Below are 57,671 nucleotides of genomic sequence, written 5' to 3'. Positions count from 1 at the left end.
TGTATTTGTCATTTCGTTTCCCCCTCGTATTTCTATTAAATTAAAACCATCCTTTTACAGTATCCACAATCGAACCGAATAAATTAGAGAAGAAGCTTCCAATTGCCCCTAGCGTGAGCATAAACCAATTATCCTTCTCTACCTTTTCCTGTGCAACTAATGCTGCAGTTTGCTTATTCTCGTCAGGAAAAATATACCCATATTCCGCTTTTCCATTGTAAACAAGTTCAGCGGTTCCTATTTTTTCGCCTTTTTCAACTGGTGCCTTCAGTTCACCGTTCTTATTCAATTTTTCTTTATTTATATGATATTTAATGCTGTATTTCTTATCTTCACCATTTTTAACAGGTGCTTTGAATGCCTTTTCTACAGCTATTTCAACAGTCTCTTGTTTTCCCTTGGATACTGGAATGGTCGACTTATCTTCCAGTTGATAGCCTTTCTCGAAAACTTCTTTTGTTTCAAAATTACTGAATGCGTAGTCATACAGCTTTTCGGTTTCCTGAAAACGTTCTGCTTTACTGTCCGTTTTCATCACAACTGAAATAAAACGCTGTCCATCTCGCTTGACAGTGCCGGTAAAACAATATCCGGCAAGATCTGTATAACCGGTTTTCAGTCCGTCCACACCTTTATACTTAAACTGTTTTAAGTATGTAGCTTTATGCGGGAGCATCCAGTTCAGATTTTCCACTTTATAGCCCTCGAATTTTGCTTCCGTCATGCTTGTATAATCCAATGCTTCCGGATGATCATTAATCAGATTGAAAGCAAGCAGGGCTGCTGACCTTGCTGACAACAGATTATTCGCATTTGGATCAGTGCCTTTTGGAACATTGTCACCAAGCCATTCATTTGATAGGCCGGTGGAGTTTACAAATTTATATTCAGGTAAACCCATTTCCTTGGCTTTTTTATTCATCATTTTAACAAATTTTCCTTCTGATCCGGCGACCAGTTCCGCAAGTGCAATCGTTGCCCCGTTATCCGAGAAAACAGCCATTGCTTTATACAACTCTTTCACTTTGTATGGCTTGCCTTTCGTCAGGCCGATTCCCGAAAAAGTTTCGTCAGCGGAAATACTGTACGCATAATCACTGACTTGTGTCGTCGTATCCCAGCTTATCTGACCGGATTTAATGGCTTCCAACACTAAATATTCTGTCATCATTTTGGTCATACTTGCTGGAGGCAGTTTCATTTCAGGATTTTTAGCGTAAACTATTTTTCCTGTCTCAGCATCAACCAGAATAGCTGATTCTGCTTTTATGTTTAATGATCCCGCTGCCTGTGCAGAAAATGGCTGTGCAATAACTGCAGTCATCATTACCACTGCAATCAGTAAAAACGACAATCCTTTTTGTAGCGTATGTTTCACTTTCTTTAACCTCCAACATAATATGATTTACTTTCTATTACTTTCTAGCAAAATAGGAAGCACCTTGATATTTTACCATAAAAAATGATGAAAAAATAGACGGGGAATGACCCCCATCTAAAAAACTTTATAGGTAAATTATACTGTTTTGTCACCTGTAATTTTTTTTAACAGGCGGTACATTAATTCGGAAAATTTGACAGTTTTTCCGGCAGATTCTCTGTTTTTCCGGAAAATTTAAACGTTCATTCGGCACATTCGCGTTTTTTCCGGAAAATCCGGACGTTCATTCAGCATTTTTAAAATGAATAATTCGGTGCTTCTTTCGTAATTTGCACATCATGCGGATGGCTTTCCCGCAATCCTGCATTGGTTATTCTGATAAAACGCGCATCATGTCGCAGTGCATCAATAGAAGGCGTTCCGCAATAGCCCATGCCGGCACGCAATCCACCGGTCAATTGATGGACAGTATCAGCAAGTGGTCCTTTGTATGCTGTCCTTCCTTCAATCCCTTCCGGAACCAGTTTCTTCGCATCCTCTGAATCCTGGAAATAGCGATCTTTTGATCCAGCTTTCATCGCACCAACAGAACCCATGCCGCGATACACTTTATATTGTCTTCCCTGGAAAATTTCCGTTTCCCCGGGACTCTCAGCTACACCTGCAAATAGGCTTCCAAGCATTACTGCACTTGCACCGGCAGCTAATGCCTTCACGATATCACCGGAATATTTAATGCCACCGTCGGCTATCACGGCAACACCGTATTCCTCAGCAGCCTGAACACAGTCATAAACTGCTGTAATCTGTGGTACCCCAACACCTGCTACAACACGGGTTGTACAAATGGATCCGGGCCCAATACCGACTTTTACCACGGTTACTCCAGCTTCAATCAATGCTCTTGTCGCTTCAGCAGTTGCAACATTTCCTGCAATAATGTCCAAATCAGGATATGCTTCCCGTACCAGTCGTATTTGTTCAAGTACCCCTTTAGAGTGACCGTGCGCCGTATCAATGACAATCGCATCGACACCGGCATCCGTCAATTTTTCAATCCGTTTCAGCGCATCACCGGTAACACCAACTGCTGCTGCAGCCAACAATCTGCCCTGCGAATCTTTTGCTGCATTCGGAAATTCAATGACTTTTTCAATATCTTTAATCGTAATTAATCCTTTTAGCATTCCATGATCATCAACCAATGGCAGCTTTTCAATTTTGTGCTGCTGCAACAACTTTTCCGCTTGATCCAATGTGGTGCCAACAGGAGCAGTTACAACGTTTTCACCGGTCATGACATCTTTAATCGGAATGGAATAATCCTGAACAAATTTCAAATCACGGTTTGTAATAATGCCAACAAGGATTTGCTCATCGATATTATTGACGATGGGAACACCAGAAATGCGGAATTTTCCCATCAGGTGTTCTGCGTCATAAACCTGATGTTCCGGGGTTAAAAAGAAAGGATTTGTGATAACACCGCTTTCCGAACGCTTCACCTTATCAACCTGCTCGGCCTGATCCTCAATCGACATATTTTTATGAATGACACCAAGTCCACCCTGACGTGCCATTGCAATTGCCATCCCTGCCTCCGTAACAGTATCCATACCGGCACTGATGAAAGGAGCCTTTAGCTTTATGTTGTCCGACAGGTCCGTATTGAGTTTTACATCTTTCGGAAGAACTTCAGATTCTGCGGGCATCAGCAATACATCATCAAATGTCAAACCTTCTTTGGAAAACTTATCTTCGCGCATGTTCATCCTCCTCCTGTTTATGGATATATTTTGTCAAATGATTATAAATCATTAATTAGGCCAAACTATTCATGTTTCTATTGTTATATACAATACGCCAACAAGCGCGCTTTTTCAACAGGATTAGCAGGTCAGACAAAAAGAAATTAGATTCAAAATATTTGAATAGATTGTGGGGGAAAATGATGAATAAAGAAGATATTTCGTTATTGTTTACATATCTGCAATCGCAGGAGACAGCATTTGATTATTTGCTGCAATGCTACAGACGACAAAATCTGCCGGAAGCAGAAACAAAGAGTTATGAGAATGCAGGTGCGCTTATGCATTACATCGACCATGGCAGACGTTTTCTGACAAATGCGCGGGATACGGATATACTGATGATGCCGGTTTTATTATTTTACGGAATGACGCATTTGTGCAAAGCATGTCTTTTGACAAAAAGGCCGGACTATCCGGAAACAACAGCGGTACTAGCCCATGGCGTTTCGACACGAAAACGAAAAAAGAAGAATTATACCTTTTTACAGGATGAAGTCAAAATTCAACATAATGGCTTGTTTCCATACCTTGCTAAATATTTATACGCTGTCGGGTCATTTCCATTTGAAAAAATCAGGATGGAGCAATTGTTTTCCCTTATTCCGGAACTGAATCAGCTGTTTACGTTCACCAATTCACAAAAGTTGACAGCAGTGGGGGAGAAGGATTCCGATCAGTTGTATTTCCCGGAAAAAATCCTTGACGGCTATCACCTGACCGAAGCAGCGTTCATCAAACGGATCAACAAACATGCCGCAGGGCTGACCCATGTTCAGACAGTATCCGGATACATGGAAGTGGTATTATCAGCACCGGTTAATGAGGCATCCAGCCCTTTTTTTATTCATCATGAAACAGGCATTATTTACCTTCCGAACGACAGGGAGCATTTCCTTGCACTTCCTGAACTGCTTATCCATTATTTACTGCTGTATAACTTAAGCATGGTCAGCCGCTATGAAACAGAGTGGTGGGGGGAACTGCTCACTGCCAGAACAGAAGCTGATTTCCCGTTTATCCGACACTTTCTTCATGTTACCGCTGAAAAAGTGCCCCTCTTGTTGGGCAAAGAACTCCTGGATCAATTAGAGCCGGAATCAAGAAAGTAACGCAATCTGTAGCAATTCATCGCCGTTTCACCAAGCTGGTCCAGTAGATTGTAATTGGCATACGCCCCGACAATCGCACCAATTCCCGGCACCAGCTGCAGCATTTTCACAAGATCAATATAATCCCGGTACTCTTGCTGAAAAACGCGCCAATCCAATTCAGCAAGTTCATCTTTTTTATGCTGCCAGTTTTCAATTATTCGGAAAGTATATTCCCGATAACGGTCACTGGAGAATGCCAGCTGAAAAATGTGCAAAATGAACAGACGCTCTTTATAGTCTTTCACGTCATATCCGTACAGGGCAGCCGTTTCAAACAGAAAACGCATCTTAATGGACAACAGCAGAGGAAAATCGGCAAGCCCAAGAAATATTCCGCCCGCACCAGTTCCGGCACCTTCAGCAGCGGCCGTCCGTTTGTAGACATCCTTACGTTCAAGAACAAGTTTTTCTTTGTCCTCAAGTGTCACCGGCGGATCCTGTGGCGGTCTAACCGTATATTCCGAACCAATCAATGTCGCCTGGACCATTTTCTTGATACTTTCGGTAATCACCTGATGAGCTCGCTCCGGAATTTTTTCATTTATTTTGTTTTGCGCCTTTTTGGCAAGCTTGTTGATGAAGGTTGAATTTTTGGCCATTTTTTTACGCCACTCAATCAGTTCAACCTTAACCGTTTCTTCGTAATGCTTCATCTGCATCGTCCTTATAAAAATTCTTCAATTGTTCTGACAAAGTTTTTAGCACAAAAAGTAATTTTAGTTGTCCATTCGACCAGTGCGCATTGTCAGACTGTTCACACCAGCTTCTCCTTTAGCGAATTTAAAGCCAGAAGCTTGTTTCACAGGGTCCAGTTCTATAATTGAACTGCTATTCCAAGTCTAACCCCTTCTTTATAACTGTCTACAACCTTTTTTTCATATAAATGCTGATTAAGATAAATCTTTGGCGTTTTACCATTGTATTTAGGCGAAACATGATAAATCAAAACAATATTGGTTGACATGTCAGGTTTTAAACTGCGTAACTTTTCAACATCAAAATTTCCATCCCTGGTCTGAAAATACTCCAGTCCATATCCTAATTTGGCTGTAATCAGATGCATGACATCTATTTTTTTATCGGATATATTACGGACTTCCATTTCGAGCGTCAGCGGCACTGATTTATAATTGTTTTCTACTTCCGTTTTACCATAAGAGGCACTTTTGATTTGTAAAATTGCGTTGTCTAACTTTATTTCTTCTCCAAGCTTATAGGTTTTGATTTTATACTCCGTTGCTACACCTGCATTAACCTGATAGACCCTAAACCCCCAGGCAATGACCAGCATTACTGATAAAATGACCAGAATCCATTTCTTTTTACTCATCTTCTTCACCCTGCATGTCATATGTATCCATAATTTTACCATTCTCCATTAAATAGATGGTATCTGAAAGAAAGTTGAGTTCATCTTTGTCGTGACTTGCCAATAATATACATTTATTTTTAGACTTTAATTTTAATAATAATGCTTTAAACTCTTCTACACCATCAGAATCGAGCGCATTGGTCGGTTCATCCAGAATGATAAGTTCAGGCTCTTCCATAATCGCCTGGGCAATTCCCAACCTTTGCTTCATCCCCAGAGAATATTTACGATACTTTCGCTTATCTTCCGGATCCAGACCCACTATGCGTATCGATTCCTTAATGCGTTCATCACTGATTTTTCCAGTTAAATCAGCGAGTAACTTCAAATTCTTAAAACCAGTATAACCATTTAAAAAACCCGGATTCTCTATTAATACGCCAACACTCGGTGGAAATGAGATTTCTTCACCAAGTATTTGACTATCGACCTTAACTGTTCCTTTGGATGGAAGAATCAGGCCGCACAACGCCCTGAACAGCATGGTTTTCCCGGAACCATTTTTACCCCTGAACCCATAAATACTGCCTTTGTTTAATGATAAATTAATATCTTGCAAGATAGGTTCTTTCTTTATAGCTTTTGACAGTTGACTCACTTGCAGGAAGGCTGAATCTGCCATTGATAATCCCCCTTTAATAGTGATCCTTTCTTCTAAACGCTAATACAACAGCAATGCCCAAAATAATATAGAAACATATACAGTAAATTATAGAAAAGAGAAACGTCAGACTGTAATCCTGACTAAAAATGTGGTGTTTCATAATCATAGAATGTACGGCCGGTAACCATTTACCTCCATAAAAAGTTGATATACTACACAAAATAATCACACTGAAAAACACCGATATCTTCTCAAAAAACTGCATCCCTAACAATATGATGCCTGACAGCACAACACTCGATAGGATAAAACCAACCAACAATTGAACCAATAGCTTCTCAGGTGATGTTGATATATTCATGAATGGTTGAATCCTATTTAGAAAATAATCAGAACGATCTATCGAAAAATCACCAAAAATTATTCCAGATGAAATATAAATGACCAAAAATAGGCATACCACTATTATCGTATTCTGTATTATAATCCAACCAATCTTTGCTGAAATAAAAGCAGTCCTTGAACCACTTCGAATTAATGCGTAGGTTTTATTTTTTTGCGAATCATAAAATAAATAATCGCCAATCAAAAAGAGAATAAAAAATTGAATAAAGTTCCAATAAAATGGGATTTGATAATCGGTAATATGCTTGATATACCCATTATCCTGAAGTAACAGAAAAAAGGTGCCGACACTGCTTGCATCAAATTGTTTTATTTGCAGACTTTTCATGACTGACAAAAATATAATCATGATAAAAAAGACAATGTATTTAAACTTCCCATATTGCCAACTGTTGATTAAATCACGAAAAAGCAGCTTAAAAAAACCTTTGATGGTCATGAATGGAAGTCCTTTCTTTGAAAGATTAACCCGGTGATTCCATACAAAACCAATGACACAATTAACAGGTAGCTGCAGTGAAATAGTGTAATAGATGGATTCACCCAGTCTTTAAGCGTTAACACCGCGGTTCCAACAAAAATTTTCACCGGCAATAAAGCTGCATAATCAATACCTGCAAGGATAACCAGAATAATCATTATTAAGGCGCCATTTTTTATAATTTGCTTTAGAAATAGCACCAAAAAAGAAATCAAGAGAAAACCAAGAAATTTGGTAATAAATAACACAGCCATAATTCTATTTGCATCCAAATTCCCAACTATTTTTTTAAAGTCTCCATTCTCACCAATTACTTGACCAATTGATCCGCTTTCCTGAATCCAGGTATTCTCAAAACCAATCAGCAGCCCGCCACCAATAAAAGAAATTGCCAAAACAAACAACGTAAACATAAAAGAAATCATCATTGCTGAAGCCACTTGCACATGCCATATATGGAAACGTGACGTTAACGCCAACAAAAATCCGCTTCGCTCACTTTCATCAACAAATCTCGTTAAGACAATCACAAGAAAAGGAATGGCCGCAATAAGAAACATATTTAAATTCGTACTGCCCAAAAGTCCACCAATATCAGCAACTAAGTCAAAAATACCCCATTTAGACCAAGCCCCTTGTTTAGAGATGAGCAATAGACAACACAGAACTGCAAAACAATAAAGTAAGCCGATAATCCAAACTCTTTTGATAGACATTAATCCAAGGCACGAAATACGTATGATACTAAATCGTTTCATTTTTTTCACCGGCAATTTTATACCAAACGTAACTTCCAATCGTTCCAATTAATAAATATAACGGAAATCCCCAATGGAAAGGGACATCAAATAAATACATCATGGAAATAGAATAATTAACATAACCAGTACTGACAAACAATACATCCAGTCCCATAAAAACTAAAAAAGGAAAAACAAGAATTACATATCTGTTTTTAACGGCAGTAGATAGTGCAAGTCCAAGTGATGCAAGCATTCCTCCCAATAAAAACAACATGCTTACTCTGACCAGTATGTAGATAAAAGGGTAATTATAAAAAAGACCCGGTGTAAATGAATCCACTCCAACCAAATTCATGCCATAGTACATACTGTTTTCTATTAACGGAAAAGCCATCATTTCCAATAAAAAATTGACAACAGGCGGGAATATAGCTATCGCTCCACCTACAATAAAATTAACCATAAATCGGATATTAAGATATCTACGCTTTTTAACCTTTGTTAAAATTGCTTTTATAAGTCCTGAATTATAATCTTGGGCATAAGCGTCTGCATAAGGAAGTGCAGCCAGCAACGGAAATATTAAAACATAAATATTGTATGTGGCAGCTCCAAAGAACATCCAGCTTACAAAGGGGTTTCTTGGATAAAAGACGTAATAATCACTGGTTACATTTCCAGGCCATGTTGCAATTACCGGCAGTAGTGCCAAAACAAATCCTGTAAACAGTAGTACATATAATACCGGACGACTTATTACCCGTTTAAGTTCCATTCCTAACATAAAAGTTCACCTAATTTATTTTGTGATAGAATTCCTTTGTTTTATATAAGCGTCTGCAAACTAAATAAAGAATGACAATTACTAAAATGAGATAAACAAAATTAAATAACTGTTCCTGGAGTGATAACCAAGTATCCAAACCTGTTCGTATTTTCCCTGTAAAAAGACTAAATCCTTTAGGAAGAAAACTATCAATCCAAAAGAACATCTGCGAAACAAAGAATACATACATATTATTACGTAATATTGTTTTTAAAAAAATGATGATGAAGGCAATTATAACAGTTACTAAAAATCTCGAAGTCAGCAAATAGCTCCAAACCTTCACACTTGTCACATGATTTACATAAAGGGGAAAGTGCATTTTATTTTCCAAAATAAGATAGACCATTCCCTGCTCAGTCGGCCACAAATTATGGATATGTCCAACTGCCACAAACGAGCCTATTATACCGGTCATTGCCAATAAAACAATTATAATAACACTAATTATTGCTGCAAAAATTATATGCTGATTCAATAATTTATTCTTTTCTTTTATTCTGGAAATAATAAAGTCATTTTCCATCCGATCCATTAAAATTGGAAGCAGAATGGCAAGTGTTGGCAATACTCCAACATAAAACGTAATTACATTCATACTTCCGCCTGATCTGAGATTGACAATGTAATCAAACAACGAATTGCTGAACCCGTTAGCAGCATAGACAGTACTAAGTATCGCAATGACAAGGGTATAACCAATACTGAAAAACATCATTTTCTTGGTGCAATATTTGTATTCAAGCATATTATTCCCCACTACTTTTTCTCAGCTTCGGCGCCAACTGAACTTAAATTAAATGTTTTATTGGAGACTTTCTTATCATCTGAAACATCCAGCTGAAATACTTCTTTTTCATTTTTAATACCTTCATTAATTTTAAGATTCTTTGTTCTTACAAAGAGGTCGACCTGATTATCATTTCCAAACGTTTTCAAATCCAAAAGCACACCAGTATTCTTGGCAACTGTCATTTCGAAAGGCCCTGCCGCCGCTTCTGACGTACTTTTTGAAATGGTCCCTTTAATCTTATATACTTGCATGCCGTTTTCCTCAGCAACATGATAACTCCAATCGGGATAATTATCGTAAATAAACGCAGACCACTGACTACTTGTTACTATGGTATTGGACCATCGCAAGTAATGATAATAGTCTCCCTGATCGTTATTTGTGTTTTGTTTTGTGTAATTATTTTTGCGAGGTCTTTGACGAATAGCGATTCCATCTTTGAAAAGGAGATTAGTTATTTCTATAATCTTATCTCCACTTTTCCTTTTTAAAGTTGCACGATTTTTTCCCTCAATCAGATCCAAGTAGAAGGATACGTGAAATGTCTCTCCTCCAGTGTATCCCCATTCAAAATCACCCTGTACATTCTTTAAATTATCCCAAGCATAATGCATTTTCTTCACAATACTAAACTTTTTTGGATGTTTTTTAGCAAATTTCTCAGCATCTATACTTCCGAATGGATATGTTTCGCTCAAAGAAGGGTCTTTGTGTTTTTGGTTGGCATTAGCTGCAGATTGATCACTCTTACTCAAAGAAATTGAATCGTTACTTTCATCAGCCGTAAATTTTTGAGCTACGTGAGGATAATATTTAATACCTACCAAGGCTAAAGCAAGCAATGAAATAAACACTGCAGGAAGAACTTTCTTCATTTCAAAAACTCCATCCAAAAAATTATAATAGCTTCTTATTGAACTGCGGATAGTATCGTCATACTATCCGCAGACAGGTTAAATAGAATCCGGACTCCAAACACCATCAGCCGTAAAACCTAAATTTGGGCTGACAGCTCTATCGGCTTCAATCCGAACCCTAGTATGCCCATAGTCTTCAAATGCATAATTTAACAAGTATCTACCTCGATGTAAATCGCCACTATCAAATTTGTATACCCACGTTTTTGAAAAACTTGAATAATCAAAATGAACAACCTCAGCATAAAATGCTACATTAGATTGACTCAAATTACGCAATTTCATGTAAGATGAGGTGCTATCTGTTTTGGTTCGAGCATTAGTATACTGTGAATTATATGACTGAGGTGGAAATGTAAAATCAAAAGCTGTATCTGTATAATTATTTGCATATACTGTTAAGCTTCCAACCGATAACACCATTGCTGCAGATAAAACTACAATGTACAGTTTTTTAGCGATCTTCATCTCAGACCTCCTTGGTAAAATAATTGTAAGCGCCAACAAGTTTATTATAATATAAATTTAACATTTGTCAAAATATTGTAATACTAAGTAGTTTTATTAAAAGAATGATTTAATGAGAAACAATTATAGTAATTGTGTGTTGATATAGAACCATATATCAAGTTTACTTTTTATTTTGAAAAACCCAAATTAAAAAGGTGACAGCAAAGAATAAGTATTCCTTGCATGTCACCTTCATTATACGAACGAAACGCCATTACGTTTCATTGTCGTCTGATTGGGTTGTTTCATCTGCTGGTTCGTTCGCAGATTCATCCGCTCCCGATTCATCAATTTCTTCCAATTCCTCTTCCGGTTCCACTTTTGCCACTGTGGCAACTCCCTCTTCTTCGTGCAGCCGAATAAGTTTGACACCAATCGTATTTCGGCCTGTTTGGGAAATTCCTGAAACCGGGATACGAATCAACACACCGGCAATAGTTATCAGCATAATATCCTCATCGCCTGTTACAGCTTTAATCGCTGCCACATGGTCCTCGTCCGCCAGTTTACAGGTAAAAATACCTTTTCCGCCGCGGTTGGTAATCCGGTATTGATCTTCAGGGGTTCGTTTACCGATGCCTTTATTGGTAACATGCAGCACCTGCAGTCCTTCCTCGAGAATTTCCATGGAGATTACTTCATCATCTCCTCGCAGTGATATACCGCGTACACCTGCTGCTGTCCTTCCCATGGAGCGGACCTGGTCTTCCGGAAAACGGATTAAATAACCGTTCCTGGTACCAATCATGATATCCTTTGTACCATCTGTCATGCGAACGGAAATGAGTTCATCATCCTCACGAAGTCCCACCGCAATCAGGCCGCCTTTACGGATGTTGGCAAACTGTGACAGCTGGGTCCGTTTGGAAATTCCGTGTCTGGTCGTAAAGAATAAATACCAGTCTTCACTGAAATCATTAGCGGAAATGACCGCGTTAATCCATTCATCTTTCTCAATCCGGAGTAGATTAATGATTGGAATCCCTTTTGCTGTTCGGCCGAATTCCGGAACTTCATACCCCTTCGCACGATAAACTTTCCCTTTGTTTGTAAAAAATAGAATCGTATCGTGGGTCGAGGTAGATACGAGATGTTCCACAAAATCATCATCGTTCGTTCCCATTCCCTGAATGCCGCGTCCACCCCGTTTTTGGGTTCGGTATGTGGAAGCTGGCAGGCGTTTAATATATCCCTGATGAGTGAGTGTTATCACGATGTTTTCTACCGGAATCAGGTCTTCATCCTCAATGAAGTCAGCACCGCCGACAACAATTTCTGTCCGACGGGTGTCATTATATTTTTCCTTAATGGCTGTCAACTCGTCACGGATAATGTCCAGCACTTTTTCTTCGCTGGCCAAAATAGCCTTCAATTCGTCAATCAGTTTAATCAGATCGTTGTATTCACTCTCAATTTTCTCCCGCTCCAGACCAGTCAGACGCTGCAGCCGCATATCCAGAATTGCCTGTGATTGTTTTTCCGACAATCCAAAACGTTCCATCAGGCCATCACGTGCAATATCCGCAGTTTTGGAATTACGGATTAACGAAATAACCTCGTCAAGATGATCCAATGCAATACGCAAACCTTCCAGGATATGTGCACGGGCCTCTGCTTTTCGCAGTTCAAAAGCTGTCCGCCTTTTTATAATTTCCTTTTGATGCTCCAGATAATGTTCCAGGCATTGTTTAATGGTCAAAACTTTCGGCCTTCCATCCACAAGTGCCAGCATGTTGATCCCAAAACTGGTTTGCAGTGCCGTATATTTATACAGGTTATTCAAAACAACATTTGGATTCACGTCGCGCCGCAGTTCGATTACGACACGAAGTCCGGTGCGATCGGACTCATCACGGAGATCGGTGATGCCATCAATCCGCTTTTCCCGGACAAGCTCAGCGATTTTTTCAATCAGCCTTGCCTTATTAACCTGGTACGGCAGTTCTGTTGCGATAATGGTTGATTTACCATTCGCATGTTCTTCGATGTTCGTTTTTGCTCGGATGGTGATCGATCCTTTTCCTGTCTCATATGCTTTCCGGATACCGCTTCTCCCGAGAATTTCACCTGATGTTGGGAAATCCGGACCGTGTATGTAGTTTTCCATCAGTTCGTCAATCGTAATTTCCGGGTTGCGGCTGACAGCCAACACACCATCGATTGTTTCCCCCAGGTTATGCGGGGGGATGTTGGTTGCCATTCCAACTGCTATTCCGGATGTACCATTAACAAGCAAATTCGGAAAACGGGCAGGGAATACCATTGGTTCCCGCTCTGTTCCGTCATAGTTATCCTGATAATCAATCGTATCCTTACTGATGTCACGCAAGAGTTCCATTGAAATTTTGGACATGCGGGCCTCGGTGTAACGCATCGCCGCGGCTGAGTCACCATCAACGGACCCAAAATTTCCGTGGCCGTCAACAAGCGGATTCCGATAACTGAAATCCTGTGCCATCCGCACCATTGCTTCATAGACAGCTGAGTCACCATGCGGGTGATATTTACCAATAACTTCGCCGACAATACGTGCGGACTTTTTATAAGCCTTATCTGCATGCATTCCAAGGTCATTCATGGCATATAAAATCCTGCGATGTACCGGCTTCATTCCATCACGAACATCGGGAAGGGCACGTGATACAATGACACTCATGGCATAATCCAGGAATGATGTGCGCATTTCCTTACCTATATTTATTTCTGTAACACTGGGACGTTGTTGATCCGCCATTAAAATTACCTCCAAATCATTAAACAAAGGCGTAAGCGTCTGGTTAACGCCGGTTATTCAACGCTGATATAAAACTTGTTTTATACGTCCAGATTCTGCACGTATTGGGCATTTTCCTGGATAAAGTTTCGGCGTGGCTCCACTTTATCGCCCATTAGCATATCAAAAATCTGATCAGCATCAATTGCGTCAGTCAGATTAACCTGAAGCAGTGTACGTGTATCTGGGTCCATTGTCGTCTCCCAAAGCTGGGTTGCGTTCATCTCACCCAAACCTTTGTAGCGCTGCAGGCCGGGTTTCGGTGTTTTCGGAAGTTCTTCCAGCAGTTCATCCAGCGCTGCATCATTGTAAACATAATGGGCCGCTTTGCCTTGCTGAACTTTATAGAGCGGCGGCTGTGCAATATATATATAACCTTGTTCAAGCAATGGACGCATATATCGATAGAAAAAGGTTAATAGTAAGGTACGGATATGTGCACCATCAACGTCTGCATCAGTCATAATAATGACTTTGTGATACCTTGCTTTCGACAAATCAAATTCCTCGCCAATACCGGTTCCCAGCGCCGTAATCATAGCCCGGACTTCATTGTTGGATAAAATTCTGTCCAACCGTGCTTTTTCCACGTTTAAAATTTTACCACGCAATGGAAGGATTGCCTGAAAATGACGATCCCGGCCTTGTTTTGCCGAACCGCCGGCAGAGTCACCCTCTACAATATATAACTCACTGATTTCAGCATTTTTTGATGAACAATCAGCCAGTTTACCGGGCAGATTGGAAACTTCCAACGCACTCTTTCTTCGGGTCAGTTCACGTGCTTTTTTGGCAGCCATACGGGCCCGTGAAGCCATCAGTCCTTTTTCCACAACAATTTTGGCTACATCTGGATTTTCAAACAGAAATTTGGAAAAGGATTCACTGAATGCTGCGTCGGTAACCGTCCGGACTTCACTGTTGCCGAGTTTTGTTTTCGTCTGTCCTTCAAACTGCGGGTCGGGATGCTTGATTGAGATAATTGCAGTTAATCCTTCACGAACATCATCACCGGTCAGATTCGGGTCACTTTCTTTAAACATGCTGTTTTTACGAGCATAATCATTAATCACACGGGTTAAACCGGTTTTAAAGCCGGATTCATGTGTCCCGCCTTCGATGGTGTGGATATTATTCGCATACGAAAAAATATTGCTGGCAAAGCCGTCATTGTACTGAATGGCGACTTCCACTGTGATTTGCTGTTCCTCTGTTTCTGCATAAAACGGTTCATGAAGCACTTCACGTGTACTGTTAATGTATTCCGCATACGAACTGATTCCGCCTTCATAATGATACGTAACTGGCTCTTCATCAGTCCGCTTATCTTCAAGCGAGATCTTAATGCCTTTATTTAAAAATGCCAGCTCACGCACACGCTGTTCAAGCCGTTCAAAGTCGTAGCTTCTTGATTCCGTGAAAATTTCCGGATCAGGCTTAAAATGTGTAACAGTCCCGGTAATGTCTGTATCCCCGATAACTTCAATTTCACCTTGAGGAACTCCTTTTTCAAAACCTAAAAAGTGTATTTTTCCATTCAGGTGGACATATACCTCTAAATTGCTGGAAAGTGCATTAACAACAGAAGCACCAACTCCATGGAGTCCACCAGAGACTTTATAGCCCCCGCCGCCGAATTTACCGCCGGCATGCAGTACAGTCATAATAACTTCCAGTGCCGGTTTTCCGGTTTTTTTCTGAATACCAACTGGAATACCGCGTCCATTATCTTTGACTGTAATACTATTGTCTTTTTCAATGATGACCTGAATGTGATCACAATAGCCTGCCAGCGCCTCGTCAATACTGTTGTCAACAATTTCCCATACAAGATGATGCAATCCCCGCTCACTTGTTGATCCGATATACATACCAGGCCTTTTCCGGACTGCTTCCAAACCTTCAAGCACTTGAATTTGATCAGCATTGTACGCTTGTTCATTTCTAATTTTTTCATCTGACATTTTTTTCACCCACGTTTCCTTGTAAACCTTTATTCTTCTTCCAGCTCATCTGAAAAATCTTCCAGTTTACTTATCATTGAAATCATGCTGGCCCTTTTCTTTAGTGTCGAAACCGATAATGAACTGAAATATATTTGTTCATTTGTAATAACTACTGATTTTGCTTTATCTGTCGGCCCAAAGACTTTTTCCTGTTTCCCCATGTTGTCCATCATTTCTTCCATAATCGTTGAAGACGACACAACATTGCGATCGATAATGGTTATGACATCTTTTGATTGAACAACATTATCATTGCCAATGTGAATAAACATCGTATTCCTCCACGTTTAGAAAACTTGGTTGTCATTAAAGGGAATCTTATGAAAGCGTTTTGTGCTTTCTTAGAAGCCCTTATGCTCTTGAGTGCAAGCTTTTAGGTGACGGCCATAGTTGCACTTATGCAGTAAGAATGTTTATGTTTTATACATTCTTATCTGCCTATGTAAATACTTTTCCATCTTCCACACGGAAAAGTTCCGCTTCCTGCAGTGTTTCATGATTAATTCCTTTGACACTGGTTGTGGATACAAAGGTTTGTATCTTGCCTTGTATTGTATTTAATAAATGGGATTGCCGGAAATCATCCAATTCACTCAGCACATCGTCAAGCAGCAATACCGGGTATTCACCAACTTCATTGTAGATTAATTCTATTTCTGCAAGCTTTACAGATAAGGCTGCAGTGCGCTGCTGGCCTTGTGATCCATACGTTTGTACATTTTTATGATTGACATAAAAAATAAGGTCATCCCGGTGTGGTCCGATTAAAGTAGTTCCGCGTTCAATCTCTTTTTCTTGTATTTCCTGAAACTTTTTGCGATAGATACTCTCTATTGTTCCCTTTTCAGCGGTTTCCGATACGTCAATCGTTGGAGCATACTCAATATCAAGCTTTTCCAGTTCACGGCTTATCCCGTAATGTATCGGACGGGCCCATTTTCGAAGCAGGTCAAGAAACACAAATCTTCGCTCAAGCAATGGACTTGCATGCTCCGTCAGCTGTTCCGTCAGTACATCCAGCATTGTACGGTCCACCTGATGATTCCGCTGAATCTGTTTCAATAAGTGGTTACGCTGGCGCAGTATTTTTTGATATTGTCCCAGATGGTAGATATAGCTTGGCTGAATCTGTCCCAATTCCATATCGATAAAACGTCTGCGTATTTGAGGCGGCCCCTTGACCAGTGTCAAATCTTCCGGTGCAAACATGACAACATTCAGTGCCCCAATATAGTCACTGAGTCGCCGTTGTTCCAGCCGGTTGAGTTTTGCTTTTTTCCCTTTTCCTGACAACACAATTTCAAGCGGAAAAGATTGGCTGCGTTTTGTTATCCTGCCCTCTATTTTAGCATAATCCTGTTCCCATTGAATCAGCTCTTTTCCCCTTGGGGTGCGGTGTGATTTCGTAAAAGCCAGCAGATAGATTGCTTCCATCAAATTTGTTTTACCCTGAGCATTTTCACCGATAATCACATTTACTTTGTCATCGAACGTTATATCCAATTGGGAGTAATTGCGGAAATTTTTAATTTTTAACTTTTCAATGTGCATCAAAAATCACCACAATTAATCCTTGACGACTTTATAAGAGCCGACATGTTCTATTTCAATTATATCATTTGGGTAAAGCTTTCTGCCGCGGCGGTGTTCCAGCTCGTTATTAACGAGGGCTCCCTGCTCTTGCAAAAACCCTTTAACCATTCCGCCCGATTCCAAAATATTAATTAATTTTATAAATTGGCCGAGTGTAATAAAATCTGTATTTATTTCTACTTCTTCATGCATTCATTATCACCAAATTTTTCAGGTAAAGTTTCTTAAATTGCATTAAATGAACCTTCCAATGTACCTTCTATCTATTTTACTAAAGTTTTGGACGTATGGAAAGGAAAGACTGTTTAATCGATGAAAAAAGCTCCTATCATATTAGATAAGAGCCTTTAATTTTTTTAATATGTCCGGACAGGCAATATTAACTGCAGTACGGAATTATCATTTGCCGGTTTGATGATAAATGGCCGCATCGCTCCGGTAAACTCAATTTTAACATCATCATATTCAACTGCTTTTAATGCATCCAGCATATATTTGGAACTGAAAGAGATTTTTAATTCTTCACCTTCAATTGATGTCACTGAAATTTCTTCGGCAACCTGTCCAACTTCCGGTGAATTGCTGGTGATTTCCAATAGATTTTCGCCTGTTGTAGTTAGTCTGACTACATTATTTCGATCTTCTTTTGCCAGTAGTGAAGCTCTGTCAATCGTATGACTCAAATCTTTTGTCTTCACATTAATCGTTGTTTTGCTTTGATCCGGAATCAGCCGGGCAGTTTCCGGATAATTACCATCCAGCAGTCTGGACAGGAATTTTACATGTTTCGCCTGAAAAAGAATTTGATTATTTGTCACGCTTATTTCGATATCTTCATCGGAGTCGTTCAGGATTTTATATAACTCATTTAAGCTTTTACCAGGTACAACAATACTGGAAAAGCTTCCATTCGATTCATTTACAGGAATCTCGCGGGCCGCAAGCCGGTGACTGTCTGTAGCCGTAAAACTTAACGTATTATTTTCCAGTTTAATATTAACACCGGTAAGAATTGGACGTGTTTCCATCGTTGAAACAGCAAATACGGTTTGTTTAATTAAACTTTTCAGCAGATCTGTTTGCAGTTTGAAATGATTATCCGTCTGCAGCTTTGGTAGTTGCGGGTACTCATCGGCATCCTGGCCATTCAGGTTAAACTGTGCTTTACCGGAACGAATCGTTACATTCAGACTGCCATCTGTCTCGATTTCAACAGTTTTCTCGGGCAGTTTCCGGACAATTTCCGGGAAATAGCGTGCTTGAATAACGATACTGCCAGGTTCAATTTGCTCTGCATGGACAATTCCATTTTCTTCTGCAGGAATGAATGACTCGATGGAGATATCAGAATCACTTCCGGTTAATTTTATTCCACTTTGTGATGCTTCTATTTTCATACCAGTTAAAATTGGTATTGCTGTACGTGATGAGATAGCTTTCATTACGTTTTGCACGCTGGAAATTAATTGATCACGCTGAATAATAAATTTCATTGAATTTATTCTCCTTTTTGCACATATAGTTATTTTTTATTTATAAAATATAGTAATAATAGTAATAAGGCCTGTGATTATGTGGATAACTGGGTTTATCCGTTTAACTAAAAGTTATTCACATGTGGATAGCGTGTTTATAAGTGTGCTTCCATTATTCACATTACTCACAGGTGGATAACTTAAAATGACTTCAATTGTTCTTTTAGTTCTTCTATATCTTTATGAAGAAGCGTATCATTTTCCATCATTTTGGTAATTTTTTCATGTGCATGGATAACGGTTGTATGGTCCCGGCCTCCAAATTCTTCGCCTATTTTTGGCAGTGAAAAATCAGTCATTTCCCTGGATAAATACATTGCTATCTGTCTTGGAAATGCAATTGATTTTGTTCGTTTTTTGGCAAGCATATCTTCCAGTTTTACATTATATTTTTCTCCGACTGTTTCCTGAATCCGATTAATTGTAATTGTCCGTGGTTTATTGCTTGGGATAATATCCTTCAGTGCATCCGCTGCAAGTGAAGCATCGATATCCTGATTGACCAGAGATGAATAGGCAACAATTCGTATCAGTGCACCTTCCAGTTCGCGGATGTTTGTGTCAATTTGATTTGCGATATAAAGCATGACTTCGTTTGGAATATCAAGTCCTTCTGCTTTTGCTTTTTTTCTTAGTATCGCCGTCCGGGTTTCCAGATCAGGCGGTGTAATATCGGTAATCAGCCCCCACTCAAACCGTGAACGGAGCCGGTCTTCCAATGTTGGTATTTCTTTTGGCGGCCGGTCACTGGAAATAATAATTTGTTTATTTTCTTCATGCAGCGTGTTGAATGTATGGAAAAATTCTTCCTGTGTTTGTTCTTTTCCTGCCAGAAATTGAATATCATCGATCAGCAGGATATCGACATTCCGATATTTATTGCGGAAATTGGCAGCTTTATTGTCCATGATCGAATTAATAAATTCATTTGTAAATTTTTCCGATGACAGATAAACAACATTAGCTTCAGGATTGTGATCACGAATGTAGTGCCCGATTGCATGCATTAAGTGAGTCTTACCGAGTCCCACACCACCATAAATGAATAACGGATTATATGCTTTAGCCGGTGCTTCTGCGACCGCAAGTGAAGCAGCATGTGCAAAGCGGTTGCCTGATCCGATAACAAATGTGTCAAACGTATACTTGGAATTTAACATGGTTTTGGGTGAGTTCATTCCATCGTTATCATGCGTATGAATTTTTTTTGGCGGTGTTTTTATATCTTCCGGCTGTTGCTGAGTTTCCGGAATAATGAACTGGGTTGTAAGACTGGATCCGGTAATTTCAGTTAAAATTTCGCTAATCAGCTGGGTATATCTTCCCTCCAGCCAATCCCGGGCAAATTCATTCGGAGCTGAAACAATCAATGTATCATTCTGCAGTGATTCTGCTTTTGTGTTTTTAAGCCAAGTGTCAAAGCTGGGTTTGCTGATTTTTTCTTCAATTTTTTCCAGTGCTGCAGTCCAAAGCTCATTAATGTTTTCCAACATAATTCACCCCTTTCGATAATATAAGTGATAGAAAAAACCTCTCTCAATCTCCTAAAGCAAGAGATGGACAGGTGTGTATCGATGATTTTTTTGATTGTGGATAAAAAGAGCAGATGAATACAGTGTTTTTAAAAGTTATATACGTCATCCACAATTTTGTTGATAAGTGTTTAAACAAGTGTGTTAATAAATATCCACATGCTATCCACAATTTGTGGATAAAGGAATAATGACGAATCGTTTTCCACAGATTAAAACACAATAATAATACCAAATAAAATCAAATGGTGCAATGGATTTTCGACAGTTATCCACAATCTCCACCAATTGTAGACAAAACCTATCAACAATACTATATTTTGTGAGTATATTGTCGATAGTGACTGTGGATAGAAAAAAACGAAATAAATTGTAGAAACAAGACCGTGTGGATAAAAAATGTTTCCAATAAAGTTGACAGATGCCGTATTTTTTCCGTATAATTACTTAGACTGTCTAAAAGGAAATTTTTTAGTATAGATTTTTAATTCCTTAGGGAGGTGCAAGATAAAATGAAGCGAACATTTCAACCAAATAATCGTAAACGTAAAAAAGTACACGGCTTTCGTGCACGAATGAGTTCCAAAAATGGTCGTAAAGTTTTGGCTCGTCGTCGCCGCAAAGGAAGAAAAGTATTGTCTGCATAGGCCACTGAAAAACTCAGTGGTCTTTTTTCGCAGTTAAAGTAATAAATGCTTTTTACGTGATAAGTGCAGTAAAGATTGTCACCTGAAGTCCTGGTGATAATCCATTTTGCTGATCGGCAGCCAGGGAGTGAAAAACTTCCTGCTGTCGATGATTTAAAACAGGAAAATGATGAAGAAGACAACATATATTTTGCAGATTGAGTAAATAGAGTCTTCTATTAAAGGTGATAGTCATGAAGAAGATTTTCCGTATAAAGGATAATAAAGAATTTCAATATGTGTTTAAGCATGGAAAGTCTTTTGCAAACCGGCAGCTGGTCATATATTATATAAAAAGGCAGGATCAGGATCATTTTCGGGTTGGACTTTCGGTGGGAAAGAAAATCGGAAATGCAGTAATACGCAACCGGATTAAGCGTTATCTCAGGCAGAGTCTGCATGAACTGGATGATCGAATGCTTCGGGGCTATGATATAGTTGTTATTGCGCGTCAGCCTACAAAAAAGATGAACTTTCATAAGGTGAAAAAAAGTCTGATCCATGTTTTATCAAAAGAACGCTTACTGAAGAAAAAGAAGTTTATGTAATTTTATATAGAATCTTGCACTGATTTAATGATAAACTACAACTAAAGTGAGTACATATGGATTAAAAGCATCTGTCATTCGGACAAGATGTTGTTGGTGTGATCAGTAAGGAGGAAATAAATTGCGAAAAAAGGTTTTATTGCTGGTAATCCTGACAGGGTTGCTTGCAGTTTTATCCGGTTGTACAAACGTAAACGACCCAATCAATGCAAATACGGAAGGGATCTGGGCGGAATGGTTTGTATGGCCGATGACTCAGTTTATCAAATTTTTTGCCGAACTGTTTGGTGGTAACTTTGGTCTTGCGATTATTGTTGTAACCGTTATTATCAGATTGATTCTGCTGCCATTAAACGTAAAGCAGCTGAAGAGTTCGAAAGCAATGCAGGATATTCAGCCTGAATTAAAGGAAATACAAAAGAAATACAGTTCAAAAGATGCCAATACACAGCAGAAGCTGCAGCAGGAAACAATGGCATTATTCCAGAAACATGGCGTTAATCCGCTAGCAGGTTGTTTGCCGATTTTTGTGCAAATGCCTATTTTAATAGCAATTTATCATGCCATTATGCGGTATGAACCAATTCAGGAACACAGCTTTTTATGGTTTGAATTGGGGTCACCGGATTACATTTTGCCATTAATAGCCGGCGGGGCAACCTTCCTGCAGCAGAAATTGATGATGGCCGGAAGTCCGGCTTCGCAAAATCCGCAAATGATGATTATGATGTATGTCATGCCGATCATGATTACGGTTTTCGCATTTTTCTTCCCGGCAGCACTGGCACTATACTGGGTTGTCGGTAACGTATTCATGGTTGCGCAAACTGTTCTTATTCGTAAACCAATGATGAAGGATGCTAAAACTGGAGGCGACAAATAGTGAAAGAAATAACTGCCAGCGGACAAACTGTTGAAGAAGCGGTCCAATCAGCAATAGAGCAGTTAGATACAACCAGGGACCATGTGGAAGTCGAAGTGATTGATGAGGGAAAGAAAGGCCTGTTGGGCGTTTTTGGTTCCAAGCGGGCGATTGTAAAAGTAAAAATGGGAAGAAATCAAATTGAGCAGACAAAGGAATATTTGGTGGAAGTTACTAAAAAGTTGAATGTTGATGCGGCGGTAACCACTTCAATTGACGGGCATCATGTAACATTTAATCTGGCCGGGGAAAAAATCGCCTTATTAATCGGTAAACGCGGTCAAACACTAAATGCGATTCAATATTTGGCACATCTTGTTCTGAATAAGGATGGACAGCAATATTACACGGTGACAGTCGATGCGGAAGGGTATCGTAAAAGAAGAAAAGAAACGCTTGAATCACTGGCACAAAAAATGGCTGACAAAGCTGTCCGATTAAATAAAAAAGTGGCACTTGAACCGATGCCGGCGTTTGAACGCAAAATAATTCATAGTGCCTTGCAAGGAAACGATACGATTTCCACGTATTCAGATGGTGTGGATCCGCACCGTCACATCGTCATCAAACCATAATAGCAGATCAGCTCATCCCAGGCCTGTCCTGGGATATTTTTTTGTCCATAAAAAGCTGGAGGGAACCCAAAGCGTTGTAAATGAAATCATTACCGGAATCGACAAAAATTCGGACGGGGACAGTATCGGTCGAATTCGCGCTGTCCACATGTGGATAAGTTTATTTTTGTTGGAATTTGTGATATTCTATGAAGTTAGTGACATTAAAATGAATGGATGTTTCTATAGATATTAACATGTGGATGGAAATGGGGTGAATGATATGGAGACGGATACGATAACAGCAATTTCGACGCCAATTGGCGAAGGGGCGATCGCGATTGTCCGGTTAAGTGGTCCGGAGGCGATTCCAGTTGCTGCATCGGTGTTTGAAGGGAAGAATTTGCTTGAAGCTGTATCACATACGATGCATTATGGAAAAATAATTGATCCAGAGACGAATGAGATTGCTGAGGAAGTGATGGTTTCTGTTATGCGGGCGCCAAAAACCTTTACCAGGGAAGATATTGTTGAAATCAACTGCCACGGTGGGATGGTATCGGTAAACAGGGTATTGGAAATAATGCTTAGTAAAGGCGTACGGATTGCAGAACCAGGAGAGTTTACCAAACGGGCTTTTTTGCATGGGAGAATTGATTTGTCCCAGGCAGAGGCGGTTATGGATCTGATTCGTGCTAAAACAGACAAAGCAATGTCGGTTGCACTGAAGCAGATGGATGGACGTTTGTCATCGATGATTCAGCGGTACCGTCAGGATTTGCTTGAAACAGTTGCACATGTCGAAGTGAATATTGATTATCCGGAGTACGATGATGTAGAAGAAATGTCGAACGAAATGATGCAGCAGAAGACAAAGGAAGTGCATGATGAGATCGAGGAACTTCTACAAGTGGCAAAGCAGGGGAAAATTTTGCGTGAAGGGCTGGCAACCGCCATTATCGGCCGTCCGAATGTCGGGAAATCATCCCTGATGAACTCGCTTGTTCAGGAAAATAAAGCAATCGTTACCGAAGTTCCCGGAACAACGCGCGATGTAATTGAGGAATATGTAAACGTACGCGGAGTGCCGTTAAGACTTGTCGATACAGCAGGAATTCGCGAAACGGAGGATATTGTCGAAAAAATTGGTGTCGAACGCTCCCGGCAGGTCTTAAAAGAATCAGATCTTATTCTTTTTGTCCTAAATAATAATGAAGAGCTGTCGGATGAGGATGAAAAATTGTTTGAAGCGGTAGAGGGTCTTGATTTCATTGTGATAATGAATAAAATGGATCTGGAGCCAAAACTTGATTTAAAAAAGGTGGAGCAGCTTGCTGAGGGAAATCCAGTCATTTCCACTTCATTGATTAAAGAAGAGGGGATTGATGAACTGGAATCCGCCATTGCACAAACCTTTTTTGCCGGTGAAATCGATACAGGCGACTTAACGTACGTATCCAACATCAGACATATTCAGTTGCTGAAGCAGGCTAAACAGTCACTGGAAGACGCCATGGCCAGCCTGGAAATGAATATGCCATTGGATATTGTTCAAATAGATGTAACAAGAACGTGGGAATTTTTAGGGGAAATAATCGGCGATACAGCGAGTGACAGTCTGATCGATCAGTTATTTTCACAGTTTTGTTTAGGAAAATAGGAAAAGCGTAAGCGCCCGTTTGCTAGTTGCTGGGCGCTGGAGCTAGACATGATTGGGCTGGATAAGCTTATAATTTTAATAAAGAAAGGGTGAATAGACATGGTATATGATGCTGGGCATTATGACGTTATTGTGATTGGTGCTGGTCATGCGGGTGTGGAAGCAGGAGTTGCTGCTGCCCGAATGGGTGCCAAAACATTAATGCTGACATTGAATCTGGATATGGTTGCGTTTATGCCGTGTAATCCATCGCTTGGCGGTCCTGCTAAAGGGATAGTCGTTCGTGAGGTGGATGCGCTTGGCGGTGTAATGGCAAAAGTAATCGATAAGACACACATCCAGATGCGGATGCTGAATACTGGAAAAGGACCGGCTGTGCAGGCATTGCGTGCACAAGCGGATAAACCTTTATATATAAAAGAAATGAAGCATGTCCTGGAAAATGAAGAAAATTTAACACTGAGACAAGGTATGGTCAACGAACTGATTATGGAAGATGGCGTTTGTAAAGGTGTGATTACGGAAACAAAAGCAGCGTATTATGCAGAGAATGTCATCATCACAACAGGTACATTTATGCGTGGAAAAGTACTGATGGGGGACCTGGAATATGAAAGTGGTCCAAACAACCAGCGTGCTTCCATTAAATTGTCAGAGTATCTGGAGAAACTGGGAATTGAACTGACGCGGTTTAAAACGGGGACACCACCTCGTGTAAACAGTCACACGATTGATTATTCCAAGGCGGAAATTCAGCCGGGTGATGAAAAATTAAGGGCGTTTTCATATGAAACAACGGAATACATCACCGATCAGATTCCGTGCTGGCTGACGTATACGAATGAATTCACACATCAGATCATCAATGATAACTTGTCGTTGTCGGCAATGTATTCCGGGATGAAACGGGGGACTGGTCCAAGGTATTGTCCTTCCATTGAGGATAAAATTGTCCGGTTCAATGATAAGCCACGTCATCAGATTTTCCTTGAACCTGAGGGCAGAGATACGGAAGAGGTTTACGTACAGGGGCTGTCAACGTCATTACCGGAATATATCCAGCATGATATGGTGAAATCTGTTCCGGGGCTCGAGAATGCGGAAATCATGCGGGCCGGATATGCGATTGAATATGATGCGATTATTCCGACCCAGCTTTGGCCGACACTTGAACTGAAAAAAGTTCCCGGGTTATTTACAGCCGGTCAGATAAATGGAACATCCGGATATGAGGAAGCTGCTGCACAGGGGATTATGGCTGGAATCAATGCAGCATCCAAAGTGCTTGGTAAAGAGCCGCTGATTTTAGATCGCTCCCAGGCATACATTGGCGTGCTGATTGATGACCTTGTCACAAAAGGAACAAATGAGCCGTATCGTTTGCTGACATCCCGTGCCGAATACCGCCTGCTGCTTCGTCACGATAATGCAGATCTCAGGTTGACAGAAATCGGGTATAAGCTTGGTTTGATTAAAGAAGAACGCTACGATAAATACGTTGAAAAGAATCAAATGGTGGAAGAAGAGAAGAACCGCCTGTACAAAATCGTGCTCAAGCCGGAGGAACATGTACAAGAAATGATGCGGAACGCCAATGGAACGCCATTAAAAGAAGCGGTGCGTTCATACGATCTTCTAAAGCGGCCGGAAATCAGCTATGACAGACTGGAGACCGTTATTGAGCCAAATCCTGATTTGCCGGAAGTTGTCCGTGAACAGGTGGAAATCCAAATTAAATACGAAGGGTATATTAAAAAGGCAAATGAACAAGTAGAACGGATGCTTAAAATGGAGGATAAGAAGATACCGGATAATATTGATTATGATGATATCAGCGGTATTGCAACAGAAGCGAGGGAAAAATTGAAACAAGTACGCCCGCTTTCTGTCGGTCAGGCGTCACGTATTTCCGGTGTAAATCCATCCGATATTTCCATTTTGCTTATCTATATTGAACAAGGAAAAATCGCCAGGGTTGCCAATTAATGAGTGGGGAGTCTTTGTATGAATCCAGAACAATTTACCGAGGAATTGCGTCAGCAGGGTATTCAATTAAGCGATACCCAGCTGGAGCAATTTAATCGCTATTTTGAAACACTTACAGAACGGAACGAAAAAATAAACCTGACAGCATTGAAAAGCAGGGAAGATGTTTATTTAAAGCATTTCTTTGATTCCATTACAGCTGCATTTCACCATGATTTCACGAATGCTTCCCATATTTGTGATGTGGGTGCCGGGGCCGGGTTCCCGAGCATCCCACTCAAAATATGTTTTCCACATTTACGCGTGACAATCGTTGATTCACTGAAGAAGCGGATAAATTTTTTAAATCAACTTGCAGTACAGTTGGATCTTGAAAATGTAGCATTTTATCATGACAGGGCAGAAACATTTGGCAAAAGTGTGAAATTCAGGGAGTCATTTGATGTTGTCACAGCCAGAGCAGTTGCCCGAATGTCTGTATTAAGTGAATTGTGTCTGCCGCTGACAAAAAAGGGCGGCGTGTTTATTGCTATGAAAGGGGCACAGGCTGAAACTGAATTAGAAAATGCCGATGAAGCAATTGAAATACTGGGTGGAAAAATGAACGCATTTCATACGTTTACATTGCCGATGGAAGAAAGTGAACGTTCCATTATTATCATAGATAAAAAACGAAAAACACCGAAGAAATATCCACGTAAACCTGGATTGCCGAATAAGGATCCTATTGAATAAAGCTCGGAAATACCGTGATATAATTTTGTAAATACATACTCATTCATGTGTACATATGATAAAATAGGATTATAGATTATGTCTGGCTGTTCGATCATCAAAATACAATGTTTCACGTGGAACAATTTAGCATTAGTGATCGTCATTGACGTACGAGTCTAAGGTGGTGCTTGATTATGGCAAGTCCTTTTAATAAAATATTTGGCCTGGGGGATAAATCAAATTCCAACCAAAAGGAAGAATCATATAACCCAAATGAAGTTGAACAACTTCCTGTTGAAAAGATTGAACCTAACAGATTTCAGCCGAGGTCTATTTTTAATGAGGAAAAAATAAATGAACTGGCGCAGACAATACATACACATGGTATGATTCAGCCAATAATTGTTCGTAAGTTAAATGATAAAGAGGCTTATGAAATTATTGCCGGCGAACGTAGATGGCGGGCGGTACAATCGCTCGAATGGGAGCATATACCGGCGATTAAACGGGAAATGTCTGATGCGGAAACTGCATCAGTCGCGCTTATTGAAAACCTGCAGCGTGAAGAATTAACCGTTATTGAAGAGGCGCAGGCATATGAAAGTTTGTTGGAACTCCATGAATTGACACAGGAAGCGTTAGCCCAGCGCCTTGGTAAAAATCAGTCAACAATAGCGAACAAACTGCGCTTATTGAAACTTCCTGTTGAAGTTCAGCAGGCAGTGCTGGATAAAGAAATTACTGAAAGGCATGCACGAGCATTAATTAAAATTAGTGATCAGGACAAGCAGCGTGAAGTTCTAAATGCAATTTTGGAAAAGCAGTTGAATGTAAAGCAAACAGAAGAATATATTGAAAAACTCGATAAACCGAAAGAAAAATCCGCAAAAAAGAAACCCAAACTGAAGGGTGTTAATAAAGATATTCGAATCGCAATGAATACGATTCGCCAATCACTGAACATGGTTTCCAAAACGGGAATTGATGTGGAATCGGACGAGAAGGACGAAGACGATTTTTATCAGATTACAATAAAAATACCTAAAAAGAAATAATACATTTTTAGCTTTTATACCGGAATTAAAATGCCATTCATCTTTGCTGGAAGGATGAGTGGCTTTTCATTCCGCTTATTTAGATAAGACTGTTTTCTAAAAGGTTGTTATTGGACAATATCCATAAACTGCGACATAGTATGATGTTCTACCACCGCTGCGGAAATACACGTCGCTTTCACTTATGCCAGTGGTAAAAGCATCCGCCCGGAACGATCCTGGACGGCAGGGTGAGAAGCGGACATGATTATAGAACACATTCCAGCAGTTACGTCGCAGTTTTGTTCAACTGAGGACAGCAACCATATTTTAAGAAAAGAGTCTTTGGTAATGACCACTGAATTTGAGATTACTTTTTTCTAACAATAACCATTAATAAGAGGTATTTCGACAAAAAAAGTGGTAAAATAAAACGTATAGAGTTTAGGTGGGTGACAGCATGGGAAAAATTATGGCCATTGCAAATCAAAAGGGTGGCGTAGGAAAAACAACATCATCGGTAAATCTGAGCGCAGGCCTGGCACAATTTAATAATAAGGTGCTGATTGTAGATATTGATCCACAGGGGAATGCCACCAGCGGCGTTGGTATCAACAAAGCTGATATGGACCAGTGTATCTATAATGTGCTGGTTGAGGATTTACCGGCAGAAAACGTTTGTGTACCTACTAATACGGAGAATTTGGATATTATTCCAGCGACAATCCAGCTTGCGGGAGCAGAAATTGAACTTGTCCCGACTATTTCAAGGGAAATTCGATTGCAAAAAGCACTGGAGGAACTGAAGGATAACTATGATTATATTATTATAGATTGCCCTCCATCCCTTGGATTATTGACGATTAATGCGCTGACTTCATCTGATACCGTTATGATTCCGGTACAATGTGAATATTACGCATTGGAAGGTTTGAGCCAGCTGCTGAATACAATCCGACTTGTTCAAAAACACCTTAATAAACAATTGATGATCGAAGGTGTACTGCTGACAATGCTGGATGCCCGGACAAATCTTGGTGTTCAGGTTATCGAAGAGGTTAAAAAATACTTTCAGGACAAAGTCTATAAAACTGTTATTCCAAGAAATATCCGTTTGGGTGAAGCACCAAGTCACGGTCAGCCAATCATTACGTATGATCCGAAATCCAAAGGTGCGGAGGTATATCTTGAATTAGCGAAGGAAGTGATGAACAGTGGCGAAAGGGTTAGGTAAAGGATTAGATGCTTTTTTTCCTCCTGATATAGAGGAGAAGGAAGATGATTTGATTCAGGAAATCCCTGTTAAAGATTGTCGTCCAAATCCTTATCAGCCAAGAAAGACATTTCATGCGGATGCAATTGAAGAACTTAAAGAATCTATTTTGGAATATGGCATTATTCAGCCGTTAATTGTACGAAAAAGCATAAAAGGCTATGAAATTGTTGTCGGTGAGCGCCGTTTTCGCGCTGCAAAAGATGCCGGTCTTGATGTGATTCCGGCAGTAGTCAAAGAGTTAACCGATGAAAAAATGATGGAAGTAGCCTTGCTGGAAAACTTGCAACGTGAAGATTTAACACCAATCGAAGAAGCTTACGCATATTCCAATCTGATGAATGAATTAGAAATTACCCAGGATGAATTGTCAAAACGGCTTGGTAAAAGCAGATCCCATATTGCCAATATTGTCCGCTTATTATCTTTACCGGATCAGGCGATTGCCTACATTAATAATGGTGAACTTTCAATGGGGCATGGCCGTGCATTGCTGGGAATTAAGGATACCGAAAAAATTATGCCATTCGTTGATAAAATACGAAAAGAAAAGCTGAATGTAAGACAGGTTGAACAACTGATTGTACAGTTAAATGAAAAAGGTAAACAAATAAAGAAAAAGAAGAAGCCTGAAAAAGATGTATTTATCAAGGAACGTGAGACAATTCTCCGTGACCGTTTAGGTACTGCCGTATCCATTAACCGCGGAAAACGGAAAGGCAAGATTGAAATAGAGTTTTATTCGAATGATGATCTTGAACGGATATTAACGACATTGGACAAGTAAGCAGTTTAAATGAAAACAGACTGATTAGCTGTATGACGCTGTCAGTCTTTTTTAAATAATGTCAAGAAATGTTAAATGTGGTGAAAATAGTTTGGCATCTACTATAGATGGCATGACAGGAATTCAACATATATAAATGGGGGAGATCTGATGATATACTTTGATCAGGCAGCTTCATCATTCCCAAAACCACCTGAAGTAGGGGAGGCAATGATGTACGCGTTAAATGAGGCAGGTGCAAACCCTGGCAGAGGGAGTCACAAATTAGCAAGAAGGGCTGCGAATTTGATTCAGGAAACCAGGGAAAGAGCAAGCTATATTTTTGGGTGTACAGATCCAAAAAAAGCACTTTTTTATCCGAATGCCACGGCTGCCCTGAATCAGGCGATTAAAGGTTTTCCACTGAAGACGGGAGATCATGTTATCGCTTCTTCTTTTGAACATAACTCCATTAGAAGGCCGTTGGAGTATGTTAAAAAACAAAAAGGAATAGATGTGACGTATGTAAAATGGGAAGATGACAGTGATCAGTTTATACATAATGTTAAAAAGGCGATGACTGCCGATACAAAACTGATCGTGATGACACATGCATCAAATGTAACCGGTGCTATCCTGCCGATTGAAGAAGTGACAAAGCTTGCTCATGATAATTCCATTTCCACCCTGATTGACGGTTCGCAGACCGCCGGACATACAGAGATAAACATGAAAGAACAGGATATCGACATGCTTGCTTTTCCTGGCCATAAAGGGTTGCTTGGACCACAGGGAACCGGTATGCTTCTTGTGAATGGAGAAATACAATTGGAGCCGATTCATCATGGCGGGACAGGCGCGCATTCTGAATCGATTGATCAGCCGGAACAATGGCCGGAAAGATATGAAAGCGGAACACTGAATACACCAGGAATTGCTGGTTTCAATGCTGCTTTGAAACAGGTTGAAAAAAGACAAAATGGGAATGTTCCACGTGAAACATTGCTTGCCAAACAATTGGTAACCGGACTTAAATCACTACCTGGAATTACGTGTTATGGTCCAGATGAACACCAGCCAAGAGTGCCGATTACTGCCTTTAATGTTCGAAATGTTTCTTCACAGGAAGTGGCCATGATATTGGACTCACATTACGATATCGCTGTGCGGGCCGGCCTTCATTGCAGTCCGCTTGGTCATGAGTCACTGGATACAACAGAGCAAGGCGTGGTGCGGGCAAGCCTGGGAATATATAATACCGAAGCAGAAGTACGAGCTTTTTTGGAAGCAATTAAAGAAATAGGTTCAGCATACGAACAAATATAAATAACAGGGTAATTGGAGAGGTTGTAATGGTCTTATATGGAACATTAGTGAATGGAGCCTGTATTATAGCAGGAAGCCTGTTAGGGCTGGTTTTTACGAAAATACCTGAACGTTACAAAGAAACGGTGATGCATGGAATTGGACTGGCTGTAATTCTGATTGGCATGCAAATGGCTTTTTCAACAGAAGTTATCATTGTGGTTTTGCTGAGTTTATTAACAGGGGCAATAATAGGGGAGCTTATCCATGTAGAAGAGGGGCTAAATCGTTTGGGTACCTGGGTTGGCTCGCATTTTTCAACGACGAATGAAAATTTCAGCGTCTCCCAAGGGTTCATCACCGCTTCCTTAATCTTTGTCATTGGTGCCATGTCAGTCATTGGCGCTCTGGACAGCGGCTTGCGGGGAGATCATGAAATACTGCTGACCAAGGGAGTAATTGATGGATTTGTTGCACTTGTTCTAACGACAACACTTGGATTTGGTGTCATTTTTTCGGTGATTCCGGTAGTTCTTTACCAGGGCTCGATTGCTTTATTGGCCACGCAAATTGAACAGCTTCTTCCGGAAACATTCCTTGATGGCTTGATCACGGAAATAACGGCAGTTGGCGGGTTGTTAATCGTTGCGATTGGCTTGAATCTGTTGAAGGTGGTTCAAATTCGTGTCGGAAACTTGCTGCCTTCATTACTTACTGTTGGGTTTGTCTATTATATATATTTGCTGTTTTGAAACAATTTTCGGAAAATTATAGTGTTAAGTGAAGCCAATGGAGACGTTGAATGGAAATAAAAAATGAGGAGGAAATTTAATGATTAATAAGATTGGTCAAATTATGCTGTACGTTAATAACCAGGAAGAGGCTGTTACATTTTGGACAGAAAAAGTCGGGTTTCATGTAATTTCTGATGATAATGATGGCCATGGTATGAGGTGAATTGAAATAGCACCATCAAAGGGCGTGGGAACGAGTATTGTACTCCACAATAAAGAATTAATTGCTAAAATGCAGCCTGAATTAAACCTGGATACACCTTCATTAATGTTTTTCACGGAAAGTCTCGATACGTTGCATGACGATTTATTAAGTAACAATGTCACGGTTGGAGAAATTGTAAACATGCTATCTGGCAGAGTATTTAATTTTGCAGATAGCGAACAAAACTATTTCGCAGTTATGGAAAAGAATGACTAATGTGACTGTAGGGTAATATACGGAAACCATCCCTTGCAGAAAAAAATTTATTCAGCTGAAGTTACTCAAAGAGACTGGTACAAATTAAAAAGTGTAACTTAAAAGACGACCTATTATAACCGGCAATCACTTGGAATAAGCAAGAATTTAACCTGTGAAGAGCCGGTTTTTCTATGATAATAGTTATAATTATTTCGTCTGTTTTATTTTTATGACGTAGGGCATATTCCAGTGATGCGATGAAATAAGGAAGGGGCAACGACTGGTTGCGCCCCGGTGCGCCTATAACTATCTTTACTTAAGATGTTCACTCTGACAATAATGGAAAAAAAGAAAGGCGATGATGAACATGTATTTTGGTGAAAGGTTAAAAGAAGAACGGGAAAAACGAGGGTGGTCACAATCTTACCTCGCTGAAAAAATCCATGTTAGTCGTCAGTCAGTCTCAAAATGGGAGATTGGCAAAAATTATCCCAGTATCGAAGTGATCATTGAATTAAGTGATTTATTCGGTATCACGATAGACGAATTATTAAGGAGTGACAAAGAATTGAAAGAAAAAGTAATTCGGGACAGTAAAAAACTGGCGCATCCGAAATGGAAAGCATTGTTTGACAGTGTGTTTTTATTAGGAGTATTTCTATTGGTCGTAAAGCTTATTATCTTTGGCCTGCATCATTTTTTTGGTACTGCTGTTATGATTCCAGATGGTATACCAAACATCATATCGAATTTTTTACCGTTAGCTTTCATGATAATCGGCGGTATTGGTTCCGATCAGTTTAAAAATAATTATGTTGATAATTAAGGTAATTGACAGAAATTTAAAACAAATTGCATCATATTTCCGATGTTGAAGGAATAAAGACTAAATAGACCAGTCACATCTGACTGGTCTAATTGTTTTTTTCCTTTACTGGCATCCAAATTTCACTATATACATTTTCGGAATCGCCCGTGTGATTTGTAAACGAAATTCCGGGCAGATCTGCTATTTCATAATCGGCAGAAGGCAGCCATTCAGAATACGTTTTTGCGAAAGTTTCCTGTAGTGTAGCAGGGAATGGTCCTTCATTCGGGAAAATTGCCCATAAACTTTCATCGATAGAGATTTGCTCTAAATCATCAAATGGATTTTCCTTTGTCGTTGCAAAACCAATCATATGCGTCAGGAATCCTTTTTCTTCAAGGTAACCATCATCAAATTCGTAGGAGACATTTAAAACCTGATGAGGATATAAATCAGCTAATTGATGCATTTCCTTTCGTTGTTGTTCGGTAATGGACTGGGCCAGTTCTACGATGGCATTATTTTCACCTTCGAACTGAATGGGAACCCTTTTCGATACACCTACAATATTAAATTTTTCCTTCTTTTCAATTTTAAATTCCATGGATATTCCTCCTCGTATATCGATAATGAATGTAAATTTGGGAAATGATTTTTGAATGTTGTTTTTCATTACTTCGGATGGCAAAAAACCACTCCATTCACGAAAGGCTCTTGAAAACCCGTCTATGGATTGATAGCCATACTTATAGGCAACATCTGTCACTTTGGCTCCGTTTATTAATTCAACATTTGCAACGGATAATCTCCTGTTTTTGATATACGCATTCAGTGAGATTCCGGCCATGTAAGAAAACATTCGTTTAAAATGATAATCGGATATTCCTGCGATTTTTGATATCGTTTTTCCAGAGATCTCTTCTGTTAAATGGGTTTCGATGTAATCCATTAAATGATTGAACTTTTGTAACATGCATTCCCCTCCTTCACAAATACATAATAACGCTATAAACAATGTTTTACTCGATATTTTCTATACGGAATTTGTCGGGACCTATGTTTCATGTATGCTAACTTTTCCCGAAAATTTTAATTAAAAAGCCGCATCTTTCATTGAAAGAATGCGGCTTGACTTTCGATTGTTGAAAATAATTCCGGCAGTGATGTATACATGCAGTGAAGAACGAATCATCGAATAGGCTTTGAGTTGCGGGGTTGTTCACATCCTGTCGCTCCCGGCAGAGTGGATACTGCGAATACGAATTTCACAGTAATGTTTTTTTCGTGACCGTGGTTGGTGTTTGCGGGAATGCGCCTGCTGTCAGCTTCTGATCCACCAAATGTAAGACTTCAGCGGTTTTTTTGGCAATTTCCACTACGACAGAAAGCCTTGTATTTTGCAGGATGGAGTACTCCATAAATCCGCTCATATTGACAACTCCTGTGATATGAATATCCCCGACCGGTGGTAAATCCTTGTTCACAGCAGCTCCCGGACGCAGTGGGCCTTTGTCCAATATAATACTGCCAACTTTTGCGGTTTTTCCGAGGGAGGCATCGACAGCGATAATAAACGGATTATGGTGCTGTTTGTTTATCAGGGTCAAATATTCTTTCAGATTCATAGCATGGACGGGATTTTGCAGTGTGCCGTAAACGGTAAAAGCACCCATTTGCTGCTCTTCCAAATAGGAGCCTGTAAGCGGGCCGAGTGCATCACCGGTGGAGCGATCGGTTCCAATGCAGACGATAAGAAAGTCCTCAGCAAGTTCAGGCATCAGGGAAATAATTTTTTGACTCATTTTATTTAATAGAAAAGGGTTGGTGTGAAGCATTTGCAGTTTATTATTTTTTGAATCAAAACGCTTTATCAGATTCATAGCTTATCCTCCAAAAACATATTGGTATAAGTATACGGAAATAAATTTCGTTCTATACCTAAATACATGAAAATAATGGAGGAAATGCAATGTGGAAAGCTGGTCTGAAATGGATGTTCTTAATTATCGGTACAACAATTGGAGCAGGTTATGCTTCCGGGAGAGAGCTGTGGCAATTTTTTGGCCATGAAAGTGGACTTGCTATCATATTGTTTATGATTTTTTTCTCAATTTGCTGTCTGGTTATAATGAAAATCAGCTATGAAAAAAAATCAACCGACTATTTGCCGGTATTAAAAATTATTGTTGGGTCAAAATTAACCCGTGTCTATGATGTCATGATATTTCTATATTTGTTTACCACAACTGTTGTCATGATAGCGGGAAGTGGTGCAACCGGACAGGCATTTCGTTTCTCGTACTGGTGGGGTGTCTTCTTCATTGTAATCGCCCTGATTGTACTGTTTATGAAGGATATCAGTGGTTTGTTGGCGATAAATCAGGTTATTTTGCCGTTGCTGCTTGGTGGTCTCTTGTTTATTTTACTGTTGTTCACATTGGATCAAAACCTTAATTTATCACCAAACTGGCATGAACAGCGAAATTGGACTGCTGCATTTCCATTTACCGCATTAAATATCCTGCCATTGATTGCTGTACTCGGCGCAATTGGCAGCAAGGTGGAGTCGAAGCGTGAAATATGGATTGCAGCACTCGGGAGCGGGCTGTTGCTTGGGGTCATTTCCTATGTATATAACAGCAGCTTAATTCAGATAGCAGATGAACTGCTCCTGTATGAAATCCCATTATTTGCCATATTAAAACATTATCCGTTTGGCATGCTGATATTCATGTCGATTATGCTATGGTTTGCCATTTTTACCACAGCTGCGGCAGGAGTACTCGGGATTGTTTCCAGGTTGAAAACGATATGGCATAACAGTCCTGTGTGGCTGCTCGCTACTGTCATATTGGTTTTGATGATTCCATTGACAACCCTTGGCTTTTCCGCGTTAATAAGCTATATTTATCCTATATATGGAATTTTAAATTTATATGTGCTGACGAGATTATTACTTTATCCTGTTTGGAATAAAAAGGGTTGAACGAACAGTGCAATTCCTTTCATTGGACTTGAGAGTAATGTACAATTATATATAAGTATTCGTTTGCCGGAGGGATGAATGTGGACTATTTCAGTGACAGGATTATAAGTTTATGGGATTATGTAACGGGTCCCGATTTATGGACTACGATTGTCCAGGGCATTGTTGAAATAATTGTAATTATAATTGTTGCTGTATTGGTAATACGGATTGGATCAAAACTGGTTGATCATTTATTCGAAAGCCGTAGACAAGGCCCGCTTCGTATTACAGAACGAAGAGAAAAAACACTTGAGAAATTAATCACCAATACACTTAAATATACAGTTTATTTTACTGCACTTATCATGATATTGGATGGCGTATTCAATTTTGAGGTCGGTGCACTTCTCGCTGGTGCAGGAGTTGCGGGTCTTGCAATTGGTTTTGGTGCACAAAGTCTTGTCAAAGATGTCATATCCGGTTTCTTCATTATTTTTGAGGACCAGTTTTCAGTTGGTGACTACATTATTGCATCAGGAGTAGAAGGAACCGTTGAGGAGATTGGTTTGCGTACCAGCAAAATCCAAAGCTGGACAGGTGAATTGAATGTCGTGCCGAATGGCAATATTACACAGGTAACCAATTATTCCATCTATAATGGATTGGCTGTTATTGACATAAATGTGCCATATGAAAGTGACATTACGGTGGCTGAAGAAATTATAGAAGATGTCATTCAGGGTCTCCCGGACAAATATGAAGAGATTGTCAATACACCAATCATACACGGTATACAGACGTTGGACGTTTCCCATTATGTTATTCGTGTCATTGCGGATACGCTTCCTGTTTACCAGTGGGCAGGTGCCCGGATAATCCGGAAAGAAGTGAAAGAGCGCCTATACAACGAAGGAATTCAAATTCCTGCGCCACGCCTTGTTATGTATACAAGAAATCAGCAGCCAACATCGATGGAAGCTGAACACGACAAGAGTAAACAGGCTGACTTGCCGCACGAACATGACAGTTTAAAACAAACTGCCGCAAGTAAAAGTGAGAATCAATCAACGGATGATTCGGATAGCCAACTAGCGGGTAGGAAAACAGAGTCAGGCAGGTGGAAACCTGACAGACGAGATATCGGAACAGATGGGGATGGTGCAGAATAATGTGGGAAACGTTGCACCTGGGCATTTGATCAAACGCAGAGGGTGTCCATAATGGAAAGCGAGGTATGGATCGAATGGTTGATAAGGAATTCGAACTGAATGATGTTGTACAAATGAAAAAACAGCATCCATGCGGCGAAAATCGCTGGCAAATTATCCGGATGGGAATGGATATACGCATTAAGTGCCTTGGATGCGGCCATAGTGTCATGCTGCCGCGTAAAGAATTTTCCAGGAAAATGAAAAAAGTCCTGGAAAAAGCGGAAAAATAAATTAGTTAAAATTGACTAATCTGTCCAAAAAATAGTATTATAGAGCTATACAGAGATAGAAAATTTAAAAATAATAGGGTAAAAGGCAAAAATGGGTGACTTTTGTTGCCCATTTTTGTTTTTTGATAACTTGTCAATTTATTTTGTTGTATCTATAATTGATATGACTAGAGCGTTCATATGAATGGTAACCCTTAAGGAGTGAAAGTTGAATGTCACTGACAGCAGGAATTGTCGGACTTCCAAACGTTGGTAAATCAACATTGTTTAATGCAATTACACAGGCAGGGGCAGAAGCGGCAAACTATCCATTTGCTACAATTGACCCGAATGTTGGAATTGTGGAAGTTCCGGACAATCGCTTAAATAAATTAACGGAATTGGTAAAACCGAAGAAGACAATCCCGACCGCTTTTGAATTCACTGATATAGCCGGGATTGTGAAAGGCGCAAGTAAAGGGGAAGGATTGGGAAATCAGTTTTTATCCCATATCCGCCAGGTTGATGCAATCTGCCAGGTAGTCCGGTGTTTTCAGGATGATAACATTACTCATGTATCAGGCAAAATTGATCCGATTGATGATATTGAGATTATTAATCTGGAGCTGATACTTGCCGATCTGGAAACCGTTAATAAACGACTACAGCGGGTCGAGAAAATGGCCAGGCAGAAAGATAAGGAAGCGGTAGCTGAGCAGAATATTCTTTTGAAACTGAAGGAAGGGCTTGAAAGCGACCAGCCTGCAAGAGCGCTGGAATTTACTGAGGATCAGTGGAAAGTAGTGAAGGGCCTTCATTTATTGACAAGCAAGCCAACACTGTATGTGGCAAATGTCAGTGAAGAGGAAGTGGCGGATCCTGATGCAAATAAAAATGTGCAAAAGGTAAAAGAATATGCTGCAAATGAAAATGCTGAGGTAATCGTCGTCTGTGCCAAAATTGAAGAAGAAATTGCTGAACTGGAACAGGATGAGAAAGAAGAATTTCTGGATGATCTCGGCATAAGTGAATCAGGCCTGGACAAGTTGATTAAAGCTTCCTACAGTTTGCTCGGACTGGCAACTTATTTTACCGCCGGCGAACCGGAAGTACGTGCATGGACATTCCGTAAAGGGATTAAGGCACCACAGGCAGCCGGAATTATTCACACCGATTTTGAAAAAGGCTTTATCCGTGCCGAAACGGTATCCTATGATGATCTCATGGAAGCACAAGGGATGGCCAAGGCCCGGGAAAATGGTACGGTTCGTCTGGAAGGAAAAGAATACATCGTCCAGGATGGCGATGTCATCCATTTCCGATTTAATGTATAACAGTAAAAAGGATCCCTCGAATGGTTGTTTTTTAAAACAAGATTTGGTATAATACATTGTCGTGAGTAATGCAAGCAGATTACTCCTTGCTTCGTTAAATGCCGGGTAACAGTGGATGGACATCCATTACATGGAAACCTGACATGAAAATGAAGCCGCTAAGACCAAAAGGAGGTGCAACGGATGAGAAAATACGAAATCATGTACATCGTCCGCCCGGATATCGAAGAAGAAGCTCAAACAGCTTTAGTTGAGCGTTTCAACAACGTATTGACCGATAATGGCGCGGAGATTGAAAAAGTTGATGAAAAAGGCAAGAAACGTCTTGCTTATGAAATCAATGATTACCGTGATGGATACTATGTAATCATCAACTTCAGCAGTGATGAACAGGCAATCAATGAGTTTGATCGTCTTGCTAAGTTCTCTGATGATATTATTCGTCATATGGCAATTCGAGAAGATGATCAATAATAAGGGGTGGTTCTGATGTTGAATCGTGTCGTACTTGTCGGCAGATTAACGAAGGATCCTGATTTACGTTATACACCAAATGGAGTGGCAGTAGCCAACTTTACCATAGCAGTCAATCGTCCTTTTTCCAATCAGCAGGGGAACCGTGATGCGGACTTCATTAATTGTGTCGTCTGGCGCAGACCGGCAGAAAACCTTGCAAACTATATGAAAAAAGGCAGTATGATAGGTGTCGATGGACGTGTTCAAACACGAACATTCGAAACAAAAGATGGAAGAACTGCATTTGTCACAGAGATTGTTGCAGACAGTGTTCAGTTCCTGGAAACAAAAGGCTCCTCGCAAAACAGAGATCAGCAGTCATCAGGATTCCAGCAAAACCAGAATCAGAACCGGATGAACCAGAACCAGAATCAAAACCAAAACGAAGAGGATCCGTTTAAAAATAACGGTGAGCCTATCGATATATCAGATGATGATTTGCCATTCTAGGAAATGCTTGCATCTGCAGCAACGTATGAAAGCGAAGTAATACGCCGGGTTATCGGATGTTTAAGCTGAATGGATAAAATAATTGAAGGAGGGTTTTATCATGGCAGCTCGTCGCGGTCGTGCAAAGCGTCGTAAAGTGTGTTACTTCACAGCGAATGGAATTACACACATTGACTATAAAGATGTTGATTTGCTGAGACGTTTCATTTCTGAACGCGGAAAGATTCTTCCTCGTCGTGTAACTGGAACATCTGCGAAATATCAGCGCAAACTTACAAAAGCAATCAAGCGTGCTCGTCAAATGGCATTATTGCCATATGTGACTGAGTAATACGAAAAGCGGGAGTCAATAGTGCTCCCGCTTTTTCCTATTTTATTGAAGTGAATGAAAAGGCTCGGGTAGATACAACGCACCAAGAAATCGTGGAACCCGCCGATAAAAGGTCGAAGCCGCCGAAGAAATCGCGGAACCCGCTGATGAAAAGGTCGAACCCGCCGAAGCAAACGCGGAACCCGCCGATAAAAGGTCGAAGCCGCCGAAGAAATCGTGGAACCCGCCGATAAAAGGTCGAAGCCGCCGAATAAAACGTGGAAGCCGCTGATGAAAAGGTCGAAGCCGCCGAAGAAATCGCGGAACCCGCTGATGAAAAGAGCAAAGCCGCCGAAGCAAACGTGGAACCCGCTGATGAAAAGGTCGAAGCCGCCGAAGAAATCGCGGAACCCGCCGATGAAAAGGTCGAAGCCGCCGAAGCAAACGTGGAACCCGCTGATGAAAAGAGCAAAGCCGCCGAAGCAAACGTGGAACCCGCCGATAAAAGGTCGAAGCCGCCGAAGAAATCGCAAAACCCGCTGAATAAAGTCCGAAGCGTGCCGCATAAAACCCGAAACGCGCTATATACAGGGGTTATCCCGCTGACTAAACACCTCTGTCGTACCACGCGTCATCTTCGCATTTCATTCAGCTATTTATTATTTTCCCGTCCTCCATCCGCAGAATCCGATTTCCCAGTTTGACAGCTTCATTATAATCATGGGTGACCAGAATAATGGGAATGTTCCATATCGAATGGAGCCGAAGCAGCTCATTCTGGCATTCATCCTTTGTTTTCTTGTCGAGTGATGAAAATGGTTCGTCCAGCAGCAATGCGTCAGGTTTGGTTGCAAGAGCCCGTACTAGTGCCGCACGCTGTTTTTCACCCCCGGAAATCTGGTGTGGATAGCTCGCCAGCAAATGCCCAATCCCAACTACTTCCACGAGTTGATGAACGAGTGCCTCATCTTTCATCCCGTATGTAATGTTCTTTTTAATCGTCATATGCGGAAAAAGCGCATAGTCCTGGAACAGATAGCCGATATTTCGTTTCTGCACGGCAATTGACTGCTCCCGGTCCTGAAAAAGAACCCGTTCATTTAGGACAATGCGGCCTGAATCGGGCTTGGACAGTCCGGAGATGCAGTTCAACATGGTTGTTTTTCCAGCCCCGGACGGCCCAAACAGGACGGCGATTTCCCCGCCAATGTCTAAGGTCACATCAATCGAAAAGTCTTTCAGTTTTTTGGTAATGTCCAATGTCAGCATCATCAATCCACCTGTTATTTGTCAGTCGAAAACCGCAGAATATTTTTCCCATTCCACCAATTGAGCCATAAGATTGCACAAAATCCAACCGCAATAATACTCAACACCCAAAACACCGCTGCATCCATGTTGCCGGATTCGACAGCGAAATAAATGGTGAGCGGTATCGTTTCGGTCCGGTTTGGGATGTATCCAGCAATCATTAATGTTGCACCAAATTCACCAAGGGCACGGGCAAATGTTAATACGAGTCCGGCAATCAGGCCAGGGCGTGCAAGCGGAAAGGAAATGGTCCAGAAAACCTTCCATTTGGATGCTCCCATCGTTAATGCTGCATTTTCCAGATTCGGATCGTAGTTTTGAAACGAAGCTGCGGCACTCTGGTACATTAATGGGAACGAAACAACAACCGCAGCGATAACAGCACCAATCCAGGTAAATACGATTTGAAAATCGAACCAGGACAGCAACAAGCTGCCAATCGGACCATTACGTCCAAATAAAAAAAGCAGGCCGAACCCGACTACAGTAGGAGGCAGGACCAGGGGGAGCATCAGACAGGATTCCAAAATCCGCTTCCCGGAAAACTGATTGCGGGCAACAACCCGTGCCAGAAATACACCAAGCACCAGTACGATTACCGAGGCAATTCCTGCTATTTTTAATGACAGAAATAATGGTGTGAAATCCATTCTGTACCCACCTTCAGGAACCAAATCCGGCATCGGCCAGTATCGACTGAGCCTTTTTGGTATTCAAAAATTGAACGAATGTTTTAGCTTGTTCAGCGCTTTCACTCGAGGAAGTCACTGCTGCCGGATAGACGATTGAATCGTACAAGTCTTCATCAATTTCGGCAATGCCCTTCACCAGATCAGATCGTTTTAAATCAGATGCATAAACAAATCCCAAATCAGTGTTTCCTGATTCAACATAGGTGAGCACCTGCCGCACGTCTTTTGCAAATACAAGATCCCCCTCCAGTTGGTTCCAAACCCCGACATTCTTCAGCGCCTGTTTGGCGTATGTGCCTGCCGGAACGCTTTCCGGATTCCCGAGTGTAATCTGACTGAGATTGGTTGAAGGAAGCGCTTCTAGTGAATCGATGGTTACATCAGTATTTTTGTTTGCTATCAGAACAAGTTTATTCTCAGTAAAATCGGTTCTCGTATCTGCCAAAATCATATTTTGCTCTGCAAGAATGTCCATTCTTCTTTCATCAGCAGACAGAAAAACATCAACTGGTGCACCCTGCTGAATTTGCTGGGCAAGTTTTCCCGATGCGCCAAACTGTAATGTAACTACAGTATCCGGATGTTTTTTGTGAAATTCATCCACAATTTCATTTAAAGGGCCGGACAAACTCGCTGCTGCAGAAACAAAAATTTTGTGTTCTGCATCACTTGTGTTGTTGGAACACCCTGCTGCCAAAAGTAATATGAACATGATGGAAAATAACTTTACGTATTTCATCGGCAATAAAACTCCTATTTTCGTTTTTTTCGCTTTGGATAAACCGTAATTATTTTAATTATGAACAGCATGGAATAGATAATGAAAATCCATATATAGGAATCACTTACTGGAAAAATCATGGCCACAATCGCATAAACCAAAAACGGAATAGTCGTGGTATATGCTGTCATCTTCCACAAAATTGAAAATCGGATTTTGCGGTTTAGTGCTTTTGCAATCAGTGTTCCGACATAAGCAATTAATGAAATAAGCAAAAAAAGCATAATGGTTAATGGTAAATAGTAAAACATAAAAAAGTATACAAGGTGCATCAGAAAAGGCATGTCTGCTCCCAGCCCTTCCGCTGAAGTAAGCCGGTTTACGAACGAAGGCAATGAGATGATAAATATCAGAATAAACATATATACGACGGTTATGTCCATTCCGATGCGGTTTAATTTGAACATTGCCTGCTTCTTGGGTAATCTGATGCTATGTAAAAAAGCCTGTAAAAAGATCATCACTTTCATCCTTAATGAATATATTGCTTCCATTCTATATTATAATGGAAAACAATGATAAAATCGCTTTTCAGGAATGAAGATTCCATGACTTTTCGCAAAAACAGACATGATTCAGCAAATTATTGCCCGGGAAATAATTTGTTTATCCACCAATTAAGGGTGAAATCGTGTTATCATATACTAATGATAAAATTTCAAAGATGTAGGTGCAATATATGAATTCGAAAAAACTAACAGATGGTGCAATGCTTACAGCGTTATTTATCGTTTTGCTGCTGATTGCTTTTTTTGTGCCATTCATCTCGACTGTGGCGATATTTATTCTGCCAGTTCCGGTTATTATGTATGCCGCCCGATATAATTGGAAACCGGCAGCCATTATGGTCGGTGCTATTCTTATATTATCGTCGCTTTTTGCAACCTTTCTGTCATTGCCAATCACGGTGCTGACCTGTTTAGGCGGGATTATGATCGGGGTGGCAATCCATAATGGTTTATCCGCATATGAAACATGGGCACGCGGATCAATCGGCTTTGTTATCGGTCTTTTGTTTACATTCCTGTTCAGCCAGATTGTATTTGACGTTAATTGGATTAACGAATTAAATACGATGCTGACCGAGTCCATGCAGATGAGTCAAAACTTCATGAATCAGTTCGGCCTCGAACAACTGACAGACGAAGAATGGAATACTGTGAAAGAGCAATTATCCATGATAACGAATCTGCTTCCGGTCGGTTTGGCAATTGTGGCGATCCTTTTTGCTTTTATCAGCCAGTGGGTTGCATTTAAAGTTATCAATCGCTTGGATCAAAAACGGCTGAGATTCCCACCGTTTCGCACATTAAGGTTTCCGGTGGCGCTAATTTGGATTTACTTTTTGTCCCTGATAGTCACATTTTTTGAACCGGATCCAAATGGTGCGTTATATTTGGCGGTAAATAATATTATGTGGCTAACCGGAATATTGATGACTTTACAGGGGTTTTCATTTATTTTCTTTTATGCCCACCAGAAAAACATTTCAAAGGCATTGCCTGTTTTAAGTGTGGTGCTGTCTTTGTTTTTCCCATTTTTGCTTCTTTACCTTGTACGTTTATTAGGTATAATTGATATAGGTTTCGGATTAAGAGACCGAATTGGGGATAATGGCAAAAAATAAGCGGGAAAGAAGCAGTAGGAGCTGATTTCATGCCGGATTCACAAAAGAAACCAAAACTGAGCAGACATCTGTGGGTAATCTATCTGTTATCTGTTGTCGTGCTTGCGTTTATTTGGTATTACCAATGGATGCTTGGGCTGATAATGACGGTGCTTTTTGCTGCGTCTTTTTATTACAGTGTCCGAACGGAACGCGCAATACGGCATAATACGGAACAATACATTTCCACTCTCTCCCATCGCATAAAAAGGGTTGGTGAGGAGGCGTTATTGGAGATGCCCATCGGAATTGTGCTTTTCAATGATGAGTATGTGATTGAATGGGCAAATCCATTTATGAATGAATTTGCGGAGAATGATACGCTTGTCGGCACATCGCTTTCCATTTTGGATGACAACCTGATTTCACAAATAAAAGAGGATAGCAGTGAAGTTTGGCTTCAGCTGGAATCATACAGGTTTCAAACGGTCATCAAAAAAAATGAACGATTGCTTTATTTGTTTGACCGGACGACACAGGCACAGATACAGAGGCTTTATCACAATGAACAGACGGTTTTATCAATAATATTTCTTGATAATTATGAGGAGATCACCCAGAACATGGACGATACACTGAAAAGCCAGATGAATTCAAAGGTGACTTCCGTATTGAATAATTGGTCAAATGATTACGGGATTTATTTGAAACGTACTTCCCAGGATCGTTTTCTGGCTGTATCAACGAAAGAAACGCTGGATCAGCTTGAAAAATCGAAGTTTGATATTCTTGATGAGGTTCGTGGCCTGAATGCTGAACATAATATTCCGATGACATTGAGTATCGGCATTGGTTATGGAAATGTCCCGCTCCCTGCATTGGGGGAATTGGCTCAGTCCAGTCTTGATCTGTCACTTGGCCGCGGCGGTGATCAGGTGGCAATAAAAGATGATTCCGGAAAAGTGCGTTTTTACGGCGGCAGAACAAACCCGATGGAAAAACGGACCAGAGTACGGGCGCGAGTCATTTCCCACGCATTAAAAGAACTGGTTAAGGAAAGTGAAAATGTTATCATCATGGGACACAAATCACCTGATATGGACTCAGTCGGTGCAGCAATTGGTATCCTGAACATTGCAAAAATCAATGGTGTGGAAGGGTACATTGTACTCGATCCGGAAGATATTGATACGGGTGTTTACCGGCTGATTGATGCAATAAGAGATCAGGACGATTTGTGGCAGCATTTTGTGGAACCTGAGGAATCAGAAGCAATCATAACGAGTAAAAGTCTGGTTGTAGTGGTAGATACACACAAACCGTCCATGGTTGCCAATTCACGGTTATTGAATAAATCCGAATATAAGGTGGTCATTGATCATCACAGACGGGCAGAGGAATTTATTGAAAATCCAACACTGGTATATATGGAACCATATGCTTCGTCGACGGCAGAGCTGGTAACCGAACTGCTGGAATACCAGCCAAAGACATTAAAACTGAAAATGCTGGAGGCAACAGCCTTATTGGCGGGAATTATCGTGGATACGAAAAGTTTTACACTACGAACCGGATCACGTACATTTGATGCTGCTTCCTATTTGCGTTCAAAAGGCGCCGATACCGTTCTTGTCCAGCAGTTTATGAAAGAAGATTTGGATATTTATATTAAACGAAGCAGATTAATTGAACGTGCGGAAATTTTTCATGATACGATTGCCATATCAAAAGGTAAGTCCGGCGAAGTTTATGGTGGGGTGCTGATCGCTCAGGCTGCAGATACATTGCTGACAATGAGCGGTATTTCGGCATCGTTTGTGATTTCCGAGCGCAATGATGGCCGGATCGGAATCAGCGCCCGTTCGCTTGGTGATGTTAACGTCCAGGTCATTATGGAACAGATGAATGGCGGCGGACATTTAACAAATGCCGCAACCCAGATTGAAGATACAACAATTGAAGATGCTGAAGCATTGTTAAAAGAGATACTGCAGGAATATTTTGAAGGAGGGGAAACAGAATGAAAGTAATTTTCACAAAAGATGTAAAAGGAAAAGGCAAAAAGGGAGAACAGAAAAACGTTTCGGACGGGTATGCACGAAACTATTTACTCAAGAACAATCTGGCGGTGGAAGCAACTTCCGGGAATTTAAAGGCCTTGGAAGCGAAAAAGAATAAAGAAAAGCAGAAAGCACAGGAAGAAGTGGATGAAGCAAAAAGATTGAAGGATAAGTTGGCCAACATGACCGTGGAAATTAAGGCGAAATCCGGAGACAGCGGACGATTGTTCGGCTCCATTACCAGTAAGCAAATTGCCGAAGAATTGAAGAGCACACACGGTCATAAAATCGACAAACGTAAAATTGAACTGGATAATCCGATTCGTGAGATGGGCTATACGGATGTTCCGGTTAAGTTACATCCTGAGGTTACCGGTACCATCAAAGTTCACGTATCTGAAAAATAGTCGTGTCTCAGCCAGATTCGTAACAAGCCTCTAAAAAGGGGAGAATGTGCATGAATGAAATATGGAGTGATCGAACGCCGCCACATAACATTGAGGCGGAACAAGCTGTAATCGGGGCGGTGTTTTTGGAGCCTGAAGCCTTATCTTCTGCTGCCGAGTCGCTGATGCCGGAAGATTTTTATCGTGCAAGTCATCAGCGTATTTTTGATGCAATGCTGAAGTTAACAGACCGTGGTGAACCGATTGACCTTGTAACGGTTACAACATCATTATCCAATGATAAAAAGCTGGATGAAGTTGGCGGTGTTCAATACTTGTCTGATTTGGCCGGTAGTGTTCCGACTGCAGCCAATATTGAATACTACAGTAAAATTGTTGAAGAAAAGGCATTGTTGCGCAGGCTTATTCGTACTGCGACAGATATCGTTACGTCCGGATTTGATACGGAAGATGACGTGGAAGATGTTTTGAACGAAGCCGAAAAAAATATTCTTGAGGTATCCGGGCGCAAAAATACGGGTGCTTTTAAAGCGATAAAAGATGTGCTGATTGATGTATATGATAATATTGAACAGCTTCAGCACCATGATGCCGATGTAACGGGGATTCCAACCGGATACCGTGATTTGGACCGGCTGACTTCAGGGTTTCAGCGGAATGATCTAATCATTGTCGCAGCCCGTCCATCTGTAGGTAAAACGGCATTCGCATTAAATATTGCGCAAAATGTTGCGATTAACACCGATGAAAATGTAGCTATTTTCAGTTTGGAAATGGGTGCAGATCAGCTGGTTTCCCGTATGCTCTGTGCAGAAGGAAATATCGATGCACAGCGCCTCAGGACAGGAAAACTGGAAGCGGATGATTGGAGTAAGCTGACAATGGCAATGGGCAGTCTGTCCAATGCCGGGATTTATATTGACGATTCCCCCGGTATCCGTGTCAGTGAAATCAGGTCAAAGTGCCGCCGTTTGAAGCAGGAGAACGGACTTGGAATGATTCTAATTGATTATCTGCAACTGATACAGGGAAGCGGAAATTCCCGGGAAAACCGGCAACAGGAAGTCTCGGAAATATCACGTGCATTAAAAGCACTAGCCCGTGAGTTGAACGTGCCCTTGATTGCTCTGTCACAACTGTCACGTGGTGTTGAATCACGTCAGGACAAGCGGCCAATGATGTCCGACCTGCGTGAGTCGGGAAGTATTGAGCAGGATGCGGATATAGTCGGTTTTTTATACCGTGACGATTACTATGATCAGGAATCGGAAAAGCAGAACATTATTGAAATTATTATTTCCAAGCAGCGTAACGGTCCGGTAGGGAATGTGGAGCTTGCATTTGTCAAAGAATATAATAAGTTTGTGGACCTGGATCACCGGTATACCGACAGTGATGTACCGCCGGAGCCCGCACATGCGTAAAACAGTCTCTTATTTTTGGGGGCTGTTTTTTTATGAATTTGAAACGCGCAGCTTTCCTGGGGCCCCGCCGATGGATAGGCTGAAGCCGCCGATGAAAAGCGAAAAGTCGCCGAAGAAATCGCAGAAGCCGCCGATGAAAAGCGAAGACCCGCCGAAGAAATCGCAGAACCCGCCGATGAAAAGCGAAAAGTCGCCGAAGAAATCGCAGAACCCGCCGATGAAAAGCGAAAAGCCGCCGAAGAAATTGCAGAACCCGCCGATGAAAAGCGAAAAGCCGCCGAAGAAATTGCAGAAGCCGCCGATGAAAAGCGAAAAGCCGCCGAAGAAATCGCACCATCCGCCGAACAAAAGCGAAAAGCCGCCGATGGAAAGGCAAAACCCGCCGAATAAAACCCGAAAGCCGCCCTATTCAAAGAGCTAAAAGCAATTTAACACACGCATCATTATGTACAGCAGCACCAGGCGATAATTCCACTCTCTTGATTTCAGCCGAACATTAAACAGTTATTAGTCTATAATGTTCGTATTTAGTAATTGACATTGCTTTTTTTTACTGATAAACTTACTCTGTTAAACATGAAATACAAATGATAATAATAGTGGAGGTGCGTTATGTCCTCAGTAGTTGTAGTTGGCACGCAATGGGGTGACGAGGGAAAGGGTAAAATTACGGATTTCCTGTCACAGAACGCAGAAGTTGTAGCCCGTTACCAAGGTGGAAATAATGCCGGACATACCATCAAATTTGATGATATTACGTACAAATTGCATTTAATCCCATCCGGAATTTTCTTTGATGACAAAACATGTGTATTGGGGAATGGAATGGTGATTGATCCTAAGGCATTTACCGAGGAAATTGCCTATTTGCATGAGCGGAACATTTCAACAGATAATCTCCGTATCAGCAATCGTGCGCACGTTATTTTGCCATATCATTTAAAATTGGATGTGCTGCAGGAAGAAGATAAAGGTGAAAATAAAATAGGAACAACTAAAAAAGGCATTGGACCAGCATATATGGATAAAGCTGCGCGGTCAGGCATCCGGATTGCTGATTTGATGGACAAGGAAACCTTCCGCACGAAGTTGGAACAGAACCTGAAAGAGAAAAACCGGTTGTTTGAAAAAGTGTATGAAACGGAGTCTTTGCAGATGGAAGACATACTGGACGAATATTATGAGTACGGCCAGAAGATGGCAAAATACGTATGTGATACATCTGTTGTTTTGAACGATGCACTTGATGAAGGGCGTCGTGTCCTGTTCGAGGGTGCACAGGGTGTTATGCTGGATATTGATCAAGGGACATATCCGTTTGTGACGTCGTCCAACCCGATAGCCGGCGGAGTTACCATTGGCTCAGGTGTTGGTCCGTCAAAAATAAATCATGTGGTGGGAGTATCGAAAGCTTATACGACCCGTGTTGGTGATGGACCATTTCCGACAGAATTAAAAGACAGCATCGGTGATCAGATCCGCGAAACCGGCCGTGAATATGGAACGACAACAGGAAGGCCGCGCCGTGTTGGCTGGTTTGACAGTGTTGTTGTCCGTCATGCCAAGCGTGTAAGCGGGATAACCGATTTATCGCTGAACTCCCTGGATGTTTTAACCGGAATTGAAACGTTAAAGATTTGTGTTGCATACCGGTACAAAGGGGAAGTTATGAATGAATTCCCTGCCAGTCTGAAAGTATTGGCGGAGTGTGAGCCGGTGTATGAAGAAATGCCGGGGTGGACTGAGGACATCACAAATGTTCGCAGTCTTCATGAATTGCCTGCAAATGCTCGTCATTACCTGGAGCGGATCTCGCAATTGACGGAAATCCCGTTATCCATATTTTCCGTTGGACCGGACCGCACGCAAACTAATGTTGTGCGAAGCGTATACAGCTAAGGCGAATCAACAGAAATTTGCACCCTTATCAAATCGGTAAGGGTGTTTATTTTTAACCAAATCCCATGAATATGGTGTTCCCCTATGATTTTACAATTTTCTCGGTTATTCCCCAATCTTTATTACAATACAGTTACAAAACACGGCAAAACGGAACGAAAAAACAGTCCCTGGTAAAGGAAAACTCTCGAAAAAAGAGTAGAAAATGTATAAAAATGTAAGTTTTTATACATTTGCTTTACATTTGAAGACGTTCTCTTTTTTGCTTTTTCTATCTATGGTAGATTAGGGACGGAAAAAGAAAGTCTTTTGAACTAGATAGAAATTGCTAGGGGGAAATACGAGCGTGTTACATAGAAACAAAGCTGGAAACGGGAATACAAGCCTTTTTGTGAAAGTTGCAATTGTTGCATGCATCGGCTTATTACTTCCTTTTACAACAGCATTTGCAGCCGATAAGAATGGATCACTGGAAACAATTTATCACGTATATGTGGATGGTAAACATATAGGTAAAGTAGATCAAAAGCATGTTGTGCAGGATGTGATTGATTCCAAAATCGCCAATATGAAAGAAAAATACAAGAATCTTTCGCTTACAACCGGTGAGAAAATCAATTTAGTGCCGGAGCGTGTTTTTGACCCTTCCTTTAACAATGATAAGGTGGCTGAACAGTTTAAGAATAACCTTTCCATTAAAGCGGAAGCGGTTGAAATAAAAATTGGCGATCACACAGTTGGATTTTTTAAAGACCGGAAAACTGCTGACAAAGCACTTACGGAATTCAAGGGAGAATATGTCGACAAGGATGTTTTGAAAAAGCTGGCTAAACAATCAGACGGCGAAAACAGCAGTGGACTAACAGCTCATCATGCTGAAAATACGGACAATCTTTCCCTTTCTGTCGGAGAATCTGTCATTACAGATGTAACTTTTTCAAAGGATGTATCCATTAGCAATGAAAAAGTGTCGCCGGCAAAAGTGCTGACAGTTAAAGACGGCGTAAAGAAACTGAAAAAAGGAACGCTGGAAAAGCAGAAGCACAAAGTTCAGGAGGGGGAAGCACTGAGCGGTATTGCAGGCAAGTACGATATGTCGGTCAAAGAACTCATCGAATTAAATGATGATTTAGCCAAAGATGCAGTGCTCAGTATTGGTCAGAAACTGCAGGTAATGGAATATGAACCCTTTGCGAATGTAATCGTTAATGAAGAAAAGAAAGTGGAGCAGACAATCGGATATGAAACAAAAGTCGTCAAATCAGATGATCTGTATAAAGGTGATAAAAAAGTTAAGCAGGAAGGCCATGACGGTCAGAAGGTTGTCCATTATTCCATAACAGAAAAGAATGGCACGGTTACAGAAAAAGAAACAACACATGAAAAGACAACCGAAGAACCGGTAAAAAAAATCATCGTGAAAGGGACGAAAGTAGTGCCATCACGCGGAACAGGTGAACTGCATTGGCCAACAGCAGGCGGTCATGTTTCCAGTAATATGGGTATGCGTTGGGGATCAATGCATAAAGGCATGGACATTGCCGGGCCAAGCAGCCGCACCATTCTGGCAGCTGATAATGGAACGGTTGTATCGGCTGGATGGGACAGCGGCGGTTATGGCAACAAAATTGTAATCAATCACAATAACGGGATGAAAACAGTGTATGCCCATCTTTCATCCATTAGTGTCAGTCCGGGCGAAACAGTGGAAAAAGGAAGTGCCATCGGGGTGATGGGTACAACCGGTGATTCCACCGGCATTCACCTTCACTTTGAAGTGTACAAAAACGGATCACTCGAAAACCCGCAAGACTACTTGTAAAGACGGATTAACAAGATCAAATAGGCAAACATAGAGACTGGCTCTAAAATAGAGTCAGTCTTTTTATAAGGCGTGTTTAAAGAGCAATTATCAAATGGATTCATAAATGATATTTATTTATAAGTGGAGGGCTCAAGATACAGAAGCGTGAGAATTTGTATGGAAAGTGTTAGAAGTTCCATAACAAGTGTTAGAAGTTCACACAATAGGTGTAACAATTCAACCATACAAGCGCTGGAAGTTCACAATTTTTCCTGCTCTAACGCTGAAAAACAACTTTCCGGTCAATCGATAAATTGAATTAACTGTAAAAAAAGACATTTACGCCAAAGTACGATAGAATAGAGCAAAGGAACGTTAAAAAGGATGTGACTTTCATGACACAAAAAATACTCGTAGTAGATGATGAACAGCCAATTGCTGATATTTTGAAATTTAATCTGGAAAAGGAAGGCTATCAGGTTGTCATTGCAAATGATGGCGATGAAGCAATCGAACTTGCCGGTGCAGAAGATCCCGATCTTGTCCTCTTGGATATTATGCTGCCCGGAAAGGATGGTAATGAAGTTTGCCGGGAAATCCGCAAGACGCAATCGATGCCAATTATTATGCTGACAGCTAAGGATGCTGAAATTGACAAGGTGCTTGGTCTTGAGCTTGGTGCAGACGATTATGTAACAAAGCCATTCAGTAACCGGGAGATCATTGCCAGGGTTAAAGCTAATCTGCGCAGACAACAGCAGATTCCGGAAGATGGCGTGAAAACGACCAAGAATATTGAAATCGGCCGCCTTGTCATTCATCCGGATGCATATGCGGTTACGCGTGACGGTGACCAACTGGATTTGACACATCGTGAATTTGAATTGCTGCATTATCTTGCCCGACACATTGGCCAGGTTATGACCCGGGAGCATTTGCTTGAGACTGTATGGGGTTATGATTATTTTGGTGATGTTCGGACGGTTGATGTTACGATCCGCAGACTGCGTGAAAAAATTGAGGAAAACCCGAGTAACCCAATGTGGATCGTCACAAGAAGGGGCGTCGGCTATTATTTACGCAATCCTGAACAGGAGTAGTTTTTATGCAAAAAGTGGGCTTTTTCCGCTCCATTCAACTGAAATTCATTATTATATTTATCCTGCTGCTGCTTGTCGCCATACAGGTAATCGGCTCGTATTTCGGAAGTGAACTGGAAAGCGAGCTGTTCGATAGTTTTAAACAGCAGATTAACCAGCGGGTGGGTTTGCTGGAATTGAATCTGAAAGAAGCGTTTAATAAGGAGCGGACAGATGATTCGGAAGGCATGTCCCTGCAGGAGGAAGTGCAGAACATTGTACGAAGCAACAAAACCGCCCCCATTACGAAGCTGCAGGTCATTGATAAACAGAGCAGGATCATGGCAACAAGTGATTATTCAAATCTGAACATTGTCGGTAAAAAAACGACAAATGATCTGATTAATAAAGTTGTACGCTTTGGAGTTGTCCAGGAAGCCAGGCAATACAATCGGGAAACGGGAACCCGTGTCTACAGAAAAGCAATTCCCATCTATGATAATGAGCAGACCCAGGTTGGAACTATTTTCCTGGAAGCATCGCTGAAAAATGTTTATGATCAGCTGCAAAAGATAAACCGAATCTTTGTGCAGGGCTCTGTTTTGGCGATTACCGTTTCTGCATTTATGGGGATTCTCGTCGCCAGAACGATCACCAAGCCGATTATGGAAATGCGCAGACAGGCCCAGACGATGGCACGGGGTGACTTTTCACAAAAGGTAAATGTGTATGGTACGGATGAAATCGGACAGCTTGCCGAGACGTTTAATGATTTGAATGTACGATTGAAACATTCCAGGGCATTAACCGAGGAAGAGAGACGCAAACTGAGCTCGGTTTTATCCAATATGTCTGATGGGGTCATCGCAACAGACAAGTCCGGTGCAGTGTCATTAATGAATGATGCCGCGGCAAAATTAATCGGAGTAAGTCCCGAAGAAGCGCAGGGGACTTATTTGATGGATCTGCTGCAGCTTGATGAAAAAACGATTGATATTACAGACTTGCCTGATACAGGTTCGATTATTATTGATTTTAGTGAAGAGGATAGTATTTTCCTTATTCGTGCCAACTTCTCCACGATTTCTGACGAAGAAGATGATATTACCGGATTTATAACCGTTATCAGTGATGTCACAGAGCAGGAAAAAGTCGAACAGGAGCGCCGTGAGTTTGTTTCCAACGTATCACACGAATTGCGGACGCCGCTTACAACGATGCGAAGTTATATTGAAGCATTAACGGAAGGTGCGTGGGAGGACAAGGAAATAGCTCCGCGTTTTCTTGGTGTCGCGCAAAATGAAACCGACCGCATGATCCGCATGGTAAATGATCTGCTGCAGCTGTCAAAAATGGACAGTAAAGAACATCCGCTGCAAATGGAAAAAGTGGAGTTTATGGAGCTTTATCACCATGTTATTGACCGCTTTGAAATGAATGTGGAGGAAGGAATTCATCTGGAACGCGACCTGCCTGATGGCAAGTATTACGTCTGGATGGATAAAGACAAAATGATCCAAGTGATGGACAATATTATTACAAATGCCATCAAGTATTCTCCTGAAGGCGGAACAATCCGTTTCAGGGCAGCAAAACAGAAGAGTCAGCTGCTGATCAGTATTGAAGATGAGGGCATGGGAATTTCCTATGATAAAGTGGATAAAATCTTTGAACGGTTTTACCGTGCCGACAAAGCAAGAACAAGAAAGCTCGGGGGGACCGGACTCGGCCTGGCCATTTCAAAAGAACTTGTTGAAGCTCATCACGGCAGGATTTGGGCGAAAAGCAAAGAAGGTAAAGGGACAACGATTCTCTTTACACTTCCGCTGATGAATAAGAAGCGGAGGGGTAAAAAATGAATTTAGAAACCGTTAAGTCGATCATTTTGTGGGTCCTGGTGTTGTTAAGTCTACTGCTCACATTCAGTTTATGGAACTTTCAGCCCAACCTGAAGCTTTCCAACAACAGTGAGTATGTGGATCAGGTGGATCTAGGCGGAAAAGAAGTTACCCAACAGGAAATAATCGAGCCAAAATCAATCATTTTCCATAACGGCAACACCTTTTACGGCTTTTCCGATCCGAAAGATATGCAATCGTTATATCGGGATATGCAGTCATGGGTAATGTATGATTTTCAGGTTTCCGAAAAAAACGGCGAACCGTCACAGGAAAAACAGCTCGAGATCATTTTTCCGGAACCGATGCCAATGCAAATGGCGAAAACCTTGTTTACATTTAATAAAGTCGGTTCTGTTCCGGAATGGAGCTTTAAAAAGATGTATATCACGTTTAATACGGAAAATTCAGCTTTGAAGGTTATTTTTGTAGCAGAAAACGGGGAACGGCGTGCTACAGCGGTAGTGAACAACTCCAAAAAGTACGACAGGCTCTGGCGCTACCTCACAACATTTGAAGGACTGAGGGAGTACAAGCTGGTCAAGTCGGGAAGCAGACCGTATTATGTTCCGAAATATCAAATTAAAATGAACCAAAAAGTGCTGACCGTTAACACGATTAACCCGTCGAAATTGGTTGACGCGCTGTTTAACACTCCCGAGGTTGTCAGGCCGAATGAGATTAATGAAAATCAGTTGTATTTTACGGATGGCATCCGTGGCATGAAGGTCTATCAGAATACGCAGCGCATGGAATTTCAGAACCCGTATCAGTCAGCAAGCAGACCGCTTCAGGATACGGAGCTGATCACCCAAAGTGTGCAAAAAATCAATTCGGCGAAAGGCTGGACCGGTGAGTATAATCTGATGCATATTAAATCACCGGATAATATCATTTATTATCAGATGTATTACAACGGTTACCCGATCTACAGCACACTTGGCTTGTCTGTTCTTATGCAGGAATGGCAGCCGACTGAAATAAGTGTGGAATTGAACAGTTACAATCGTCCGTTGTTCCGTCTAAACAACCTGATTAATGAAAATCCAGTAACATTGAAATCAGCATCCGAAGTTTTAAGTTATCTGGAAAACGATTCATCCTATAAACTGGAAAACATCAGTGACTTACGGGTCGGTTATTACTTGTCATACCAGGGGATTGACACGAACAATGTCGTTAAATTGCAACCAGGCTGGTTTATGGAAAATAACGGAAGTTGGCAGCGAGTCGAATTTAATGAAGAGATGCAATTTCAGGAAGGTGGGAGCTGAGGATGCAATGGAAACAGATTAAAGTGTTATTTATCCTCTGCTTTCTTGTTCTGGATATTTATTTACTGGTCATGTTTTTTCAGAAACAAAAGGATGCGGATTTGGGAATAGCCGAAACACTTTCATCTGCTGTTGAGGATCTGGAGGATGAGGATATTTCCATCAAAGCTGAGCTGCCTCAACAGCAGCTTGAGGAGTCATTCATATCGGTAAAACAGAAAAACTTTACCAAAAAAGACGAAAAGAAGTTGGAAGACAAGACAAATCTTGAGGCGGCGATGATTAAAAACAATCTGATGATTGGCAGGTTTGAGGAGCCTGTTTCTTTTCAGGAAAATGCATCGGATGAGGTGATTGCGGAGCAGGTGAAGTCATTTATTCTGTCACCGGACAGCTATACATTTTGGGATTGGAATAAAGAGATGAATGTGCTGGTCTTTTTTCAGCAAAAGGATGGCAGGCCGATATATTTCAATGAAAGCGGAATTGTGCTCGTTTTTCTGAATGACGAAAATGAAATGATGTTTTTTACGCAGACAATGCTTGGTG

General features: G+C 40.9%; 58 protein-coding genes and 1 pseudogene (2 of these 59 only partly in view). 34 read left to right on the top strand and 25 right to left on the bottom strand.

Annotated features, from left to right (window positions below; translation table 11 throughout):
- From pdxS to guaB, 3 genes are all read right to left on the bottom strand, one after another.
- On the bottom strand, positions 1-12 hold the beginning of the coding sequence (gene pdxS, locus ABD010_RS13775) for a pyridoxal 5'-phosphate synthase lyase subunit PdxS (RefSeq protein WP_174615234.1). 873 nt of this gene lie to the left of the window's left edge; only the first 12 of its 885 coding nucleotides appear in the window; it begins with the start codon at positions 10-12; the stop codon falls past the left edge of the window.
- Between the two features lie 28 nt (positions 13-40).
- Positions 41-1,378: a D-alanyl-D-alanine carboxypeptidase family protein gene (locus ABD010_RS13770; RefSeq protein ID WP_343814218.1), complete on the bottom strand. Its 1,338-nt coding sequence runs from the start codon at positions 1,376-1,378 to the stop codon at positions 41-43.
- A gap of 299 nt (positions 1,379-1,677) precedes the next feature.
- Positions 1,678-3,147, bottom strand: a complete 1,470-nt coding sequence (gene guaB / locus ABD010_RS13765; RefSeq protein WP_343814216.1) for an IMP dehydrogenase — start codon at positions 3,145-3,147, stop codon at positions 1,678-1,680.
- A 182-nt stretch (positions 3,148-3,329) separates the two neighbouring features.
- Here guaB and ABD010_RS13760 point away from each other — a divergent pair, with 182 nt between their 5' ends.
- Positions 3,330-4,301 (top strand): YaaC family protein, encoded by a 972-nt coding sequence (locus ABD010_RS13760; protein ID WP_343814213.1) that lies wholly within the window; start codon positions 3,330-3,332, stop codon positions 4,299-4,301.
- On the opposite strand, the gene ABD010_RS13755 is transcribed toward ABD010_RS13760, so the two are convergent.
- The 16 genes from ABD010_RS13755 to dnaA all read right to left on the bottom strand — a co-directional run bounded on the left by ABD010_RS13755 (position 4,274) and on the right by dnaA (position 20,391).
- Complete coding sequence (locus tag ABD010_RS13755) at positions 4,274-4,996, bottom strand: EcsC family protein (RefSeq protein ID WP_343814210.1); 723 nt, start codon at positions 4,994-4,996, stop codon at positions 4,274-4,276. The two genes, ABD010_RS13760 and ABD010_RS13755, sit on opposite strands and share 28 nt — an antisense overlap.
- Before the next feature lie 161 nt (positions 4,997-5,157).
- Positions 5,158-5,673 carry a hypothetical protein gene (locus ABD010_RS13750; RefSeq protein WP_343814207.1) on the bottom strand — a complete coding sequence of 172 codons (516 nt, stop codon included), beginning with the start codon at positions 5,671-5,673 and terminating at the stop codon, positions 5,158-5,160.
- Positions 5,666-6,337, bottom strand: a complete 672-nt coding sequence (locus tag ABD010_RS13745) for an ATP-binding cassette domain-containing protein (protein WP_174616267.1) — start codon at positions 6,335-6,337, stop codon at positions 5,666-5,668. Before ABD010_RS13745 ends, ABD010_RS13750 begins: the two co-directional genes overlap by 8 nt.
- 13 nt (positions 6,338-6,350) lie before the next feature.
- On the bottom strand, positions 6,351-7,163 hold the full coding sequence (locus ABD010_RS13740) for a hypothetical protein (RefSeq protein WP_343814202.1): 813 nt from the start codon (positions 7,161-7,163) through the stop codon (positions 6,351-6,353).
- On the bottom strand, positions 7,160-7,972 hold the full coding sequence (locus ABD010_RS13735) for a hypothetical protein (RefSeq protein WP_343814199.1): 813 nt from the start codon (positions 7,970-7,972) through the stop codon (positions 7,160-7,162). Before ABD010_RS13735 ends, ABD010_RS13740 begins: the two co-directional genes overlap by 4 nt.
- On the bottom strand, positions 7,950-8,732 hold the full coding sequence (locus tag ABD010_RS13730) for a hypothetical protein (RefSeq protein WP_343814196.1): 783 nt from the start codon (positions 8,730-8,732) through the stop codon (positions 7,950-7,952). Before ABD010_RS13730 ends, ABD010_RS13735 begins: the two co-directional genes overlap by 23 nt.
- A gap of 10 nt (positions 8,733-8,742) precedes the next feature.
- Positions 8,743-9,522 carry a hypothetical protein gene (locus tag ABD010_RS13725; RefSeq protein WP_343814193.1) on the bottom strand — a complete coding sequence of 260 codons (780 nt, stop codon included), beginning with the start codon at positions 9,520-9,522 and terminating at the stop codon, positions 8,743-8,745.
- Between the two features lie 11 nt (positions 9,523-9,533).
- On the bottom strand, positions 9,534-10,442 hold the full coding sequence (locus tag ABD010_RS13720; RefSeq protein WP_343814189.1) for a hypothetical protein: 909 nt from the start codon (positions 10,440-10,442) through the stop codon (positions 9,534-9,536).
- Between the two features lie 78 nt (positions 10,443-10,520).
- Positions 10,521-10,952, bottom strand: a complete 432-nt coding sequence (locus ABD010_RS13715; RefSeq protein ID WP_343814186.1) for a hypothetical protein — start codon at positions 10,950-10,952, stop codon at positions 10,521-10,523.
- A gap of 256 nt (positions 10,953-11,208) precedes the next feature.
- Positions 11,209-13,728, bottom strand: coding sequence for a DNA gyrase subunit A (gene gyrA / locus ABD010_RS13710; RefSeq protein WP_343814183.1), 2,520 nt, complete (start codon positions 13,726-13,728; stop codon positions 11,209-11,211).
- A gap of 80 nt (positions 13,729-13,808) precedes the next feature.
- A complete protein-coding gene (gene gyrB / locus ABD010_RS13705) occupies positions 13,809-15,731 on the bottom strand; it encodes a DNA topoisomerase (ATP-hydrolyzing) subunit B (protein WP_343814180.1) in 1,923 nt (640 codons plus the stop codon).
- A 29-nt stretch (positions 15,732-15,760) separates the two neighbouring features.
- On the bottom strand, positions 15,761-16,045 hold the full coding sequence (gene remB / locus ABD010_RS13700) for an extracellular matrix regulator RemB (protein WP_343814177.1): 285 nt from the start codon (positions 16,043-16,045) through the stop codon (positions 15,761-15,763).
- 166 nt (positions 16,046-16,211) lie between these two features.
- A complete protein-coding gene (gene recF / locus ABD010_RS13695) occupies positions 16,212-17,324 on the bottom strand; it encodes a DNA replication/repair protein RecF (protein ID WP_343814174.1) in 1,113 nt (370 codons plus the stop codon).
- A 15-nt stretch (positions 17,325-17,339) separates the two neighbouring features.
- On the bottom strand, positions 17,340-17,558 hold the full coding sequence (gene yaaA, locus ABD010_RS13690; protein WP_343814171.1) for a S4 domain-containing protein YaaA: 219 nt from the start codon (positions 17,556-17,558) through the stop codon (positions 17,340-17,342).
- A 164-nt stretch (positions 17,559-17,722) separates the two neighbouring features.
- Positions 17,723-18,859 (bottom strand): DNA polymerase III subunit beta, encoded by a 1,137-nt coding sequence (gene dnaN / locus ABD010_RS13685; RefSeq protein ID WP_343814168.1) that lies wholly within the window; start codon positions 18,857-18,859, stop codon positions 17,723-17,725.
- A 182-nt stretch (positions 18,860-19,041) separates the two neighbouring features.
- The gene (dnaA, locus tag ABD010_RS13680) at positions 19,042-20,391 is read right to left on the bottom strand and encodes a chromosomal replication initiator protein DnaA (RefSeq protein ID WP_343814513.1); all 1,350 of its coding nucleotides are present in this window, start codon (positions 20,389-20,391) and stop codon (positions 19,042-19,044) included.
- A 554-nt stretch (positions 20,392-20,945) separates the two neighbouring features.
- On the opposite strand from dnaA, the gene rpmH reads away from it, so the two are divergent.
- The 14 genes and pseudogenes from rpmH to ABD010_RS13610 all read left to right on the top strand — a co-directional run bounded on the left by rpmH (position 20,946) and on the right by ABD010_RS13610 (position 33,907).
- A complete protein-coding gene (gene rpmH / locus ABD010_RS13675) occupies positions 20,946-21,080 on the top strand; it encodes a 50S ribosomal protein L34 (protein ID WP_035507360.1) in 135 nt (44 codons plus the stop codon).
- 233 nt (positions 21,081-21,313) lie between these two features.
- A complete protein-coding gene (gene rnpA / locus ABD010_RS13670) occupies positions 21,314-21,667 on the top strand; it encodes a ribonuclease P protein component (RefSeq protein WP_343814160.1) in 354 nt (117 codons plus the stop codon).
- A 121-nt stretch (positions 21,668-21,788) separates the two neighbouring features.
- A complete protein-coding gene (gene spoIIIJ, locus ABD010_RS13665; protein WP_343814157.1) occupies positions 21,789-22,550 on the top strand; it encodes a YidC family membrane integrase SpoIIIJ in 762 nt (253 codons plus the stop codon).
- A complete protein-coding gene (gene jag, locus ABD010_RS13660; RefSeq protein ID WP_343814154.1) occupies positions 22,550-23,164 on the top strand; it encodes an RNA-binding cell elongation regulator Jag/EloR in 615 nt (204 codons plus the stop codon). The genes spoIIIJ and jag overlap by 1 nt, the downstream gene beginning before the upstream one ends.
- A gap of 262 nt (positions 23,165-23,426) precedes the next feature.
- On the top strand, positions 23,427-24,803 hold the full coding sequence (gene mnmE, locus ABD010_RS13655; protein WP_343814151.1) for a tRNA uridine-5-carboxymethylaminomethyl(34) synthesis GTPase MnmE: 1,377 nt from the start codon (positions 23,427-23,429) through the stop codon (positions 24,801-24,803).
- A gap of 99 nt (positions 24,804-24,902) precedes the next feature.
- Positions 24,903-26,789 carry a tRNA uridine-5-carboxymethylaminomethyl(34) synthesis enzyme MnmG gene (gene mnmG / locus ABD010_RS13650; RefSeq protein ID WP_343814148.1) on the top strand — a complete coding sequence of 629 codons (1,887 nt, stop codon included), beginning with the start codon at positions 24,903-24,905 and terminating at the stop codon, positions 26,787-26,789.
- An 18-nt stretch (positions 26,790-26,807) separates the two neighbouring features.
- Complete coding sequence (gene rsmG, locus ABD010_RS13645; protein ID WP_343814145.1) at positions 26,808-27,524, top strand: 16S rRNA (guanine(527)-N(7))-methyltransferase RsmG; 717 nt, start codon at positions 26,808-26,810, stop codon at positions 27,522-27,524.
- Between the two features lie 176 nt (positions 27,525-27,700).
- Positions 27,701-28,561, top strand: coding sequence for a nucleoid occlusion protein (gene noc / locus ABD010_RS13640; RefSeq protein ID WP_343814142.1), 861 nt, complete (start codon positions 27,701-27,703; stop codon positions 28,559-28,561).
- 439 nt (positions 28,562-29,000) lie between these two features.
- Positions 29,001-29,774 carry a ParA family protein gene (locus ABD010_RS13635; RefSeq protein ID WP_343814139.1) on the top strand — a complete coding sequence of 258 codons (774 nt, stop codon included), beginning with the start codon at positions 29,001-29,003 and terminating at the stop codon, positions 29,772-29,774.
- Positions 29,755-30,600 carry a ParB/RepB/Spo0J family partition protein gene (locus ABD010_RS13630; protein WP_343814136.1) on the top strand — a complete coding sequence of 282 codons (846 nt, stop codon included), beginning with the start codon at positions 29,755-29,757 and terminating at the stop codon, positions 30,598-30,600. Before ABD010_RS13635 ends, ABD010_RS13630 begins: the two co-directional genes overlap by 20 nt.
- Positions 30,601-30,750: 150 nt before the next feature.
- Positions 30,751-31,905 carry an aminotransferase class V-fold PLP-dependent enzyme gene (locus ABD010_RS13625; protein WP_343814134.1) on the top strand — a complete coding sequence of 385 codons (1,155 nt, stop codon included), beginning with the start codon at positions 30,751-30,753 and terminating at the stop codon, positions 31,903-31,905.
- A gap of 26 nt (positions 31,906-31,931) precedes the next feature.
- The gene (locus ABD010_RS13620; RefSeq protein WP_343814131.1) at positions 31,932-32,636 is read left to right on the top strand and encodes a DUF554 domain-containing protein; all 705 of its coding nucleotides are present in this window, start codon (positions 31,932-31,934) and stop codon (positions 32,634-32,636) included.
- A gap of 79 nt (positions 32,637-32,715) precedes the next feature.
- Positions 32,716-33,099, top strand: a pseudogene (locus ABD010_RS13615) (VOC family protein).
- Positions 33,100-33,448: 349 nt separating this feature from the next.
- Positions 33,449-33,907, top strand: a complete 459-nt coding sequence (locus ABD010_RS13610; protein ID WP_343814128.1) for a helix-turn-helix domain-containing protein — start codon at positions 33,449-33,451, stop codon at positions 33,905-33,907.
- Positions 33,908-33,995: 88 nt separating this feature from the next.
- Here ABD010_RS13610 and ABD010_RS13605 read toward each other — a convergent pair whose 3' ends face one another.
- Together ABD010_RS13605 and yyaC are read right to left on the bottom strand one after the other, a co-directional pair.
- Entirely contained in the window at positions 33,996-34,862 is an 867-nt protein-coding gene (locus ABD010_RS13605; protein WP_343814125.1) for an AraC family transcriptional regulator, read from the bottom strand.
- 292 nt (positions 34,863-35,154) lie between these two features.
- Complete coding sequence (gene yyaC / locus ABD010_RS13600; RefSeq protein WP_343814122.1) at positions 35,155-35,769, bottom strand: spore protease YyaC; 615 nt, start codon at positions 35,767-35,769, stop codon at positions 35,155-35,157.
- 89 nt (positions 35,770-35,858) lie between these two features.
- On the opposite strand from yyaC, the gene ABD010_RS13595 reads away from it, so the two are divergent.
- The 8 genes from ABD010_RS13595 to ABD010_RS13560 all read left to right on the top strand — a co-directional run bounded on the left by ABD010_RS13595 (position 35,859) and on the right by ABD010_RS13560 (position 41,591).
- Positions 35,859-36,875: a YkvI family membrane protein gene (locus ABD010_RS13595; protein ID WP_343814119.1), complete on the top strand. Its 1,017-nt coding sequence runs from the start codon at positions 35,859-35,861 to the stop codon at positions 36,873-36,875.
- Positions 36,876-36,955: 80 nt separating this feature from the next.
- Positions 36,956-38,026, top strand: a complete 1,071-nt coding sequence (locus ABD010_RS13590) for a mechanosensitive ion channel family protein (protein WP_343814116.1) — start codon at positions 36,956-36,958, stop codon at positions 38,024-38,026.
- A gap of 74 nt (positions 38,027-38,100) precedes the next feature.
- Positions 38,101-38,298, top strand: a complete 198-nt coding sequence (locus ABD010_RS13585; RefSeq protein ID WP_343814510.1) for a DUF951 domain-containing protein — start codon at positions 38,101-38,103, stop codon at positions 38,296-38,298.
- Between the two features lie 212 nt (positions 38,299-38,510).
- Entirely contained in the window at positions 38,511-39,611 is a 1,101-nt protein-coding gene (gene ychF, locus ABD010_RS13580; RefSeq protein WP_343814113.1) for a redox-regulated ATPase YchF, read from the top strand.
- A gap of 183 nt (positions 39,612-39,794) precedes the next feature.
- On the top strand, positions 39,795-40,085 hold the full coding sequence (rpsF, locus tag ABD010_RS13575; protein ID WP_343814110.1) for a 30S ribosomal protein S6: 291 nt from the start codon (positions 39,795-39,797) through the stop codon (positions 40,083-40,085).
- A 15-nt stretch (positions 40,086-40,100) separates the two neighbouring features.
- Entirely contained in the window at positions 40,101-40,577 is a 477-nt protein-coding gene (ssb, locus tag ABD010_RS13570) for a single-stranded DNA-binding protein (protein WP_343814107.1), read from the top strand.
- A 100-nt stretch (positions 40,578-40,677) separates the two neighbouring features.
- Complete coding sequence (rpsR, locus tag ABD010_RS13565) at positions 40,678-40,908, top strand: 30S ribosomal protein S18 (protein ID WP_343814104.1); 231 nt, start codon at positions 40,678-40,680, stop codon at positions 40,906-40,908.
- 257 nt (positions 40,909-41,165) lie between these two features.
- Positions 41,166-41,591, top strand: a complete 426-nt coding sequence (locus ABD010_RS13560; protein WP_343814101.1) for a hypothetical protein — start codon at positions 41,166-41,168, stop codon at positions 41,589-41,591.
- Here the strand turns inward: ABD010_RS13560 and ABD010_RS13555 are convergent.
- Genes ABD010_RS13555 through ABD010_RS13540 form a run of 4 tightly spaced genes read right to left on the bottom strand, consistent with a single transcriptional unit; the run spans position 41,536 to position 44,132 of the window.
- Entirely contained in the window at positions 41,536-42,156 is a 621-nt protein-coding gene (locus ABD010_RS13555; RefSeq protein ID WP_343814507.1) for an ATP-binding cassette domain-containing protein, read from the bottom strand. The two genes, ABD010_RS13560 and ABD010_RS13555, sit on opposite strands and share 56 nt — an antisense overlap.
- 14 nt (positions 42,157-42,170) lie before the next feature.
- On the bottom strand, positions 42,171-42,848 hold the full coding sequence (gene modB, locus ABD010_RS13550; protein ID WP_343814098.1) for a molybdate ABC transporter permease subunit: 678 nt from the start codon (positions 42,846-42,848) through the stop codon (positions 42,171-42,173).
- A 13-nt stretch (positions 42,849-42,861) separates the two neighbouring features.
- Positions 42,862-43,629, bottom strand: a complete 768-nt coding sequence (gene modA / locus ABD010_RS13545) for a molybdate ABC transporter substrate-binding protein (RefSeq protein WP_343814095.1) — start codon at positions 43,627-43,629, stop codon at positions 42,862-42,864.
- Between the two features lie 14 nt (positions 43,630-43,643).
- The gene (locus ABD010_RS13540) at positions 43,644-44,132 is read right to left on the bottom strand and encodes a DUF1189 family protein (RefSeq protein ID WP_343814092.1); all 489 of its coding nucleotides are present in this window, start codon (positions 44,130-44,132) and stop codon (positions 43,644-43,646) included.
- A 218-nt stretch (positions 44,133-44,350) separates the two neighbouring features.
- On the opposite strand from ABD010_RS13540, the gene ABD010_RS13535 reads away from it, so the two are divergent.
- From ABD010_RS13535 to ABD010_RS13485, 11 genes are all read left to right on the top strand, one after another.
- Entirely contained in the window at positions 44,351-45,298 is a 948-nt protein-coding gene (locus ABD010_RS13535) for a YybS family protein (RefSeq protein WP_343814089.1), read from the top strand.
- Between the two features lie 29 nt (positions 45,299-45,327).
- On the top strand, positions 45,328-47,301 hold the full coding sequence (locus ABD010_RS13530; protein ID WP_343814086.1) for a DHH family phosphoesterase: 1,974 nt from the start codon (positions 45,328-45,330) through the stop codon (positions 47,299-47,301).
- The gene (gene rplI / locus ABD010_RS13525) at positions 47,298-47,744 is read left to right on the top strand and encodes a 50S ribosomal protein L9 (protein ID WP_343814083.1); all 447 of its coding nucleotides are present in this window, start codon (positions 47,298-47,300) and stop codon (positions 47,742-47,744) included. The genes ABD010_RS13530 and rplI overlap by 4 nt, the downstream gene beginning before the upstream one ends.
- Positions 47,745-47,794: 50 nt before the next feature.
- On the top strand, positions 47,795-49,168 hold the full coding sequence (dnaB, locus tag ABD010_RS13520) for a replicative DNA helicase (RefSeq protein ID WP_343814080.1): 1,374 nt from the start codon (positions 47,795-47,797) through the stop codon (positions 49,166-49,168).
- A complete protein-coding gene (locus ABD010_RS13515) occupies positions 49,161-49,589 on the top strand; it encodes a ribosomal eL19 family protein (protein WP_343814078.1) in 429 nt (142 codons plus the stop codon). Before dnaB ends, ABD010_RS13515 begins: the two co-directional genes overlap by 8 nt.
- A 191-nt stretch (positions 49,590-49,780) precedes the next feature.
- Positions 49,781-51,067 carry an adenylosuccinate synthase gene (locus ABD010_RS13510; protein ID WP_343814075.1) on the top strand — a complete coding sequence of 429 codons (1,287 nt, stop codon included), beginning with the start codon at positions 49,781-49,783 and terminating at the stop codon, positions 51,065-51,067.
- A gap of 346 nt (positions 51,068-51,413) precedes the next feature.
- Positions 51,414-52,889, top strand: a complete 1,476-nt coding sequence (locus tag ABD010_RS13505; protein WP_343814072.1) for a peptidoglycan DD-metalloendopeptidase family protein — start codon at positions 51,414-51,416, stop codon at positions 52,887-52,889.
- Positions 52,890-53,266: 377 nt separating this feature from the next.
- Positions 53,267-53,971: a response regulator YycF gene (yycF, locus tag ABD010_RS13500; RefSeq protein WP_343814069.1), complete on the top strand. Its 705-nt coding sequence runs from the start codon at positions 53,267-53,269 to the stop codon at positions 53,969-53,971.
- 5 nt (positions 53,972-53,976) lie between these two features.
- Positions 53,977-55,809 carry a cell wall metabolism sensor histidine kinase WalK gene (gene walK / locus ABD010_RS13495; protein WP_343814067.1) on the top strand — a complete coding sequence of 611 codons (1,833 nt, stop codon included), beginning with the start codon at positions 53,977-53,979 and terminating at the stop codon, positions 55,807-55,809.
- Positions 55,806-57,122 (top strand): YycH family regulatory protein, encoded by a 1,317-nt coding sequence (locus ABD010_RS13490; protein ID WP_343814065.1) that lies wholly within the window; start codon positions 55,806-55,808, stop codon positions 57,120-57,122. Before walK ends, ABD010_RS13490 begins: the two co-directional genes overlap by 4 nt.
- A 2-nt stretch (positions 57,123-57,124) precedes the next feature.
- Positions 57,125-57,671, top strand: partial view of a two-component system regulatory protein YycI gene (locus ABD010_RS13485; RefSeq protein ID WP_343814062.1) — the 5' portion only. It continues 380 nt past the right edge of the window; 547 of the gene's 927 nt are visible here — the first part of the coding sequence; its start codon is at positions 57,125-57,127; the stop codon falls past the right edge of the window.

The sequence above is a fragment of the Virgibacillus siamensis genome (genome assembly GCF_039522605.1).
Lineage (GTDB): Bacteria > Bacillota > Bacilli > Bacillales > Amphibacillaceae > Lentibacillus > Lentibacillus siamensis.
This window is presented reverse-complemented; position numbering and strand designations above follow the sequence as displayed.

Coding starts and splice junctions, on each gene's coding strand:
- guaB (WP_343814216.1), bottom strand. CDS start 3,147: ATGCGCGAAGATAAGTTTTCCAAAGAAGGTTTGACATTTGATGATGTA.
- ABD010_RS13760 (WP_343814213.1), top strand. CDS start 3,330: ATGATGAATAAAGAAGATATTTCGTTATTGTTTACATATCTGCAATCG.
- ABD010_RS13755 (WP_343814210.1), bottom strand. CDS start 4,996: ATGAAGCATTACGAAGAAACGGTTAAGGTTGAACTGATTGAGTGGCGT.
- ABD010_RS13750 (WP_343814207.1), bottom strand. CDS start 5,673: ATGAGTAAAAAGAAATGGATTCTGGTCATTTTATCAGTAATGCTGGTC.
- ABD010_RS13745 (WP_174616267.1), bottom strand. CDS start 6,337: ATGGCAGATTCAGCCTTCCTGCAAGTGAGTCAACTGTCAAAAGCTATA.
- ABD010_RS13740 (WP_343814202.1), bottom strand. CDS start 7,163: ATGACCATCAAAGGTTTTTTTAAGCTGCTTTTTCGTGATTTAATCAAC.
- ABD010_RS13730 (WP_343814196.1), bottom strand. CDS start 8,732: ATGTTAGGAATGGAACTTAAACGGGTAATAAGTCGTCCGGTATTATAT.
- ABD010_RS13725 (WP_343814193.1), bottom strand. CDS start 9,522: ATGCTTGAATACAAATATTGCACCAAGAAAATGATGTTTTTCAGTATT.
- ABD010_RS13720 (WP_343814189.1), bottom strand. CDS start 10,442: ATGAAGAAAGTTCTTCCTGCAGTGTTTATTTCATTGCTTGCTTTAGCC.
- ABD010_RS13715 (WP_343814186.1), bottom strand. CDS start 10,952: ATGAAGATCGCTAAAAAACTGTACATTGTAGTTTTATCTGCAGCAATG.
- gyrA (WP_343814183.1), bottom strand. CDS start 13,728: ATGGCGGATCAACAACGTCCCAGTGTTACAGAAATAAATATAGGTAAG.
- gyrB (WP_343814180.1), bottom strand. CDS start 15,731: ATGTCAGATGAAAAAATTAGAAATGAACAAGCGTACAATGCTGATCAA.
- remB (WP_343814177.1), bottom strand. CDS start 16,045: ATGTTTATTCACATTGGCAATGATAATGTTGTTCAATCAAAAGATGTC.
- recF (WP_343814174.1), bottom strand. CDS start 17,324: ATGCACATTGAAAAGTTAAAAATTAAAAATTTCCGCAATTACTCCCAA.
- yaaA (WP_343814171.1), bottom strand. CDS start 17,558: ATGCATGAAGAAGTAGAAATAAATACAGATTTTATTACACTCGGCCAA.
- dnaN (WP_343814168.1), bottom strand. CDS start 18,859: ATGAAATTTATTATTCAGCGTGATCAATTAATTTCCAGCGTGCAAAAC.
- rpmH (WP_035507360.1), top strand. CDS start 20,946: ATGAAGCGAACATTTCAACCAAATAATCGTAAACGTAAAAAAGTACAC.
- rnpA (WP_343814160.1), top strand. CDS start 21,314: ATGAAGAAGATTTTCCGTATAAAGGATAATAAAGAATTTCAATATGTG.
- mnmE (WP_343814151.1), top strand. CDS start 23,427: ATGGAGACGGATACGATAACAGCAATTTCGACGCCAATTGGCGAAGGG.
- mnmG (WP_343814148.1), top strand. CDS start 24,903: ATGGTATATGATGCTGGGCATTATGACGTTATTGTGATTGGTGCTGGT.
- rsmG (WP_343814145.1), top strand. CDS start 26,808: ATGAATCCAGAACAATTTACCGAGGAATTGCGTCAGCAGGGTATTCAA.
- noc (WP_343814142.1), top strand. CDS start 27,701: ATGGCAAGTCCTTTTAATAAAATATTTGGCCTGGGGGATAAATCAAAT.
- ABD010_RS13635 (WP_343814139.1), top strand. CDS start 29,001: ATGGGAAAAATTATGGCCATTGCAAATCAAAAGGGTGGCGTAGGAAAA.
- ABD010_RS13625 (WP_343814134.1), top strand. CDS start 30,751: ATGATATACTTTGATCAGGCAGCTTCATCATTCCCAAAACCACCTGAA.
- ABD010_RS13620 (WP_343814131.1), top strand. CDS start 31,932: ATGGTCTTATATGGAACATTAGTGAATGGAGCCTGTATTATAGCAGGA.
- ABD010_RS13610 (WP_343814128.1), top strand. CDS start 33,449: ATGTATTTTGGTGAAAGGTTAAAAGAAGAACGGGAAAAACGAGGGTGG.
- ABD010_RS13605 (WP_343814125.1), bottom strand. CDS start 34,862: ATGTTACAAAAGTTCAATCATTTAATGGATTACATCGAAACCCATTTA.
- yyaC (WP_343814122.1), bottom strand. CDS start 35,769: ATGAATCTGATAAAGCGTTTTGATTCAAAAAATAATAAACTGCAAATG.
- ABD010_RS13595 (WP_343814119.1), top strand. CDS start 35,859: ATGTGGAAAGCTGGTCTGAAATGGATGTTCTTAATTATCGGTACAACA.
- ABD010_RS13585 (WP_343814510.1), top strand. CDS start 38,101: ATGGTTGATAAGGAATTCGAACTGAATGATGTTGTACAAATGAAAAAA.
- ychF (WP_343814113.1), top strand. CDS start 38,511: ATGTCACTGACAGCAGGAATTGTCGGACTTCCAAACGTTGGTAAATCA.
- rpsF (WP_343814110.1), top strand. CDS start 39,795: ATGAGAAAATACGAAATCATGTACATCGTCCGCCCGGATATCGAAGAA.
- ssb (WP_343814107.1), top strand. CDS start 40,101: ATGTTGAATCGTGTCGTACTTGTCGGCAGATTAACGAAGGATCCTGAT.
- rpsR (WP_343814104.1), top strand. CDS start 40,678: ATGGCAGCTCGTCGCGGTCGTGCAAAGCGTCGTAAAGTGTGTTACTTC.
- ABD010_RS13555 (WP_343814507.1), bottom strand. CDS start 42,156: ATGCTGACATTGGACATTACCAAAAAACTGAAAGACTTTTCGATTGAT.
- modB (WP_343814098.1), bottom strand. CDS start 42,848: ATGGATTTCACACCATTATTTCTGTCATTAAAAATAGCAGGAATTGCC.
- modA (WP_343814095.1), bottom strand. CDS start 43,629: ATGAAATACGTAAAGTTATTTTCCATCATGTTCATATTACTTTTGGCA.
- ABD010_RS13540 (WP_343814092.1), bottom strand. CDS start 44,132: ATGATCTTTTTACAGGCTTTTTTACATAGCATCAGATTACCCAAGAAG.
- ABD010_RS13535 (WP_343814089.1), top strand. CDS start 44,351: ATGAATTCGAAAAAACTAACAGATGGTGCAATGCTTACAGCGTTATTT.
- ABD010_RS13530 (WP_343814086.1), top strand. CDS start 45,328: ATGCCGGATTCACAAAAGAAACCAAAACTGAGCAGACATCTGTGGGTA.
- rplI (WP_343814083.1), top strand. CDS start 47,298: ATGAAAGTAATTTTCACAAAAGATGTAAAAGGAAAAGGCAAAAAGGGA.
- dnaB (WP_343814080.1), top strand. CDS start 47,795: ATGAATGAAATATGGAGTGATCGAACGCCGCCACATAACATTGAGGCG.
- ABD010_RS13515 (WP_343814078.1), top strand. CDS start 49,161: ATGCGTAAAACAGTCTCTTATTTTTGGGGGCTGTTTTTTTATGAATTT.
- ABD010_RS13510 (WP_343814075.1), top strand. CDS start 49,781: ATGTCCTCAGTAGTTGTAGTTGGCACGCAATGGGGTGACGAGGGAAAG.
- yycF (WP_343814069.1), top strand. CDS start 53,267: ATGACACAAAAAATACTCGTAGTAGATGATGAACAGCCAATTGCTGAT.
- walK (WP_343814067.1), top strand. CDS start 53,977: ATGCAAAAAGTGGGCTTTTTCCGCTCCATTCAACTGAAATTCATTATT.
- ABD010_RS13490 (WP_343814065.1), top strand. CDS start 55,806: ATGAATTTAGAAACCGTTAAGTCGATCATTTTGTGGGTCCTGGTGTTG.